Below are 55,341 nucleotides of genomic sequence, written 5' to 3' on the forward strand. Positions count from 1 at the left end.
GAGCGGTTGCAGGCGCTGCGCGAGGCGGGCTGGACGGCGCTCGGTGTGCCGCGCGGTGCCTCGCTGGACGAGTTGTGGCGGCGGGCCGACCGGGAACGGTCCGGTCTGGTCACGCCGAGCGGAAGGGCGGGGGGATGAGCGGGCGGGCGCGGCTCGCGGGGTGTGCGGCGGCGGCCACGCTGATGACGGCGTGCTCCCTGCTGCCGTTGGTCCACGGCCCCGCCTGGCTGGTGGTGGCGGCGCTCCTCGTGGGGGTGCAGGCGGGCGTGGGCGCGGCGGCGCGGCGGGTGCCGCTGGCGCGGCCGCTGACCGTGGCGGCGCAGCTTCTGGTGTCGCTGCTGTTGCTCACCCTCGTCTTCGCGCGGCAGGAGGCCCTGGCCGGGCTGTTCCCGGGCCCGGAGGCGTTCGCGCACTTCTCGGAGCTGCTGCGGGAGGGTTCGGACGACGTCAGCCGGTACGCGCCTCCGGCGCCGCTGACCGACGGCATCCGTCTGATGCTGATCGGCGGGGTGCTGATCGTCCATCTCCTGGTGGACACGCTGGCGGTGACCTTCCGCGCGGCGGCCCCGGCCGGGCTGCCGCTCCTCGCGCTGTACTCGGTGGCGGCCGGGCTGTCCGGGGGCGGGGCCGACTGGCTGTGGTTCCTCCTCGCGGCGGCCGGTTATCTGATGCTGCTGCTCGCCGAGGGCCGGGAGCGGGTGACCCGGTGGGGCCGGGTGTTCGGGGCGACGGCCCGCGCGCCGGGCGCCGGTGACGGCACCCCGGCGGCCCCGGTGCGTACCGGGCGCCGGATCGGCGCGGTGGCGCTGGGCGTGGCCCTGCTGGTGCCGCTGGCGCTGCCCGCGATGCGGGGCGGTCTGCTGGCGGGCACGGGTGCGGGGGTCGGCGCGGGCAGCGGGAACGGCGGCATGATCTCCGCCGTCAACCCGCTGGTGTCGCTGCGCGACTCCCTGAACGTGGACAGCGACCGCCAGGTGCTGTCCCTGCGGACCAATGCCGAAGACCTGTCGGACATGTACGTGCGCATCGTGTCCCTGGACGACTTCGACGGCACGACCTGGAAGCCGGCCCAGCGGCACATCGTCGGGGTGCCGGACGCCTTCCCGACGCCGATCGGTCTGGGCCCGGACGTCCCCCGGACCACGGTCCGGACGACCATCTCGGCGGCCGAGTCGTACGCGCAGGACTGGCTGCCGATGCCGTATCCGCCGACCGGCGTGCGGATCGGCGGCAACTGGCGGTACGAGCCGGTCGGTATGACCCTGGTCGGCGACCACCGGCAGACGACGCGTGGCGCGACGTACCTGGTGACCAGCCTGGACGTGCGGCCGACGGCGCGGCAGCTGGCCTCGGCGCCGAAGCCGCCGGCCGCGCTGCTGCGCGAGTACACCGATGTTCCGCCGGCGCTGCCGAAGGTGGTGGCCCGGACGGCGAAGGAGGTCACCTCCGGCGCGGCGAACCACTACGAGGAGGCGGTGAAGCTCCAGGAGTGGTTCGCGGAGGACGGCGGTTTCCGGTACGACACGCAGGTGCAGGTCGGGCGCGGTCCGAACGCCATTGCGAACTTCCTGCGCGACAAGCAGGGCTTCTGCGTGCACTTCTCCTTCACGATGGCCGCGATGGCCCGCACGCTGGGCATCCCGGCCCGGGTGGCGGTCGGCTTCGCGCCGGGCACCCCGCAGGCGGACGGCTCGGTGTCGGTGAGCCTGAAGGACGCCCACGCCTGGCCGGAGCTGTACTTCGAGGGAGTGGGCTGGACCCGCTTCGAGCCGACGCCGACCCGGGGGACGACGCCGTCGTACACCCAGCGGCAGACCCCGAACAACGCGCTGCCGGACCCGGCGCTCCCCTCGCGCGGGTCGTCGGCCGCGCCGTCGCCGCAGGCATCGGCGAGCGAGAGCTGCGCGGCCGGTTCGGCCGCTCCGGCGGTGTGCGCCGCGCCGTCCGAGGCGGTGGCGGCGCCGGGTGACGGCGGAGGTACTCCGGGCGGGCTGCGGGCCGCGCTGCTCGTGCTGGGCACGTTGGTGCTGCTCGCGCTGCCGCTGACACCACTGCTGTGGCGACGGCGGGCGCGTTCCCGGCGGCTGGGCGCGCACGCCAGGTCCGACGCGGGCGCGGCGGACCACACGCTGGCGGCGTGGCGGGAGCTGACCGACAGCGCCTGGGATCACGGGATCGTGCCGGACGAGTCGCTGACCCCGCGCGCGGCCGCGGAGCGGATCGTGCGGCTGGGCGAGCTGGACGAGGAGGCCGGGGCCGCGGTGCACCGGGTGGCGGACGCGGTGGAACAGGTGCTGTACGCCCCCCGCCCCCGCTCGGCGACCGGTGTGGCGGCGGACGTGCGCCGCGCGATCGCGGGCCTGCACGCCTCGGCGGGCCGGGCTCCCCGCCTGCGGGCCCTGTTCGCCCCACGCTCGGCCGTACGCGCCCTGTGGGCGGCGGCGGACCGGTGGACGGCACTGCGGGCCCGGGCGGCGGCGCTGCGGCCGGTACCGGGCGGCGGGGCGATGACGGGCCGGGGCGGGCCGCAGGGCTCGTAGACCCGGGACCGGCGTGCGGACACAGGTGAGGGGTGACCACCGGAACGGTGGTCACCCCTCACCTGTGTCTGTCTGTGTGCGGGCGGTCAGTGGCCCTGTTCGTCGCGGCGGCGCTGCCAGCGGGCCTCGATCCGCTCCATCACGGTCCGTTTGCGGCGCATGGGGCGGCGACGGGCCGCCGGACCGTGGCGCTGGCGCTCGCCCGGCTTGGGGGCGTTGCGCCAGCCGGTGACGGCGAGCACGGCACAGCCCAGCATGACGAGGAAGCCCACCACGCTGATCCAGATGATCTGCGGGACCATTCCGGCGATCAGGAGCGCGATACCCGCGAGGAAGCCCGCCGCGGACAGGTAGACCCGCCGCCGGGTGTACGTCCGCAGCCCATTTCCCTCGAGCGCCGACGCGAACTTGGGATCTTCGGCGTACAGCGCTCGCTCCATTTGCTCGAGCATGCGCTGCTCGTGCTCCGAGAGCGGCACGGAGTCCTCCTCATCGTGCAGTCGCCGGGGCGACCCGGGGGGTCTTCTCAGGATAGGCAGGGAATCGCCCCCGTGAAACCCGCCCCTCTGCGCCTTCTGACCAACCGGAGCCGCCACGACGTCCCGGCCCGCTGAAGCTTCCATTCCCCAACGGCCGACCCGTCATGCCGGTTCGGTGTACCTCGATCATACGGCGCAAACCCCACGATCGGAGGGCTTGTGGCGTACTCCATCTGCCGACAAGCCCCTGATCAGCGGCGGGTCACCCGGGGCACTCAGGCCCGCGGCGCCCCGGCCGTCTCACCGAGCACATGGATCTGCGTGGCCACGGAGTGGAAGGCGGGCAGCTCGGCCGCGGCCGCCTCCAGCCGGAGCAGGGCGTCGAGCGCGCCGGGCTCGGTGTCCACCAGGACGCCGGGCACCAGGTCCGCGAAGACCCGTACGCCGTGCACCGCGGCCGCCCTGAGGCCCGCGCCCTCGACCAGCGCGGTCAGCTGCTCGGCGGTGAAGCGGTGCGGAACCGGGTCGCCCTCGCCCCAGCGGCCGTCGGGGTCCTGGAGGGCGTGCCGGGCCTCGGTGAAGTGGCCGGCCAGGGCGCGGGCGAGGACGGCGCCCCCGAGCCCGGCCGCGAGCAGGCTGAGCACGCCGTCGGGGCGCAGCGCGTCGACGGTGTTGCGGACGCCCTCGGCGGGGTCGTCGACGTACTCCAGGACGCCGTGGCACAGCACCGCGTCGTAGCCGCCGCGGTCGACCACGTCGAAGAGGCCGTGGGCGTCGCCCTGGACGCCGCGCACCCGGTCGGCGACGCCCGCCTCGGCGGCCCGGCGCTCCAGGGCGAAGAGGGCGTTGGGGCTGGGGTCGACGACGGTGACGTGGTGGCCGAGCCGGGCGACCGGCACCGCGAACCGGCCGCTGCCGCCGCCGGTGTCGAGCACGTCCAGCACGTCCCGCCCCGAGGCCTTGACCTGGCGGTCGAGGGCGTCCCGGAGGACGTCCCACACCACGGCGGTACGGAGGGAGGCGCGGGGCATCGGGTCCGGCACGGCAGTTGACTCCTCGGCGCGGCACCGCCCGTTGCCCGGCGGCGCGAAAGGGGTTGCCTCCCCGGCCCGTCCCGGGCGGGGTGGAGGCAGCAGGCACTTCCACCCTATTGCCTGCGGCCGCGCCCGGGTCACCCCCGACGGCCTGCGCGGGAACGCGTCTCGCGGCGTGGACACAGCCCCCCTGTCTCAGCCCCGCGCGCCCCCCTACTCCCGGGTGCGGGGCAGCTCCTCCCGGGTGCGGGGCAGCACCGGCTGCGGGAGCAGCATCCGCTCGACGAGCCGTATGAACATCGCGACGTCGCGTATCAGGTCGTCGGCGTCGCGGGCGGTCGCGGCGCCCCGGATGCCGGCCTCGGCGCGGGCGCGGCGGGCCGCGCCGGAGGCGAACAGGGCGCTCCACTCGGTCAGTTCGGGCGCGATCTCGGGCAGCAGCTCCCAGGCGCTGCGGATGCGGGCGCGGCGGCGGGGCGTGGGATCGGGGCGACCGCGCGCCGCGAGGACGGCGGCGGCGGTGCGCAGGGCGGCGCGGTGGGCCGTCGCGTAGCGCTCGTTGGACAGTTCCTCGGCGACGGCCTCCGCCAGGGCGGTACGGGCCTGGGCGAGCAGGGCGACGGCGGCGGGCGGTGCGGTGGCCCGGCGGACCACCGGGTGCACGTCGCTCGCCGGGCCGCTCCGTGACGGGGCGGAGCCGGTGGCGCCGGGTCGTCGGGCGGCGGCTGAGGACGAGACGGCCATGACGAGCCTCCTGTCGTCGGTGACGGCACGGGTGCCGTCTGTGCCCATCGTGAGCCCTGCCACTGACAATCCACCCCGACCTGCGCTTTCGCACCGATCCCGGGCGCGCGAAGGGAGTTCGGGGTTCCGTTCGGCGCGGCGCGTCCTGCATACTTTTGAACTGACCAGTCAGTTCAAAAACATTGGGGGGCCTGTGGACGGCGTGGACGTCACGGCCGAGGAGTTCGGGGTCAAGGGGCCACGGGGGTGGGCCTTCCGGGGGGTCGGGTTCACCGCGGAGGCCGGTTCGCTGATCGCGGTCGAGGGGCCGTCCGGTTCCGGGCGGACCAGTCTGCTGCTCGCGCTCACGGGGCGGATGAAGCCGAGCGCGGGGACGGCGGTCGTGGGCGGGCTCGCGCTGCCGCGGCGGATGGCGGCCGTACGGAAGATCAGTGCCGTGGCCAACATGGCCGGGGTCACCGATCTGGAGCCCGCGCTCACCGTCGCCGAGCATCTGCGCGAACGGGCGCTGCTGCAACGGCGGTTCGGGGAGTCCCTGCGCGAGGCGCTGCGCCCGCACCCGGACCGGGTGCACGAGGCGCGGCTGCGCGCCGACGCCGCTCTGGCCGCCGCCGGGCTGGACCCGGACACGCTGCCCAAGGGCTCGCGTACGCCCGTACGGGACCTGGAGCGGCTTGAGGCGCTGCGGCTGTCCGTCGCCCTCGCCCTCGTCGGCCGGCCCCGGCTGCTCGCGGTGGACGACGCGGAGTTGCGGCTCTCGGAGGAGGAGCGTGCCGAGATGTGGACCCTGCTGCGTTCCCTCACGCGCGCGGGCACGACCGTCCTCGCGGTGTGCCGTACGGCCCCCGGCGACTGCGTGACCGTCTCGACCGAGGCCGAGTCCCGGAAGGAGGCGGACACCGATGCGCTCACCCCGGCTCGCCGCGCTTGAGCTGAGGCGCTTCGGGCGCGGCCGTCTCCCCCGCGCCGCCCTCGTCGCGCTGCTCCTGCTGCCCCTCCTCTACGGCGCCCTGTACCTCTGGTCCTTCTGGAACCCGTACGGCCGCCTGGACCGCGTCCCCGTGGCCCTCGTGAACGACGACAAGGGCACGACGGTCGCCGGGAAGCACCTCGACGCCGGTGACGACCTCGTGCACGGGCTGCGCGACAGCCGCACCTTCGAGTGGCACGAGGTGAGCGACGCCGAGGCGCGCCAGGGCGTGGAGGACGGCACCTACTACCTCTCCCTGACGATGCCCGCCGACTTCAGCGCGCGGATCGCGTCCAGTTCGGGCGACTCGCCGGAGACGGGCGCGCTCCAGGTGCGCACGAACGACGCGAACAACTACATCGTCGGCCAGATCTCCCGGACCGTCTTCGCGGAGGTCCGCTCGGCCGCCTCCACCAAGGCGTCCCGGTCCTTCCTGGACAAGATCTTCGTCTCGTTCTCCACGATCCACGACAGGACGGTGACCGCGGCCGACGGCGCCGACACGCTCCAACAGGGCCTGGGCAAAGCGGAGAAGGGCGCCAGGAAACTCACCGACGGCCTCAAGGACGCCAACAGCGGCAGCGGCAAGCTGTCCACCGGCCTGACCAAGCTCACCCAGGGCTCGGCCGACCTGGCCGACGGCTCGCGGCAGGTCGCGGACGGCACGCAGACCCTGGCCGACCGCGTCAACGGCGTCTACGCCAAGGCCGGTCCGTTCCTGAAGGACAACGAGCGGACGATCGGGGACACCGCGCGCCTGGTGGCCGACTCGGCCGCCGCCGTGGACGACAATCTCGACACCCTGGTCCGGCTCGCCCCCGGCGCGGCGAAGGCGGCCCACGCCTCCGCCGACGTACTGACCGGGATCCACCGCACCCGCTGCGAGACCGCGCCGCTGCCCGATCCGGCCTGCCCGGATCTGAAGAAGGCCCAGCAGGCGGCCGAGGACGTGGCGAAGGTGGCCGACGACCTCAACACCGTGATCGCCGACCAGGGCGGCGACCTGACGACCATGCGGAAGAACCTCAAGACGCTCCAGACGCAGTCCCGCGCCCTCGCCGAGCGCGCCCCGCGGCTGCACGAGGACCTGGCCGACGCCGTCGCCCGGATCAACAAGCTGAACGACGGCGCCGCCAAGGTCGCCGCGGGCGCCGGGAAGCTGCACACCGGCCTCGGCACCGCCGAATCCGGCGCCGCCGCCCTGCACAAGGGCATCGGTACCGCCGAGTCGGGCGCCCGCACCCTGGACGGCGGGCTGTACCGCCTCTCCGACGGCACCGGGAAACTCGCGGGCGGACTGCACTCCGGGGCGCGCAGGATCCCGGACTACGACAAGCAGGACCGCGACGAGCGCACCGACGTGATGGCCGACCCGGTGCGGCTGGCCTCGCACGATCTGCACCGGGCGCCCAACTACGGCACCGGATTCGCGCCGTACTTCATCCCGCTGTCCCTGTGGGTCGGCGCCATGGTCGCCTACATGCTGCTGCCGCCGCTCAGCCGGCGCGCCCTGGCCGCCGGTGCCCCGGCCCGGCGGATCGCCCCGGCCGGATGGCTGCCGGTGGTCGCGGTGGGCGTGCTCCAGGTGCTGGCGCTCATGGCGGTGCTGCACTGGGGGATCGGGCTGCGGATGGCGCGGCCGGCCGGGACGGTGGGCTTCCTGTTCCTGGTCACGGCGTGCTTCGCGGCGATCGTGCAGTGGCTGAACGCCCGCTTCGGCGCGGCGGGCCGCATCCTCGTCCTCGCGCTGCTGATGCTCCAGCTGACCTCGGCGGGCGGCACCTACCCGGTGCAGACCAGTCCGGCCTTCTTCAACGCCATCCACCCGTTCCTGCCCATGAGTTACGTGGTCGCGGCGCTGCGCCGGCTGATCACGGGCGGCGGGCTCGGACCGGTGTGGCAGGCGTGCGCGGTGCTGGCCGCGTTCACCGCCGGGGCCCTCGCGCTCACCGCGGTCGCGGCCCGGCGCCGCCAGGTGTGGACGCTCGACCGGCTGCATCCCGAGCTGAGCCTGTGATCGGCGGGCTCCCCGGAAAGATCCGGCACACGCGCGTACCTGTGAGAATCGGGTCCATGGAAAGCACCAGCGCCACGTCCGGCGGCAGCACGCGCCGCGAGGCCACCCGGCAGAAGCTCTACGAGGCGGCCGTCACGCTCATCGCCGAGCAGGGCTTCTCCGCGACCACGGTCGACGAGATCGCGGAGCGGGCCGGGGTCGCGAAGGGCACGGTCTACTACAACTTCGCGAGCAAGTCGGTCCTCTTCGAGGAGCTGCTGCGGCACGGTGTGGGGCTGTTGACCGCCTCGCTGCGGGAGGCGGCGGAGCGGACGGCCGCCGAGGGCGGCACCGGGGTGGACGCGCTCGACGCGATGATCCGGGCGGGCCTGGAGTTCATCGACCGCTACCCGGCCTTCACCCAGCTCTACGTGGCCGAGCTGTGGCGCACCAACCGCGCCTGGCAGTCCACGCTCATGGTGGTGCGCCAGGAGGCCGTCGCCGTGGTGGAGAACGTGCTGCGGGAGGGCGTCGCGGCGGGCGAGTTCAGCCCGGAGATCGACATCCAGCTCACGGCGGCCGCGCTGGTCGGCATGGTGCTGGTGGCCGCGCTGGACTGGCAGGCGTTCCAGCCGGAGCGCTCGCTGGACGACGTGCACGCGGCACTGTCCCGGCTGCTCCAGGGCCGGGTGAGCGGCAACCGCTGAACGGGCGGAGGGCGCCGGTCCGTCGTGCGACGGACCGGCGCCCTCCTGTTTCCCCCGTACTCCCCCGTACTTCCCCGTACGGTCCCTCCCGGTCCCCGTGGCGGTCGGTCCACGGGCCCCCGTGTCTCGCTTCCGCCGACTGGTCGGCGGAAGGAGCGGCAGGCGGGCGGGCACCGTTCCGCCGCCCCGTGTCGGCGGTGCCGGGCCGCGCCCCCTTGCCGTGCCTCCACTCTCCCGCCCGGACGCCCCCCGGCCCATCCGCGCGGCTACTCATCTCGCCGCCTGAGTACGGATACTCAGCCGTCCGCACGCGAACCCGCCCCCTGCGGCCCCGCGCTGGTTACGATCGCCTCCGTGTCCGTACTCCCCCTGGTCTTCACCAGCGGCTGGGCCAGCGGCGTCAACGCCTACGCGGTGGTGCTGCTCCTCGGCCTGTTCGGCCTGACCGGGGTGAGCGACGACGTCCCGCAGACCCTGCAGCGCCCCGAGGTGCTGATCGCGGCCGGTGTGCTCTTCCTCCTGGAGACGGTCGCCGACAAGATCCCGTACGTGGACTCGGTGTGGGACTCGGCGCACACGGTGATCCGGCCGCTCGCGGGCGCCTGGGTCGGGGCGCTCCTCGCCGGGCACAGCGGTTCGCTCTCCGACGTGGCCGCCGGGCTGGTCGGCGGTTCGACGGCGCTGGCCAGCCATGCCGTGAAGGCCGGGACGCGGATGGCGGTCAACACCTCGCCCGAGCCGGTCAGCAACATCGTGCTGAGCCTCGCCGAGGATCTCGGGGTGGGCGGGATCGTCTCGTTCGCGATGTTCCACCCCGAGGCGGCGGCGATCATCTGCGCGGTGCTGCTGGTCTCCGGCCTTGTCGTGCTGGTCTTCCTGGTGTCCCGCATCCGCCGCTTCCTGCGCCGCCGGGCCCAGCGGCGCGAGGAACGCCGTATGGCCTCGCGGATGGGCGGACCCTAGAACCGGGAAAACCCCTCGGACGGGATTGTCGGTGGGGGTCGGTAAAGTCGCGGTCATGGCACGGATTGCGGTGATCGGCGCCGGGATGGGCGCGATGGCGTGCGCCGCCCGGCTGGCCGTCGCGGGCCACCGGGTGACGGTGTACGAGCGGGACGAGACGTACGGCGGCGCGGTGCGCCGTTTCGAGCGGGACGGCTTCGCCTTCGACACCGGCCCGGGGCTGCTGCCGCTGCCCGCCGTCTACCGCGATCTGTTCCTGAAGACCGGCAAGGAGCCGCTGGAGGACCTGGTCGAGCTGGTCCAGGTCGACCCGGCCGCCCGGCACGTCTTCGCGGACGGCACCCGTGTCGACCTGCCCAACGCCTCGCGCGCGGGCGTCGTCGCGGCCCTGGACGGGACACTGGGCGCCGGGGCCGGGCAGCGCTGGGGCGACTTCCTGGTGCGGGCCCGCGAGGCCTGGGACCGCACCCGCCGACCGCTCCTCGAAGAACCCCTGTGGCCCAACTGGCAGGTGCTGGCGGAGCGTGAGCCGTACCCGTCGGTGCCCCACAAGAAGCTGCTGCGCACCCGCCGGGCCTCGACGCTCGCCGAGGTCGGCGCCTGGGAGCTGCGCGACGAGCGCCTGGCCGAGCTGCTGGCGAGCCACGCCCTCGCGTACGGCCTCGACCCGCGCACCGCCCCGGCGAGCGCGGCCGTGCTGCCGTACATGGAGCACGCCTTCGGCACCTGGTACATCCGCGGCGGGATGCGCGAGCTGGCCCGCGCGGTGTACGAGCGGTGTGTGCGGCGCCGGGTGGAGTTCGTCTTCGGTGCCGAGGTGACGCGGGTCGTGGAGAAGGACGGCCGGGCGGCGGGCGTGGAGCTGGCCGACGGTTCGGCGGTCGAGGCCGACCATGTCGTGGCGGGTGTGGACCCGGTGCTGCTCGGCTCGCTGACGGACCGTCCCCTGGACGGCGAGGGCGACGTCCCGGCCGGTCTCGCCCCCTCCGGTGCCGCCCGGTTCACGGTGCTCCTCGCCCTGCGCGGCGCCCGGGAAGAGGGTGCCCCGCACCGCACGGTGGTGCACGCCCCGGACAGCCGGGCCGAGTGGGACTTCCTGGCCTCCCCGGGCGGCGACGCGCAGCCGCGACCGACGGTGACCGTCCACCGCCCCGGCGACCCCGCACTCCGGCCCGACGACGCCCACGAGTCGGCCGTCCTCTCCGCGACCGTCCCGGTGGACGGCGGCTGGGAGGACCCGGAGAAGGCCGCCCGCGCCACGGAATTGATGCTCGACGCCGCGAGCGCGGCCCTACCCGACCTGCGTGAACGCCTGCTCTGGCACGAGGTGTTGGCGCCGGGCCGGACCGGCGCCGTGCCCGCGCCCTCTCTCGCGGCGGGCAAGGGCCGCTTCCTGCACCCCGCCAACTCCACGCGGCTGCCCGGCCTTTACCGGGTCGGCGGCTGGGCCCACCCCGGCGGCGGGCTGCCGCACGCGGGCATGTCGGGCGCGCTGGTGGCCGGACTCGTCGTGGAGGGGCCGGAGTTCCGCGGCTCGAAGTGAGCCGCGGACGCGCTCAGTAGCGGTACTGCTCGTCGTACCCGGCGTTCGGCTGCTGCTGCGCCTGCCCCTGGTAGTACTGCTGCTGCTCCTGCGGGACTTCGCCGCCGTACGCCTCGTCGGTGCGCTGCTGCGGCACCCAGACTCCGCCGGCCGGGGTGTTGGCGTCGCCGTAACCGCCGGTGCCGTAGGCGGCGTCCTGGCCGTAGGTCTGCTGCGTCTGCTGGGCGTACTGCTGCTGGCCGTACCCGGAGGCGTCGTAGCCGCTGTAGTCCTGGGTCTGGGCGGCGGCGTACGGGTCCTGGTAGGTGCCGTAGCCCTGGGCGCCGGTGGTGGCGTCGTAGCCGTAGGACTGCTGCTGGGTCTGGTCGTAGCCCGAGTAGTCGTAGGCGTAGGCCTGTTCGGCGGTGGGCTGGGGCTGCTGCTGGGCGGCGGCCGGGGTCTGGTCGCCGTAGACGCCGTAGGAGCCGGTGTCGTCGGGCATCGGCTGGGGCTCGTAGACGGTGGTCGTCTCGGCGGCGCCGGGCTCGGGCGCGCGGACCGGGGTGAACACGTCGTCCCGGTCGTAGGCGTCGTCGTCGAAGTCGGCGCCCTCGCGGGCGTAGGCCGGGGGCTCGTAGGCGGCGGCCTCGGTGTCGCCCTCGGCGTCACCGGCTCCGAACACCGGGTCCTGGAACTCGCCCCGGCCGCCGCGGCGGCGCTTGGCGGGCGCCTCCTCGCCGTCGTCGGGACGCTTGACCGCCCAGCCCGCCGCGAAGCCCTTGCGGAAGGAGAGCGTGACGTAGGTCTGGCCGACCGCGAAGGCGATCGCGCCTATGCCGATGACGATCACGGACGGCAGCAGTACGCCGACCACGACGCCGAGGAATCCGGTGAACGCGAGCAGCCGCCAGCGCAGCCGCGCCTTGTACTGCAGCAGCACTTCGCCGAGCAACCACAGCGCGACGATGCCGAACGCGATGTAGAGGACCGTCCAGCCCATGTACGCCCCTCTCCCAGTGACCGTTACGCAGTGTGTCTTACGGCGGTGCGGCCGGTCTAGGCCCGCGGGGGGTGATGCAGGCCCAGGTTCTCGTAGATTTCCAGTGTCGCCGTGGAGTTGTTGAGCGTGATGAAGTGCAGTCCGGGCACTCCTTCTGCGAGCAGCCGCGCGCAGAACTCCGTGGCGAAGTCGATGCCAAGGGAGCGTACAGCCGCCGGGTCGTCCTTCGCCGCGAGGATCCTCTCTTTCAGCTCGGACGGGAAGACGGCGTTGCTGAGCTTCGGCAGCCGCTCCAGCATCCGCACGCTCGTGACCGGCAGGATCTCGGGGATCACGGGGGTCTCGCAACCCGCCGCCGCGACCCGGTCGCGCAGCCGGAGATACGACTCGGGCTGGAAGAACATCTGCGTGATCGCGTAGTCGGCGCCCGCGCGGCACTTGTCCACGAAGTGGGACACGTCGGTGTCCCAGTCGGTGGAGCGCGGGTGCATCTCGGGGAAGGCCGCGACGCCGACACAGAAGTCGCCCGACTCCTTGATGAGCTGGACGAGTTCGGCGGCGTAGGTCAGTCCCCGGGGATGCGCGACCCAGTCGCCCATGGGGTCGCCGGGCGGGTCGCCGCGCACGGCGAGCATGTTGCGGATGCCCGCGTCCGCGTACTGGCCGATGATGTTGCGCAGTTCGGCCACGGAGTGGTCCACGGCGGTGAGATGGGCGACCGGGGTGAGCGTCGTGTCCACGACGATCTGCTGGGTCTCCTTGACCGTGGTGGCCCGGGTGGAGCCGCCCGCGCCGTAGGTGACGGAGACGAAGTCGGGGGCCACCGCCTCGACCCGGCGCAGCGCGTTCCACAGGTTCCGCTCGCCGGTGGGGGTTTTCGGCGCGTAGAACTCGAAGGAGTACGCCGTCTTGCCGGTGGCGAGGATGTCCCGCACGGTCCGGGCGCGATCAGTCCTGGTGGACGCGGTTCCGAGGGCCATACCCGCAGGTTAGCCAGGGGCCGCCGGTCCCCCAACCGGGAACCGGCGATATGGCCGAATTGCCGGACGCTTGTCCATCCCTTGGACAGGCACGGCAGGATTCGGGGGCTGTCAGACCTCGCGCAGCCGCTTGGCGAACTCGGCGGCCGCCGCGCCCGGGTCGTCGGCCTCGGTGAGCGCGCGGACCACGACGGCCCGGCGGGCACCCGCGTCCAGCACCTGGTCGAGGTTGCCGAGGTCGATGCCGCCGATGGCGAACCAGGGGCGGTCGGTGCCGAGCCCGGCGGTGTACCGGACGAGGTCAAGGCCGGGCGCGGAGCGGCCCGGCTTGGTCGGGGTGGGCCAGCAGGGGCCGGTGCAGAAGTAGTCGACGCCCTCCTGGACGGCGGCTGCCGCGGCCTCGGCCTCGCTGTGGGTGGAGCGGCCGATCAGCACGTCGTCGCCGAGGATCGCGCGCGCGGCCGTCACCGGCAGGTCGCCCTGGCCGAGGTGGAGCACGTCGGCGCGGGCCGCGTGGGCCACGTCGGCGCGGTCGTTGACCGCGAGCAGCTTGCCGTGCCGGGCGCAGGCGTCGGCGAAGACCTCCAGGTGGGCCAGCTCCTCGGCGGCCTCCATGCCCTTGTCGCGCAGCTGCACGATGTCGACCCCGCCCGCGAGGACCGCGTCCAGGAACTCGGCGAGGTCGCCCTGCCGGGTGCGGGCGTCCGTGCAGAGGTAGAGCCGGGCGTCGGCGAGGCGGGTGCGGGCGGTGTCGGACATCTGGTGGTCCCCCGGAGTCGATCAGTGATACGGGCGCGTGGGTGCGGACGGCGTACGGGCATCGGCCGGTACGCCGTCCGTCGAGGCGGTGCGGTGGGTCAGACGGCGAGCGCCTGGGCCCGGCGCTTCACCTCCGTGCCGCGGTTCTCGCTCAGGGCCTGGGCGGGGGTGCCCGGCAGGGAGGGGTCGGGGGTGAACAGCCATTCGATCATTTCTTCGACCGTGAAGCCGTCGTCCCGCAGGAGCGTCAAGGTGCCGGTCAGGCCCTTGACGACCTTGTCCCCGTCGATGAAGGCGGCGGGGACGTGCAGCGCCCGGTTCTCACCACGGCGTACGGCGATGATCTGGCCTTCCTTGACCAGCTGCCGCACACGCGTCACCTCGACGCCGAGCTGTTCGGCGATGTCGGGGAGGGTGAGCCAGGCGGGGACGAGAGCATCGATCTTCGCTTCAATCTCGGTCACAGGACCAAGCCTGCCATCCTCTGCCGACGGGAGGAAACCAGGACGGTCCGCCCGGGTCGCCCCAAAGCCCGGCCGGGGCCACCCCGACCGCCCCTCCCCGGGCCGGGACCACCCCCGCCGGCGTCGGCTTCAGCGGGCCGGGACTACCCCGCCACCGCCTCCTTCAGCGGCCGCGCCGGGTCCGCCAGGACGCCCGCGTCGAGCGTGCGCCCCGACTCGATCAGCCGTCGCCCCTGGGCGAGATCGCGCGGCCGGCCGACGGCCAGCAGGGCGATCAGCCGGTCCTCGCGCAGCCAGCACAGCGTCCAGGCCGCGTCCCCCGGCTCACCGCGCCAGACCGTGCGGTCGGCGGCCGCGTGGTGGCCCGCGTACTGCACGAACCGGCCGAACTGCTCCGACCAGAAGTACGGCACCGGGTCGTAGGGCGCCGTCCCGGCCTCGAGGATGTCGGCGGCGACCGTGCGGGGGCCCTGGAGGGCGTTGTCCCAGTGGTGGACGAGCAGCCGCTCGCCGTAGCGGGCCGAGGGGAACGAGACGCAGTCGCCGACCGCGTACACGTCCTCGGCCGAGGTGCGCAGCCGGTCGTCGGCCAGGACCTCGCCGTACGTGCCCAGGTCGATGTCCGAACCGGCCAGCCACGCGGTGGCGGGACGGGCGCCGATGCCGACCACGACGGCCCCGGCGGGCAGCCGCGAGCCGTCGGAGAGCACCACCGCGCCGGGCTCGACGCGCTCCACGCGCGCGCCGGTGCGCAGCTCGACGCCCGCCGACGCGTACCAGTCGGCCATCGGGGCGGCGGCCTCCTCGGGCAGCGCCTCGGCGAGCGGGCGGTCGGCGGCCTCCACGACGGTGACCGCGCAGCCCGCCTCGCGGGCGGCGGTGGCGAACTCGGCGCCGATCCAGCCCGCGCCCACCACCACGACGTCGTGCCGCGCGGCGAGGACCGGGCGCAGCCGTTCGGCGTCGTCGAGGGTGCGCAGCAGATGCACGTCGGGCGCGTCGTCCGTGCCGGGCAGCCGGACCGGTTCGGCGCCGGTGGCGAGGACCAGCGCGTCGTACGGGACGGGGCCCGCGACGGTGTCCAGCTCGTGGTCGGCGGGGCGTACGCCGAGCGCCTCGACGCCGAGCCTGAGGTCGATGCCGAGCGAGGCGAAGTCCACGTCGAAGGCGGAGTCCTCGGCCTTGCCGAGGAGCAGGCCCTTGGACAGCGGCGGCCGGTCGTACGGTTTGTGCGGCTCGGCGCCGATCAGGGTGATGGTCCCGGCGAAGCCCTGCTCGCGCAGGGCGACCGCGGTCTGCACCCCGGCCATGCCCGCCCCGACGACGACCACGCGCCGCCCGTCCGCCGCGCTCTCCCGTGCTGTCTGCTCGCTCACCCGGCCACCTTAGACGGCGACCCCGACACCTGACGACCCGTCAGCCGGGGGAAGCCCCGGAGAGTCCCGGGCCCGGTCCGCGACCTCCTCGACGACGCTCGTCCCCGAGCCCGGCCGCGACTCCCACTCCCAGGTCTCCTCCAGGCGCACGCGCCCGTCCGCCAGCTCCACGACGCGGGACACACAGTGCCCGGAGGCGGTGGTGCCGTCCCGCCGGAGCTGCACGTACCGGAAGTCGAGCCGGTCACCGTCGCGAGTGCCGACCAGATGGCCGCGCACCACGTCGCCGCCCGCGTACTCGGCCCAGATCCCGCCGTCCCGCTCGTGGTACGTGAACCGGGTACGGGTGCCGACCTGTCCTGGCGACTGGTCCGCGACGGGGGCGAGGACGAGTCCGTCGAGGGAACGGGCCATGAGCGGGGCTCCTTTGTCGGGTTTTCGGCGAGACGCGTGCCGGTGACGCGCTTTCCCCCCGGCGTGCGCCGAGGGCTAGGGTGGCCACGGTAGAAGCACTCGCGGGAGCCCGGACGCACCGGGCTGAGAGGGAGGCTGGCGGCCTCCGACCGTACGAACCTGATCCGGGTCATGCCGGCGAAGGGAGGGGCTGGACGCCCATGCACGCACGTATGTCCGGAAAACCCGGTGCACACGGCCGCGGGAACCCCGGCGGGGCGGGCGCGAGCGACGTGCTCGTGGTCGGCGGCGGGATCATCGGCCTGGTCACGGCGTGGCGGGCCGCGCAGCGCGGGCTCGCCGTCACGGTGGTGGACCCCGAGCCCGGCGGCGGGGCCGCGCGGGTCGCGGCGGGGATGCTCGCCGCCGTCACGGAGCTGCACTACGGCGAGGAGGCGCTGCTCGCCCTCAACCTGGAGTCGGCCCGCCGCTACCCGGACTTCGCCGCCGAGCTGACGGAGGCGACCGGGCTCGGCCTCGGCTACCGCCGCTGCGGCACCCTCGCGGTCGCGCTGGACGCCGACGACCGCGCCCACCTGCGCGAACTGCATGCCCTCCAGCTCCGCTCGGGCCTGGAGTCGGAGTGGCTGACCGGGCGCGAGTGCCGCCGTCTGGAGCCGATGCTGGCGCCGGGCGTGCGCGGCGGGCTCCGCGTGGACGGGGACCACCAGATCGACCCGAGACGGCTCGCCACGGCCCTCGTGCTGGCCTGCGAGCGGGCCGGGGTGCTGTTCCACCGGACCTGGGCCGCGCGGCTCGACACGGCCGGTGGGCGCGCCGTCGGGGTCACCGGCGAGGACGGCGCCGTACTGCGCGCCCCCCGGGTGGTCCTCGCGGGCGGCAGCACGAGCGGACGGCTCACCGGGGTCCCCGAGGAGGTGCTGCCGCCGGTGCGTCCGGTCAAGGGCCAGGTGCTGCGGCTGACCGTGCCGCCCCGGTACGCGCCGTTCCTGAGCCGCACCGTGCGGGCCGTGGTGCGCGGCGGCCATGTGTATCTGGTGCCCCGCGAGAACGGCGAGCTGGTCGTCGGCGCCACCACCGAGGAGCAGGGCTGGGACACCACGGTCACGGCGGGCGGCGTGTACGAGCTGCTGCGCGACGCCCATGAGCTGGTGCCCGGGATCACCGAGCTGCCGCTCACCGAGACCGGCGCCGGACTGCGCCCCGGCTCCCCCGACAACGCCCCGCTGCTCGGCCCCTCCGGCCTGGAGGGGCTGCTCCTCGCCACCGGCCACCACCGCAACGGCGTGCTGCTCACGCCCGTCACCGGTGACGTCATGGCGGACCTGCTGACCGGGGCCGAGCCGCCGGAGGCCGCGCGCCCGTTCACCCCGGCCCGGTTCACCTCCGCCGCGTCCGCAGAGGCCGTACCCACCACCCTGGAGCACTCCGCATGAACATCTCCGTCAACGGGGAGCCCCGCGAGGTGGCCCCCGGCACCGCGCTCGACGTCCTGGTGCGGACCCTGACCCCGGCCCCCTCCGGAGTGGCCGCCGCCCTCAACGAGACCGTCGTCCCGCGCACCCGCTGGGCCGAGACCGGCCTGACCGAGGGCGACCGGGTCGAGGTGCTGACCGCCGTGCAGGGAGGCTGAAAAAAATGAGCGACGACCCCCTGGTCATCGGCGATCTGACCCTGAACTCCCGGCTGATCATGGGCACCGGCGGAGCCCCCAGCCTGGACGTCCTGGAGCGCGCCCTGACCGCCTCCGGCACCGAGCTGACCACGGTCGCGATGCGCCGCGTCGACCCGGGCACCCACGGCTCGGTCCTCTCCGTGCTGGAGAAGCTGAACGTACGCGTGCTGCCGAACACGGCGGGCTGCTACACCGCCGGAGAGGCCGTGCTCACCGCCCGCCTGGCCCGCGAGGCGCTCGGCACCGACCTGGTGAAGCTGGAGGTCATCGCGGACGAGCGGACCCTGCTGCCGGACCCGGTGGAGACCCTGGAGGCGGCCGAGACGCTGGTGGACGACGGCTTCACCGTCCTGCCGTACACCAACGACGACCCGGTGCTCGCCCGGAAGCTGGAGGACGTGGGCTGCGCGGCCGTCATGCCGCTGGGCTCGCCCATCGGCTCCGGGCTCGGCATCCGCAACCCGCACAACTTCCAGCTGATCGTCGAGCACGCGCGCGTGCCGGTGATCCTGGACGCGGGGGCGGGTACGGCCTCGGACGTGGCGCTGGCGATGGAGCTGGGGTGCGCGGGCGTGATGCTGGCCTCGGCCGTCACCCGGGCGCAGGAACCGGCGACCATGGCGGCCGCGATGCGGCACGCGGTGCTGGCCGGACGGCTCGCGCGGCTGGCGGGACGCATCCCGCGCAGGCACTTCGCCGAGGCGTCCTCGCCGGTCGAGGGGCGCGCGCACCTGGACCCCGAGCGCCCCGCGTTCGGCTGAGTGCCTCGTCACAGCTCTGCCGCAATCCGTCCCGGCGGCCTCTCCCGGGAGGGGAGTGCCGGTCGTCCCTCGTAGACTCCTTCGCGTGGATGCAACGCTTCAGGACCCCCTTGTCGGGCAGGTGCTCGACGGCCGCTATCGCGTCGACGCGCGGATCGCCGTCGGCGGGATGGCCACGGTCTACCGGGCCCTGGACACGCGCCTGGACCGGGTGCTCGCCGTCAAGGTGATGCACCCGGCGCTGGCCGCCGACGGGGCGTTCGTGGAGCGCTTCATCCGGGAGGCCAAGTCGGTCGCCCGGCTCTCCCACCCCAACGTGGTGCAGGTCTTCGACCAGGGCACCGACCGGTCGTACGTCTATCTGGCGATGGAGTACGTCGCCGGGTGCACCCTGCGGGACGTGCTGCGTGAGCGCGGGGCGCTGCGACCGCGGGCCGCCCTCGACATCCTGGAGCCGGTGCTCGCCGCGCTCGGCGCCGCGCACCGGGCCGGTTTCGTGCACCGGGACATGAAGCCCGAGAACGTGCTGATAGGGGACGACGGCCGGGTCAAGGTCGCCGACTTCGGCCTGGTGCGCTCGGTGGACACCGTGACCAGCACGACGGGCGCCGTGCTCGGCACCGTCTCGTATCTGGCCCCGGAGCAGATCGAGCGGGGCGCCGCCGATCCGCGCGTGGACGTGTACGCGTGCGGTGTCGTGCTCTACGAGATGCTGACCGGCACCAAGCCGCACTCCGGGGACTCCCCCGCCCAGGTGATCTACCAGCACCTGAACGAGGACGTGCCCCCGCCCTCGGCGCTGGTCCCCGGGCTCGCGCCCGAGCTGGACGCGCTGGTGGCCGTCGCGACCGCGCGCACGCCCGCCGGGCGCCCCGCCGACGCGGCCGCGCTGCTCGGCGAGGTGCTCCGGGTGCGCTCCGCGCTCACCGGGGAGCAGCTCGACACCGAGCCGCCGGGCGCGCTCACGGCCGGGCACGACAACGCCGAGGACCGTACGAGCGTGATCCCGCGCTCGCTGACCGTGCCCCGCCCGCTGCCGGTGAACGAGCCGGACGGCGGCCCGGGCGGCGGTGACGTGCAGTACACGGCCCGTCTCGGTGCCGACGCCCTGCCGCCCCGGCGCACTGCCGCCCGGCCCCGGCGCGGGGTGCTCGCGCTGGTCGCCGCCCTCGTGGTGCTGTTCGTCGGCGCGGGCGTCTGGTACGTCAACGCGGGCCAGTTCACCAAGGTCCCGTCGCTGCTGTCGCGCACCGAGGCGCAGGCCAAGAAGCGGATCGAGTCGGCCGGTCTGGATGTCGGCAAGGTCCGCCGCTCCTACAGCGACACCGTGGAGCGGGGCCAGGTCATCGGCTCCGACCCCTCCCCCGGCGCCCGTATCCGCGACCACGGCTCGGTGAGCCTGACGATCTCGCTGGGCCCGCAGACCGTGGCGGTGCCGGACCTTTCCGGCCGTACCCTGGCCCAGGCCCGCCAGCAGCTGAAGTCGTCCGGTCTGGAACCGGGCATGGTGACCCGGGAGTTCAGCGACGAGGTCGAGCGCGGCTCGGTGATCTCCACGACCCCGGGCGCGGGCATCGAGCGGCACGCGGGCTCCGCGATCGCGCTGGTCGTCAGCAAGGGCCGCCAGGTGGACATCCCGGACGTCACCGGCGAGAACCTGGACGACGCCACCCAGGATCTGACCGACTCGGGCCTGAAGGTGAAGGTCGCCCCCGAGCGGGTGTACTCGTCCGACTACGACAAGGACCAGGTGGTCTCCCAGACACCGGCCGAGGGCACCGCCGCCGAGGGCGACGCCGTGACGCTGACCCTGTCCAAGGGCCCCGAGATGGTTGAGGTCCCGGACGTGACCGGGCAGGACGTGGACAGCGCGAAGAAGACGCTGGAGGGGGCCGGGTTCCAGGTCGAGGAGGACCGGGGGCTGCTCGGTCTGTTCGGCGACAAGGTGCGCGAGCAGTCCGTGGACGGCGGCGACCGGGCGCCCAAGGGCTCGACGATCACCCTGACGATCCGCTGACCAGCGGCTCATCCTTGAGACCGGTCCCGTCCGGTGACCGGTCTCACCGCCCTCGGCGGTCCGGCGGGCGGGGCCGGCGTGACACCCTGAACGGGTGACGAGCCAGGCCCCCTCCCCCGAGACCGCATCCCTCACCGGCGCGCTGCGCAACCCCGTCGGCGGCCATGTGCCGGTGGCCGGCGGACTGCACGCGACCGGGCTTTCCTACGCCCGTGAGCTGAAGGCGGAGACCGTGCAGGTCTTCGTCGCCAACCCGCGCGGCTGGGCCACGCCCGCCGGGAACCCGAAGCAGGACGAGGCGTTCCGGCAGGCGTGCGCGGCGGAGTCGGTCCCGGCGTACGTCCACGCCCCGTACCTGATCAACTTCGGCTCGCACACCGAGGCCACCGTCGAGAAGTCCGTGGAGTCGCTGCGGCACTCGCTGCGGCGCGGCCGGGAGATCGGCGCGCTCGGGGTCGTCGTGCACACCGGCAGCGCGACGGGCGGCCGGGCCCGCGAGGTGGCGCTGAAGCAGGTGCGGGAGCACATGCTGCCGCTCCTGGACGAGCTGACCCACGACGACGACCCGTTCCTGCTCCTGGAGTCGACGGCCGGGCAGGGGGCCTCGCTGTGCTCGCGCACCTGGGACTTCGGGCCGTACTTCGAGGCGCTGGACGCCCATCCGAAGCTCGGCGTCTGCCTGGACACCTGTCACATCTTCGCCGCCGGGCACGACCTGACCGGGCCCGACGGGATGCGGCAGACCCTGGACCTTCTGGTGGACACCGTGGGCGAGGGGCGGCTGAAGCTGATCCACGCCAACGACTCCAAGGACGTGGCGGGCGCGCACAAGGACCGGCACGAGAACATCGGCGCCGGGCACATCGGCGAGGAGCCGTTCCGCGTCCTGCTGAACCACCCGGCGACGGCGGGCGTGCCGCTGGTCATCGAGACCCCGGGCGGCAAGGAGGGCCACGCGGCGGACGTGGCCCGGCTGAAGCGGCTGCGCGACGGCTGAGGGCCCTCGGGGGGCGGTGCTCAGAGTTCGGGGCCGTCCCCCGGCTGCTCCTGGTAGGTGTAGCGCTGCTCCCGCCACGGGTCGCCGATGTTGTGGTAGCCGCGCTGCTCCCAGAAGCCGCGCCGGTCGGCGGTCAGGTACTCCACGCCGCGCACCCACTTGGGGCCCTTCCAGGCGTACAGGTGCGGGACGATCAGGCGGGCCGGGAAGCCGTGCTCGGCGGTGAGGAGTTCGCCGTCCTTGTGGGTGGCGAAGACCGTGTGGTCGGAAGCGAAGTCCGCGAGGCGCAGATTGGCGCTGAAGCCGTATTCCGCCCACACCATCACATGGGTGACCTCGGGCGCGGGCGGTGCCAGGTCGAGGACCGCGCGGGCGGGCACCCCGCCCCATTCGGCGCCGAGCATGCTGAACTTGGTGACGCAGTGCAGGTCGGCCACGACCGTGGCGTACGGCAGGGCCGTGAACTCCTCGTGGGACCAGGCGCGCTTGCCGCCGTCGGCGGTGGCGCCGAAGACCTGGAGGTCCCAGCGCTCGGGCCGGAACTTCGGCACCGGTCCGTAGTGGGTGACCGGCCAGCCGCGCTGGAGCCGCTGCCCCGGCGGAAGTTCTGTCTCTGCGCGTGCTCCGGACGCACGTTCCACCGGATGACCCATGCCTCCATCCTGACAGACCGGACGGAGTGCATCGGACCACCCCATGACCGCCCCCAGGCCGCTCCCAGAGCGCTCCCCGGACATCCCTGAGGCAATGCGGACAGAAACCACTAAGCATGTACTTACTGGACGACTTCGGGCACCGATGGAATCATGCGGCACCATCAGCCAGGATTGCCCGGAAGGAGCCCCACCCGATGCAAGGCGACCCCGAGGTCATCGAACTGCTCAACGAGCAGCTCACCGCCGAGCTCACCGCGATCAACCAGTACTTCCTGCACGCCAAGCTCCAGGACCACAAGGGGTGGCCGAAGCTCGCCCAGTACACCCGGGCCGAGTCCTTCGACGAGATGCGGCACGCGGAGGTCCTGACCGACCGCATTCTGCTGCTGGACGGCCTGCCCAACTACCAGCGGCTCTTCCATGTCTCGGTCGGGCAGACCGTGACGGAGATGTTCCAGGCGGACCGGCAGATCGAGGTCGAGGCCATCGACCGGCTGCGCCGGGGCGTGGAGATCATGCGCGCCAAGGGTGACATCACGTCGGCGAACGTCTTCGAGGCGATCCTGGCCGACGAGGAGCACCACATCGACTATCTGGAGACCCAGCTGGACCTGATCGACAAGCTGGGCGAGGCGCTGTATCTGTCCACCACGATCGAGCAGAGCCAGCCGGACGCGTCGGGTCCGGGCACCCACTGAGGACCGGGGGTCAGGCGGCGTCGTCCAGCCGCGGCGGCAGGGCCTCGGGGGCGGCCGCGGTGACCAGCACCGGGGGCCGCTGGGCGATCTGCTCGCGGCGCGGGCAGGCGCCCCGGCCGAGCAGGGCCTGGATACGGCGGACACAGCCGCCGCAGTCGGTGCCCGCCTTGCAGGCCGAGGCGATCTGACGCGGGGTGCAGGCGCCGTCCCGGGCGTGCTGCTCGACCTGCTGCTCGGTGATGCCGAAGCAACTGCAGACGTACACCCGGTTCACCTCCGACGAGAACGCCGTATGCGCCATCCCGTATCTCGGTGAGGCAAACCTAACCTAACCCAGTGACCGGGGGCCGGGAAAGCGGAAGGGCGCGGATCTCGTGTGATCCGCGCCCTACTTCACGCTTCAGGCCACTTCGGCCTCACTGGTCCCGGTACATCTCCGCGACGAGGAAGGCGAGGTCCAGCGACTGGCTGCGGTTCAGCCGGGGGTCGCAGGCCGTCTCGTAGCGCTGGTGGAGGTCGTCGACGAAGATCTCGTCGCCGCCGCCCACGCACTCGGTGACGTCGTCGCCGGTCAGCTCCACGTGGATGCCGCCGGGGTGGGTGCCCAGGCCCTTGTGGACCTCGAAGAAGCCCTTGACCTCGTCGAGCACGTCGTCGAAGCGTCGGGTCTTGTGCCCGGAGGCCGCCTCGAAGGTGTTGCCGTGCATCGGGTCGGTCACCCAGGCCACCGTCGCGCCGGAGGCCGTGACCTTCTCGACCAGCTCGGGGAGCTTGTCGCGGATCTTGTCGGCGCCCATGCGGACGATGAAGGTCAGCCGGCCCGGCTCCCGGTCGGGGTCGAGACGGTCGATGTAGCGCAGCGCGTCCTCGGCCGTGGTGGTCGGGCCGAGCTTGATGCCGATCGGGTTGCGCACCTTGGACGCGAACTCGATGTGCGCGCCGTCCAGCTGGCGGGTGCGTTCACCGATCCACACCATGTGCCCGGAGACGTCGTACAGCTTGCCGGTGCGGGAGTCGACCCGGGTCAGGGCCGTCTCGTAGTCGAGCAGCAGCGCCTCGTGCGAGGAGTAGAACTCGACGGTCTTGAACTCCTCCGGCTCGGCGCCGCAGGCCCGCATGAAGTTCAGCGCCTGGTCGATCTCCCGGGCCAGCTGCTCGTAGCGCTGGCCGGAGGGGGACGACTTCACGAAGTCCTGGTTCCAGGCGTGCACCTGGCGCAGGTCGGCGTAGCCGCCGGTGGTGAAGGCGCGGACCAGGTTCAGCGTGGAGGCGGAGGCGTGGTACATCCGCTTCAGGCGCTCGGGGTCCGGGTAGCGGCTCTTCTCGGTGAAGTCGAAGCCGTTGACGGAGTCGCCCCGGTACACCGGCAGGGTCACGCCGTCACGGGTCTCGGTGGGCTTGGAGCGCGGCTTGGAGTACTGGCCCGCGATCCGGCCGACCTTGACCACCGGTACGGAGGCCGCGTAGGTCAGCACGGCGCCCATCTGGAGGATCGTCTTGACCTTGGCCCGGATGTCCTCCGCGCCGACGGCCTCGAAGGATTCGGCGCAGTCGCCGCCCTGGAGCAGGAACGCCTCCCCCTTGGCGACGGACGCCAGACGGGCACGCAGCTGGTCGCACTCGCCGGCGAAGACGAGGGGCGGATAGGTCGAAAGCTCCGCGATCACTTCGCGCAGAGCCTCGGTATCCGGGTATTCGGGCTGCTGCGCCGCGGGCAGGTCTCGCCAGGTCGCCTCGGCGGCGACGGCTCGGGAATCAGCGTTCACGGTCACCCTGTAAACATTACGGGGTCGCAACCCGTGCTCCCGGTTCGGCTCGAAACGTGAGACGAAGTGACTGCCCCGTGGACGCCCCGTCGGTACGGTAGGGTCTTTTCCATGTTCGCGCTTTCGATCCAGAACTGGTGGTGGACCGCTTCTCCGGCGGCCCGCTGACTGCGCGTACTCAAGACTTCGCGAAGGCCGCCCGAGGGGCGGCCTTCGGTGTTTTCCGGAGCCTCTCCTCGACCGGCGTCCGCCGTCCCGCTTCACGGACCGACGCAAGAGGACTCCATGAACCCGAACGACCCCACGGGCCCCGCCGACCCCACCGGCTTGACCCGCCTCATCAACGACCCGCGCCCCTTCGCCCTGCTGCACCGCCGCACCCCGGGCCGCGAGGAGCCCTCGGTGGAGGTGCTGCTCGGGCCCGTCACCGCCCGCGACCGCCTGGCCGACCTGCCCGACGAGGGCCTGGCACTGATCCCGTTCCGCCAGATCCGTGAGCGCGGCTTCGACGTGCGCGACGACGGCACTCCGCTGCTTGTGCTGACCCCCGAGGAGTCGTACGAGGTCCCGCTCGCGCGGGCGCTGGACACCCTGCCGGACCACGCGGTGCGGGTCGAGGACGGCGGTTTCGACGTGGCCGACGAGGAGTACGCGGAGATCGTCGGACGGGTGCTGCGCGAGGAGATCGGGCGCGGCGAGGGCGCCAACTTCGTGATCCGGCGGACGTACCGGGGGGAGATCCCGGGCTTCTCGCGGACCGACGCGCTGGCGCTGTTCCGGCGGCTGCTCGCCGGTGAGCGCGGCTCGTACTGGACGTTCGTGGTGTTCACCGGGGACCGCACGCTGGTCGGGGCGAGCCCCGAGGCGCACGTCCGGATGTCCGGGGGCACGGTGGTGATGAACCCGATCAGCGGGACGTACCGCTATCCGGCGGAGGGGCCGACCCCGGAGCACCTGCTCGACTTCCTCGCCGACGCCAAGGAGACCGAGGAACTCTCCATGGTGGTCGACGAGGAACTGAAGATGATGTGCACCGTCGGCGACCGGGGCGGGGTCGTGATCGGCCCGCGCCTGAAGGAGATGGCACACCTCGCGCACACCGAGTACGAGCTGCGCGGGAAGACCTCGCTGGACGTGCGGGACGTGCTGCGGGAGACCATGTTCGCGGCGACGGTCACCGGGTCGCCGGTGCAGAACGCCTGCCGGGTGATCGAGCGGTACGAGCCGACCGGGCGCGGCTACTACGCGGGCGCCCTCGCCCTGCTGGGCCGGGACGCCGGGGGCGCGCGCACGCTGGACTCCCCCATCCTGATCCGCACCGCCGACATCGCCGCCGACGGCCGGCTGAGCGTGCCGGTCGGGGCGACCCTGGTGCGCGGCTCGGACCCGGCGGGCGAGGTGGCCGAGACCCACGCGAAGGCGGCGGGCGTGCTCGCCGCGCTCGGGGTACGGCCCGGCAGACCGCGTGCCGAGCGGGCGCTGCCCCGGCTGGCGGACGACCCCCGGGTGCGGGCCGCGCTGGACGGGCGGCGCGCGGCGCTGGCGCCGTTCTGGCTGCGGATGCGGGAGCCGGCGGCACCGGTCGGCGCGCACGCGCTGGTGGTCGACGGCGAGGACACCTTCACGTCGATGCTGGCGCACGTGCTGCGCTCGGCGGGCCTGGAGGTGACCGTGCGCCGCTACGACGAGCCGGGCCTTCGGGAGACCGCGCTCGCGCACGAGGGCCCGCTGGTGCTGGGCCCCGGACCGGGCGACCCGGGCGACCCGGCGGACCCGAAGATGCGGACGCTGCGGGAGCTGACGGCGGCCGCGCTGAGCGCGCACGAGCACGGGGTGTTCGGGGTGTGCCTGGGCCACGAGCTGATCGCGGCGGAGCTGGGCCTGGAGATCGTCCGCAAGCGGGTGCCGTACCAGGGCGCGCAGACCACGGTCGACCTGTTCGGGCGCCCGGAGACGGTCGGTTTCTACAACAGCTTCGTGGCGCGCTGCGACGACGAGGCCGCCGCCGAACTGGCCGCGCACGGCGTGGAGGTGAGCCGTACGCACGACGGCGAGGTGCACGCGCTGCGCGCGGACCGGTTCGTCTCGGTGCAGTTCCACCCCGAGTCGGTGCTGACCCTGAACGGCGCGTCGCTGGTCCGGGACCTGGTGCTGCGGCCCCGGACGGCGGACGCGTAGGGCTCAGCCGAAGAACACCCCGGCCTCCTCGTACAGCTCCGGCTTCACCGTCTTCAGCGTGGCCGTGGCCTCCGCGATCGGGACGCGCACGATGTCCGTGCCCTGGAGGGCGACCATCACCCCGAAGTCGCCCTCGTGGACGCAGTCGACGGCGTGCAACCCGAAGCGGGTGGCCAGCCAGCGGTCGAAGGCACTCGGGGTGCCCCCGCGCTGGACGTGCCCGAGCACGGTGGTGCGGGCCTCCTTGCCGGTGCGCTTCTCGATCTGCTTGGCCAGCCACTCCCCGACCCCGGAGAGCCGGACGTGCCCGAAGGAGTCGAGGGACTCGTCCTTGAGCACCACGTCCCCGTCCCTGGGCATCGCGCCCTCGGCGATGACGACGATGGGGGCGTACGACGCCTCGAAGCGGGAGGTGATCCAGCCGCACACCTGGTCCACGTCGAAGCGCCGCTCGGGGATGAGGATGACGTTCGCGCCCCCGGCGAGCCCGGAGTGCAGGGCGATCCAGCCCGCGTGCCGCCCCATGACCTCGCAGACCAGGACCCGCATGTGGGACTCGGCGGTGGTGTGCAGCCGGTCGATGGCCTCGGTGGCGATGTTGACGGCCGTGTCGAAGCCGAAGGTGTAGTCGGTGCCGGAGAGGTCGTTGTCGATGGTCTTGGGGACCCCGACACAGGGCACCCCGTGTTTCTCGTACAGCTCGGCGGCGACCCCGAGGGTGTCCTCGCCGCCGATCGCGATCAGGGCGTCCACGCCCTCCTCGCGCAGGTGCTCCTTGACCCGGCGCACCCCGTCCTCCTCCTTGAGCGGGTTGGTCCGCGAGGAGCCGAGGATGGTGCCGCCCCGGGGCAGGATGCCGCGCACGGCGGGGATGTCCAGCGGCACGGTGCGGCCCTCCAGCGGGCCGCGCCAGCCGTCCTTGAAGCCGGTGAAGTCGTACCCGTACACCTGCACGCCCTTGCGGACGATGCCTCGGATGACGGCGTTGAGACCCGGGCAGTCGCCGCCCCCGGTCAGTACTCCGACGCGCATGGAATGTCCCTTCGCCGAGGTGTCCCGACCCAGCCACGTTAATCGTGATACAGCTCACGCACCGAGGTGGGAAGGGCGATTCCGGTGAATCAGCGGTCGGGGGGCGGGTTCCGGAGGGGGGCTACTCGTCGTCGAGGCCGCGCTCGATGGCGTAGCGGACCAGCTCGACGCGGTTGTGCAGCTGGAGCTTGCCGAGGGTGTTCTGGACGTGGTTCTGGACCGTGCGGTGCGAGATGACCAGGCGCTCGGCGATCTGCTTGTAGCTCAGGCCCTTGGCGACCAGGCGCAGCACCTCGGTCTCCCGGTCGGTGAGCCGGGGCGCGCCGGGGGCGTCGGTGTCGGGCGCGGGGGCGGGCTCGGCGGCCAGGCGGCGGTACTCGCCGAGGACGAGTCCTGCCAGGCCCGGGGTGAACACCGGGTCACCGGCCGCGGTGCGGCGCACGGCGTCGGTCAGTTCCTCGGTGGAGGCCGACTTGAGCAGATAGCCGGTGGCGCCGGACTTCACGGCCTCCAGCACGTCGGCGTGCTCGCCGCTCGCGGACAGCACGAGGACGCGCAGGGCCGGGTCGTGGGCGACGAGCTCCTTGCACACCTGGACGCCGGGCTTGGCGGGCAGGTTCAGGTCGAGCACGAGCACGTCGGGGGCGGCGGCCTTGGCGCGGCGTACGGCCTGCTCGCCGTCGCCCGCCGTGGCGACCACGGCGAAGCCGGACTCGGCCAGGTCGCGGGCGACCGCGTCGCGCCACATGGGGTGGTCGTCCACCACCATGACCTTGATCGGGTCCTGCTCCGTCATCGCTTCTCCGCCTTCCCCCGCGCCCCTTCGGCGCTCTTCGGTACCGTCAGCTCGACCTCCGTGCCCTGGCCCGGCACCGAGATCACCTCGGCGCTGCCGCCGAGGTCGCGCAGCCGTCCCCGGATCGACTGGGCCACGCCGAGCCTGCCCTCGCCCTCGGCCTCGGCGAGACGGCCCTCGGGGATGCCGGGGCCGTCGTCGCGGACGGTGACCACGATCGCACCGGGCTCGTCCTCGACCAGGATCCAGGCGCGGGCCTCGTCGCCCGCGTGTCCGCGCACATTGTCCAGGGCGGCGCCGACGGCGGCCGCCAGCTCGCGCGCGGCGGCCGGGGGCAGCGGCACCGGGGCGCCCGGCTCGGCCAGGCTCACCCGGGCCCCGGCGTACGGGGCGAGCAGGGCGCGCAGGTCGAGCGGGCCGTCGTCCCCGGGCTCCTCGGGACTCGGGTCCGCCGACGTACGGGAGACCGGCAGCAGACCGCCGGAGACCAGCATGCGCAGGGCGACCTCCTGCTCGCCCGCGAGCCGCCCCAGCTCGGCCGCCTCCCCGCCGATGACCACGCCGCGCCGCTGCACCATCGCGAGGACCTGGAGCACGCCGTCGTGGATGTCGCGGGCCAGCCGCTCGCGTTCCCGGGTGGCGGCCTCGATCTCCAGGGCGCGGGCGAGGGTGCGCTCGGAGGCGCGGGCGACCTCGACGACGTAGCCGATGGCGATGGAGGCGAGCCAGACCAGGATGACGTTGTGCACGGTGTCGCGGGTCGGGGCGCCGCGTTCGACCAGGTTGGCGGCGGCAACGGCCGTGGAGGCGATCGCGGCCCAGCGCCAGCCGCCCTTGAGGGCGAAGGCCAGCACCGCCCCGGCCGTCCATATCGAGGGCAGGGTGGGTCCGCCGCCCGCGATCCGCGCGGGGTCGTCGGTGAACGGGGTGAGCAGGATGCCCGTCACGGCGACGGTCAGGTCGGCCGCGAGGAACCTCCGGGTGCAGCGCTCGGCGCCGGTGACCCGGGGCAGGGTGACGGCCGTCCACCCGACGAGGACCGCGTAGTACGCGACGGCGGCCCAGGGGCGTACGAAGTGGCCGAAGCCGGTGACGCCCAGACCGACGGCGTACAGCGCCGTCAGGACGCGGCATCCGGCGAGCGCGCGCCACAGCGGCAGCTCGACCGACATCCGCAGGACCCGCTCACGCCCGGCCACGACCGCCCCCGTCCCCCCGGTACTTCTTCCCCGTGCTCCCCCGGCCCGGCCCTACTCCGGCTTGTCCCCGGCCCCCGCCTGCGCGGACTCCTTGGCGGCCTTCGCCGCCTCCGCGAGCTGCCGCTTGGCGGCGGTCGCGTACATGTCCACGTACTCCTGGCCGGAGAGCTTCATGATCTCGTACATGACCTCGTCGGTCAGCGCGCGCAGCACGAACCGGTCGTGGTCCATGCCCTGGTAGCGGCTGAAGTCGAGGGGCTTGCCTATCCGGATGCCGGGCCGCATCAGCTTCGGCATCACCTTGCCGGGCGGCTGGATCTTCTCGGTGTCGATCATCGCGACCGGGATGACCGGCGCGCCGGTGGCCAGTGCCACGCGTCCCAGGCCGCCGGGCTTGCCCCGGTAGAGCCGGCCGTCGGGCGAGCGGGTGCCCTCGGGGTAGATGCCGAACAACTCGCCGCGCTTGAGCACGTCTATGCCGCTCTTGATCGCCGCCTCGCCCGCGCCGCGTGCGCCGGAGCGGTCCACGGGCAGCTGTCCGACGCCCTTGAAGAAGGCGGCGGTCAGGCGTCCCTTGACGCCCGGGGTGGTGAAGTACTCCGCCTTGGCGATGAAGGTGACCTTGCGGTGCAGCATCGTGGGCAGGAAGAACGAGTCCGAGAAGGACAGGTGATTGCTCGCCAGGATCGCGGGGCCGTCGTCCGGGATGTTCTCCAGACCCTCCACCCAGGGCCGGAAGGCGACCTTGAGCGGCCCTCCGATGGCGAGCTTCATCGTGCCGTACAACACCCGTGTTCCTCCTGTGGTCCGTCGAACAGACCTTAACCCGGTCCGCGGCCGATGGACCCGACGACCCTGGTCGGTGTCGGTACGGTCGCGTACGGTGAAGCACATCCGCCGGTTCCGCAACACCGCTTTCCCCGAACCGTCCCGCACGCACCGGAAAAGTCCCCTTCACCCCTTCTCGGAACAGGAGCCCCAAGGTGCCGGTCCTTCCCGGAGCAGAGCCGTACCGCCACGAAGGCGGGGAGGTGGGTGTCCTCCTCTGTCACGGCTTCACCGGCTCGCCCCAGTCGCTGCGCCCCTGGGCGGAGCACCACGCCGCGCACGGCCTGACCGTCTCGCTGCCCCTGCTGCCCGGACACGGAACCCGCTGGCAGGACATGGCGGCCACCGGCTGGGCCGACTGGTACGCGACGGTCGACCGCGAGCTGCGGCTCCTCGCCGAGCGCTGCTCCCAGGTGTTCGTGGCCGGTCTGTCCATGGGCGGCGCGCTCTCCCTCGCGCTGGCCTCGCGGCACGGCGACCGGATCGCCGGGGTGGTCGTCGTCAACCCGGCGAACCGGGTGCACGGCCTCGCCGCGTACGCCCTTCCGGTGGCCCGGCATCTCGTGCCCTCCACGAAGGGCATCGCCAGCGACATCGCCAAGGAGGGCGCCGAGGAGCTGGGCTACGACCGGGTTCCGCTGCACGCCGCGCACTCGCTGCGGGAGTCCCTGCGCCGTCTGGACGGCGAGCTGCCGCGGGTCACCCAGCCGTTGCTGCTGCTGCGCAGCGCGCGGGACCATGTGGTTCCGGCGGCCGATTCCGCCCGGGTGCTGAGCCGGGTGTCCTCCACGGACGTAACGGAGATCGTGCTGGAACAGAGTTACCACGTGGCGACGTTGGACCACGACGCGGACCGGATCTTCGAGGAGAGCCTTGCCTTCGTCGGCCGGCTCGCACCCCGAGCCGACGAGGAAGGGACGGCCAGAGTTGGCTGAGCACGACTCCGATCGCGAGGGCCGCGAGGAGCGCGAGCCGGAGGAGCCGGGCGTGCCGGGCGTGCCCTTCGACGAGGAGGCCGCCTGGAAGGCGATCGTCGCCGGGTACGGCGAGGAGCCGGTGGACCCGCCGGGTTCCCGGCCGTTCCGGCCCGTCGAGGATCTGGCGCTGCCGGAGATGGACCCGGAGGAGCCCGCCGTGGCCACCGGCACGGACACTCCCGACGCGGACAAGGACGGCGCGGACAAGGACGGCGACGGGGAGGAGCCGGGCACGCCCCGGCCCGCCCGGCCGCTGGGCAGTTCGGTCTCGTTCGCGCCCGGGATAGGGCCCCAGGCCGGGCCGCGCGACTACAAGGCTCCCGAGTCCTCCGAGGACGACTTCGACGAGGACGACGAGGGCCACTTCGTACCGCCCGAGCCGCCGCCGCTGCCGGTGGCGGACACCACGGCGAAGTTCGCCTGGCTCGGCGTGGTCGGCGGGCCCATCCTGCTGCTGCTCGCGGTGCTGCTCGGCTGGGAGATGACCTGGTGGCTGGCGACCTGCGGGATCGGCGGCTTCGTCGGCGGCTTCGTCACGCTGGTGACGCGGATGCGCACGGACGACGAGGAGGGGGGCGGCGACGACCCCGGGCGCGGGGCCGTCGTCTGACGTTCTTCAGGACGCCGGGATTCTGAGGGCGGCCAGGACCGGGAGATGGTCCGAGGCCGCCCTCAGGTCTTCCCCGGTGACCCCGGGCAGGTCCGCCGGTACTCCGCAGGCCAGCACCTCGATGCCCTTGGTGGCGAAGAGCGCGTCGATACGGCGCTCGGGCGCGTCGGCCGGGAAGGTGTCCGCGCCGCCCCGCGGGGCCGTGGTCCGGCAGTCCTGGAGTCCGGCGGCGAGGCTCTGGAAGGTGTGTCCCCCGGGGTCCTCGTTGAGGTCGCCGCCCGCGATCGCGTGCTCGGTGCCCATACCGGCGAGGCGGTCGAGGAGCGCGGCGCCCTGTTCCCGGCGTTCGTCCTGCCGGAGGCTGAGATGGCAGCTGAGGACGCCGAGACGGGCCTGTCCGAAACGGACCACGGCGGTGGCGAAGCCGCGCCGGTGCAGTCCGGGGGTGAGCGGGAGGAGGGCGTCTTCCGTGCGGTCGACCGTGGCCCGGAGCGAGCAGAGGATTGCCGGCCCTGCGGCGGGGGCTCCGCCGGTGAGGTAGGTCTGGCCCGTGGCGTTCGCCAGGCGGGTGAGCTTCTTGCGCCAGCGGAAGAAGCGGGGGGCTTCCTGGAGGAGGACGAGGTCGGGGGCGCAGGCGGTGATCACCCTTGCGAGGGCCCGGGTGTCGTCCTTCAGGGAGCGGACGTTGTAGGTCAGGACCCTGATGACCGCTGAACCATCTGGTTCTGTGCGGGAGTTGGGGAACGGGGTTGCCATGCGGCCAACCTACGCGGTTCTGGTGTTCGGGCGCCTAATGGCCTGGGGCGCGGGGATCGTTTGCGACTGCCGGTACATCGTGGCTTGTCGCGCAGTTCCCCGCGCCCCTAAAAGCAAAAACCACCAGTGGGCCTTACATCACCGGGGCGGGCTCCCGGGCCAGGTCCGCCGCGCCCACCATGCCCGCCTTGTTGCCGAGCTGGGCGGCGATGACGTCGGCGACCGGGCGCCAGTTGCCGCCGACCAGCCAGCGCTTGTAGGACTTGCGGATCGGGTCGAGGACCAGCTCGCCCTCGTCCGAGAGGCCGCCGCCGACGATGAACGCGGACGGGTCGAACAGCGAGGCCAGGTCGGCGAGACCGGCACCGGCCCAGCGGGCCAGCTCGCGGTAGGAGTCGACGGCCACCGGGTCGCCCTGACGGGCGGCCATGGAGATGTGCTTGCCCTCGATGCCGTCGGGGGTGCCGTCGCCGAGGCCGAGCAGGATCTCGGCGTTCTCGGGGGTGGCGTTGGCGCGCTGCTTGGCGTAGCGCACCAGGGCGCGGCCCGAGGCGTACTGCTCCCAGCAGCCCTGCGAGCCGCAGCCGCACAGGAGGCCGTCCGGGACCATGCGGATGTGGCCGAACTCGGCGGCCACGCCGAAGTGACCCCGGCGCAGCTTGTTGCCGATGATGATGCCGCCGCCGAGGCCGGTGCCCAGCGTGATGCAGATGACGTTGCGGTGACCCTTGCCCGCGCCGAACTTGTACTCGCCCCAGGCGGCCGCGTTGGCGTCGTTCTCCACGACCACGGGGAGGCCCACGCGGGCCTCGACCTCGTCCTTGAGCGGTTCCTGACGCCAGTCGATGTTGGGCGCGAAGTACACGGTGGAGCGCTGGCGGTTCACGTAACCCGCCGCGCCGATGCCCACGCCGACGATGTCGTGTCCGGCACGCGCGCCCTCCACGGCCGAGGCGATGGCGTCCACGATCGCCCCGGGCGTGCTGGGGGTCGGCACCTTGAAGGTCGAGAGGATGTTGCCTTCCTCGTCGACCACGCCGGCCGCGATCTTGGTGCCGCCGATGTCGACGCCGATGGTGAGTCCCATGAATCCCTCAGTTCCGGTCGAGCCCCGCTATGGCCAACGGTACCCGAGCCCCTGTGGAGGGAGAGCTGTGGGAGCGCTTCAGTCCAGGTCGATGCGCTCTCCGGGACCGGTGCCCGCGGGGCCCGGACCGTCGTCGCCGCCGTCGCCGGGGGTGGCCGCGGGACCGGCCGTCCAGCGGTGCTCCTGGGACTGGACGGCGGAGCGGTAGGCCGCGAGCAGTTCGGCACCGGCGTTGGCGAGATGGTCGAAGACGTCCGGATTGCGCTCGACCACCGGCTCGACGGCGGCCTTGGCCTGCTCGACGACCTGACGCACCACCTGCTGGGCGGCGGGTCCGGCGACGGCGCCGAGCAGCGGGGACTGGAGGCCGGACAGCTTGTCGGCCACCGTGCCCATCAGCTTGCGCAGCTCCTCGGCGGCGGAGCCCGGGGGCGGGCCCTGCTGGGCGCGGCGGCGGGCCTTCTCGGCCGCGAGGTCCTCGGCGGTGGCCGTGGCCCAGGCGTCGGCGTCGGCCTTCCGCTCCCCGGCGGGCACCCCCTTCGGCTCCGGTTCGAGGGGGTCGGGGGCGGGGTGCTCTTCGCTCATGGCGGACTCCTGACTACGGTTCGCGTTGTCGACGTTACCCGAACGGGGTACCCCGTTCACCGTCCCGTCCCGTCGGCCGGGCTCATCGTCCGGTCGTGGGCCACAGGGCGGGGTCGGGGGCGAACCGTACGTCCAGGACGCCGTCGCGCAGCGCGGCACCGGCGACGGTGCAGCGGCGCAGGGCGGACGGCAGCGGGACGATCCGGTGGAACTGGCCCGCGCTGACGACGAGTTCGTCCCCACGCCGGATCAGGTCCAGGCCCTCGCGCACGGCGCCGGGCAGCGGCAGCCGCCACACCAGGACGCCGTCCTCCGCGAGCCGGTCCGTCACGGGCCACTCGACCGGGGCGGGCGCGGGGGTGACGGGGGGTACGGCGAGCGCGGCGAGGTCGTCGGCGCCCTGGGGGTCTCGGCCGAGGTGGGCGACGGGGCGTACGGCGTGCTCCCCCTCCCACTCGTCCAGCGCCTTGCGCTGCTGGGCGAGTGGTCCGGCGAGCCAGGAGTCGGCGGGGGCCTCGGGCAGCACGCGGTTGGCGATCAGCACCTCGGGGCGCAGTCCGCGCAGCGCGAGCCCGAGCGTCGCGTCCCGTACGGCCTCGGCCCCTGCGGGTCCGGGCTCCGCGACCAGCCGTACGGAGGTGCCCGCGTCCGCGAGGACGGCCTCCACGGCGGCCAGCTCCAGATCCCAGCGCCCCGCCGTCTCGTACAGCCAGTCCGCGGGCATCGGCACCCCGGCGAGCCGTCCGAGCACGGGCCGCAGCGCGCGGGCCGCCTGCCGCTCGGGGGGCAGCAGCCTGCGCAGATACCGGCGCAACTCCTCGGGCAGCGCGAGCAGGGCGAGTGCCTGCGGCAGCGGCGGCAGGTCGACGACGAGCAGTTCGTACCGCTCGGACAACGCAGCGTCCCGCAGCGCCCGCAGCAGCGACAGCTCCTCCGCGCCGGGCAGCGGGGTCACCTCCTCGGCGTCCAGCCGCGCGGCCCCGAGCAGGTCGAGGACGTTCGCGGCCCGGCTCTGGAACGCGGTGAGGTCGTCCCGGAACCGCTCCGCCGCGTCCGGCCGCCACGCGGTGAGGTTCTCCCCCGCCTCCACCGGAACGGCCCCCGTCGCACACCCCAGCGTGCTGCCGAGGGTGTCCGCGCGGTCGGCGCTGAGCACGAGAGTGCGGGTGCCCTCGCGGGCGGCGTCGAGCGCGGTGGCGGCGGCGACACTGGTACGCCCGCTGCCGCCCGGGCCCGTGATGAGGATGGTGCGCATAGAGGTGAACGCTAACGGACGCCTCCGGCGGGGCGGGGGGCGGCAGTTGAGAGCGGACGGCGTGTCAGCGCGCTTCCGGTCCCCGGGGGCCCGACCACATGCCGTGGGGCGCCGGACCAGATGCGCAGATCACCGAGTGCGGGCCCACCGGGCGGCCGCCGCTGCAGCCACGCTCACGGGTAGGTGCCGGGCGCAGCACGCCAGGGGTGGGCGCAGCACGCCAAGGGTGGACGCAGCCCATCGGGTGGGCGCGAGGTGCCGTGGGGCGGGCGGCGCGTCCGTCGGGGCGAGGGCTGCCCGCAGGCAGGTGCGGACCGCTGGGGCCGCCCAGCCCCACCAACCGCCCGCAGGTCTGTCGCTTGCGCGCCACCGCCACCGCCACCGCCTGGGGCGCCGCACGGGGACGCGCCGGGCGGCTCGGCCGCCGGGCGACGCCCGCGCGGCCGTCAGGCCGGAGGGGCAGCCCGCAGACCCAGGCGCCGGGCCACCGGACAGAGACGGGAGACGGGCGAGGCGCGGACCATTCGGCGCGGGCAGAACCCACCGGGCGACCACACCTCGTTCGGCGCGGGCGGGGCCGCCGGGCGGACGCAGCCCGCCCGAAGGGCGACGACCACCACACGCGAGTGCAGCCCGACAAGCACCGGCGGATCCCACCAAGCCCGCTGCGGATACGGGCGCAGCCCACCGGGCTCGGTATCAGGCGCCGGGTGCAGCCAGGCTCGGAAAGATCGCGGGCGGGGTCAGGACCCCGTCTCGACCCGCTTCTTCAGGCCCGCCAGCGCGCGGTCGATGATGACCTTCTCGGCCTTGCGCTTGATCATGCCGAGCATGGGGATCTTGACGTCGACCGTGAGGCGGTAGGTGACCTCGGTGGCCGCTCCGGAGGGGGCCAGGACGTAGGTGCCGTCCAGGGATCGGAGCATCTGGGACTTGACCAGGGTCCAGGAGACCTCGTGCTCGCCGGTCCAGGTGTAGGCGAGGGTCTGGTCGTCCTTGATGGCGCCCGCGTCCATGACGAGGCGGACCTGCTCGGCGCGGCCGCGCGGGTCCGCCGCGAGCACCTCCGCCTCCTTGACCTCGCCGGTCCAGTCGGGGTAGCGCGCGAAGTCGGCGATCACCGCCATGACGTCGGCCGGAGCCGCCTCGATCGTGATGCTCGAACTGGTGTGTTCCGCCATCGCCGTGGCTCCTCCAGATGCGGACCGAGATGAGGTTCCCGCGCGCGGGCTGCGCACGTGTGTGCAGCCCGAAGGCTACCGCGCCACCACCCCGCCGCCTTCATCCCACCCGCCCGAACGCGCATCCCGCGGCCCGCGCCCCCTCACCACTCCAGCGCCCAGGGCCGCCCGCTCCCCGCGAAGTGCCCCACGTTCACGCACTCCGTGGACCCGATCCGCATCCGGCGCGACAGCGGCTGGTGGACGTGGCCGAAGAGGGAGTAGCGGGGGCGGGTGCGCCTGATCGCGGACAACAACGCACGGCTGCCCCGCTCGAAGCGGCGCGCGACCGTGTCGTAGACCAGGTCGGGGACCTCCGGGGGGATGTGGGTGCACAGGACGTCCACCCCGGCCACCGCCTCGATCTTCGCCGCGTACTCCTCGTCGTCGATCTCGTACGGCGTCCGCATGGGCGTACGCAGGCCGCCGCCGACGAAGCCGAAGGTGCGGCCGGCGATCTCGACCACCTCGCCGTCGAGGACGGTGGTGCCCTCACCGGCGTACTCGCGCCAGAGCGGGGGCATGTCGACGTTGCCGTAGGTGGCGTACGTAGGGGTCGGGAAGGCGGCGAACAGCTCGGCGTACTGGCGGCGCACCGCGGACTCGATCGCCGTACGGCGGTCCGTGCCGAGCCCCGCCCACAGCTCGGCGCCGAAGGCCCGGGCCTCCTCGAAGCGGCGGGCGGTGCGCAGCTCGACGATGCGGTCCGCGTTGGTTTCGCCGAAGAGGTCGGGGAAGATGCCGCGCGAGTGGTCGGCGTAGTCGAGGAAGAGGACGAGGTCGCCGAGGCAGATCAGGGCGTCCGCGCCCTCACCGGCGCGGGCCAGGTCCCGGGCGTTGCCGTGGACGTCGCTGACCACATGGACGCGCGTCCCTGCCTTACGGGCACGTGGAGAAGCCATGGCGATCAAGCGTAGGCGTGTGCGGTGTACGTGAACAGTGCCGCCGCTGCCTGCGGTTACTCGCCCGTCGGCGGCCATGTCGACTAGTCTGCGCGAAGCAACGCCATCCTGTGTGACGCAGCGAACATCTCGCCCGGCCCCCCTGTCGTAGACGCCATACCGGCGGGTAACGTCCGGGCAGTCCAAGTCGTGCTCCGGATTCCCGCCAGGAGGGGCCCCGAGCACCGCCCCAGCCGTGGACCGCACCGTCGCATCACACAGTGTCGTGGCGCCGGCGCCCTATGAGGAGCAGCAGTCTTGCGCGAGTTCAGCCTTCCGGCCATGTACGAGGTCCCTTCGGACGGCAACCTGACGGACATCGTCCGGAGAAACGCCGCGCAGCACCCGGACGTCGCCGTGATCGCCCGCAAGTCCGGTGGCGTCTGGCAGGACGTGACCGCGCGTCAGTTCCTCGCCGAGGTGCACACCGCCGCCAAGGGGCTGATCGCCGCCGGGGTGCAGCCGGGCGACCGGGTGGGCCTGATGTCCCGCACCCGGTACGAGTGGACGCTGCTCGACTTCGCGATCTGGAGCGCGGGCGCGGTCACCGTGCCGGTGTACGAGACCAGCTCGCCGGAGCAGGTGCGCTGGATTCTCTCCGACTCGGGCGCGACCGCCTGTGTCGTCGAGCTGGACACGCACGCGGCGGCCGTGGAGTCGGTGCGCGAGGAGTTGCCCGCGCTCAAGCACGTGTGGCAGATCGAGGCCGACGGCGTCGCGGAGCTGGGGCGGCTCGGCGCGGACGTCTCGGACGAGACCGTGCAGGAGCGCAGCTCGCTCGCCAAGGCCGACGACCCGGCCACCATCGTCTACACCAGCGGCACCACCGGGCGCCCGAAGGGCTGTGTGCTCACCCACCGCAGCTTCTTCGCCGAGTGCGGCAACATCGTCGAGCGGCTGCGCCCGCTGTTCCGCACCGGTGAGTGCTCGGTGCTGCTGTTCCTCCCGCTCGCGCACGTCTTCGGCCGGCTGGTGCAGGTCGCGCCGATGATGGCGCCGATCAAGCTGGGCTGTGTCCCGGACATCAAGAACCTCACCGACGAGCTGGCCTCGTTCCGCCCGACGATGGTCCTGGGCGTCCCGCGCGTCTTCGAGAAGGTCTACAACTCCGCGCGTGCCAAGGCGCAGGCGGACGGCAAGGGCGCGATCTTCGACAAGGCCACGGACACCGCGATCGCCTACAGCAAGGCCCAGGACACCGCCGCGGGCCCGTCCCTGGGGCTGCGGCTCAAGCACAAGGTCTTCGACAAGCTGGTCTACGGCAAGCTGCGCGCGGTGCTCGGCGGCCGGGGCGAGTACGCGATCTCGGGCGGCGCCCCGCTGGGCGAGCGGCTCGGCCACTTCTTCCGCGGCATCGGCTTCACGGTCCTGGAGGGCTACGGCCTGACCGAGTCCTGCGCGGCGACCGCGTTCAACCCGTGGGACCGGCAGAAGATCGGCACGGTCGGCCAGCCGCTGCCCGGCTCGGTCGTGCGCATAGCGGACGACGGCGAGGTGCTGCTGCACGGCGAGCACCTGTTCAAGGAGTACTGGAACAACCCGGCCGCGACCGAAGAGGCGCTGGCCGACGGCTGGTTCCACACCGGCGACATCGGCACCCTCGACGAGGACGGCTACCTCCGGATCACCGGCCGCAAGAAGGAGATCATCGTCACGGCGGGCGGCAAGAACGTCGCCCCGGCGGTGATAGAGGACCGTATCCGGGCGCACGCGCTGGTCGCGGAGTGCATGGTGGTGGGCGACGGGCGGCCGTTCGTCGGCGCGCTGGTCACCATCGACGAGGAGTTCCTCGGCCGCTGGGCCGCCGAGCACGGCAAGCCCGCGGGCTCCACCGCGGCCTCCCTGCGCGACGACGCCGACCTGAACGCGGCGGTCCAGGCGGCCGTGGACGACGGCAACGCGGCCGTGTCCAAGGCCGAGTCGGTCCGCAAGTTCCGCATCCTGCCGACCCAGTTCACCGAGGAGTCGGGCCACCTCACCCCGTCGCTGAAGCTGAAGCGGAACGTGGCGGCCAAGGACTTCGCGGACGAGATCGAGGCGATCTACGCCAAGTAGGCCGCCGCCTGCGCCAGGCAGACCGCCGCCCCGCGGGCGCGGTCTACAGCAGGTCCCGCAGCCGCTCGGCCAGCAGGTCCCACCGCCACTTCTCCTCGACCCAGGCGCGTCCGCGCTCGCCCATCCGGCGGCGCAGCGCCTCGTCGGCGAGGAGGGCGGTGATCCGCTCGGCGGCCTCCGCCGGTTCCCCGCCCCGCACGACCCAGCCGGTCTCGCCGTCGAGCACGGCGTCGGGCGCACCGCCCGAGTCCCCGGCGACGACCGGCAGCCCGGTCGCGGACGCCTCCAGGTAGACGATGCCGAGGCCCTCGACGTCCAGGCCCCCGCGCCGGGTGCGGCACGGCATCGCGAACACGTCTCCGGCGCCGTAGTGCGCGGGCAGCTCCGACCAGGGCACGGCGCCGGTGAAGCGCACGGCGCCCGAGACGCCCAACTCCCGGGTCAGACGGCGCAGTTCACGCTCGTAGGGGCCACCGCCCACGATCAGCAGCACCGTGTCCGGCTCGGCGGCCAGGATGCGGGGCATGGCGCGGATCAGGGTGTCCTGGCCCTTCCTCGGCACCAGCCGGGAGACGCACACCACGACCGGCCGGTCGGTGAGCCCCAGCCGGGCGCGCACCGCGTCCCCGCCGGAGCCGGGGTGGAAGGTCTTCTCGTCGACGCCCGGCGGCAGCTGGACCATCCGCGCGGCCGCCTCGGGGCTGAGCGCGCCCGCGATCCGCGAGCGGGTGTACTCGCCGAGGTAGGTGACCGTGTCCGTGGCGTCGCCGATCCGGCGCAGCAGTTGCCGGGCGGCGGGCAGCTGGGCCCACCCCGCCTCGTGCCCGTGGGTGGTCGCCACCAGGCGCTCGGCACCGGCCCTGCGCAGCGCGGGCGCCATCAGTCCGAGCGGCGCCGCCGCCCCGAACCACACCGAGGTGCAGCCGTGCTCCCGCAGCAGCCCCACCGCCCGCCGGGTCGCCCCCGGGGTGGGCAGCAGCATGGTCGTACGGTCGCGTACGACGGTGAAGGGCTGCTCGGCGTCGAAGGCGGCCGTGGCCTCGGCGCCCTCCCGGCCGCGCTTCCAGGTGGAGGCGTAGACGACAATGTCCTCGGGGTCCAGGCGCAGCGCCATGTTGTGCAGGAACGCCTGGATGCCGCCGGGGCGGGGCGGGAAGTCGTTGGTCACGATCAGGGTCTTGTGCATCGCCGCCGACATTACCGGGCCGCCCGGACCCGTTCGCCCGGCCGGGTTCCGGTCCCGGCGGAGTCTGTGGCAGGGGTACAGCCGTAAAGGACATCATGAGTCTTCCGACGCGCGTCACGCGCGCCATGCGCAGGGCCCGCAACCGACCGGCAGGGGATCACGTGGACACCAAGGGCGCCCGGCTCCTCCCGGCGGCACCGGCGGTCCTGTGGGCGGCGACCCGCGCCCTGCTGCTGCTGTGCGTGTTCAAGGTCTACGTCTTCCCGGGCCCGGACGTCACCTCGGACGTGTCGGTGATCTACCGGGGCTGGTACGAGGTCCTGCGTCAAGGAACGTTTCCCCTGGACGATGTGACCTGGCAGTACCCGCCCGCGGCCGCGCTCGCGATCCTCTCCCCCGCGCTGCTGCCCTTCCTGGACTACCCGTCCGCCTTCTACGTCCTGGCCTGCGCCGCCGACCTCGTCGTGCTCGGCATGCTGTGGCGCACGGGAGGCCGGCCGGGACGCTCCCGGCGCGGCCTGTGGGCCTGGACCGCCGGCGTCCCGCTGCTCGGCCCCACGGTCTACGCCCGCTACGACCTGATGGTGACCGCCGTCGCCGTGGCCGCGCTGCTGACGGCCGCCCGGCATCCCCGCGTCATGGGCGCGCTGACCGCCCTCGGCGCGATGGTGAAGGTGTGGCCCGCGCTGCTGCTCGCGGGCTCCTTCAAGCGCCGTACGTGGGGCTCGGCGGCGGTCACCGCGGCCGGGCTCGCGGCGCTGTTCGCGGTGTCGATGCCGGGCGCGTTCGCCTTCCTGACCTTCCAGCGGGACCGGGGCACGGAGGTGGAGTCGCTGGGCGCGCTGGTCTTCCATGTGGCCCGGCAGTTCGGCTGGGAGGGCCAGGTGCTGCTGAACTACGGCTCGATCGAGTTCCTCGGCCCCTGGGTCGACGTGGTGAGCACGGCCGCGCTGGTGCTGACCGGGGCCGCGTTCGGCTGGCTGGTGATCTGGCGGCTGCGGGTGACCCGCAGGGGCCCGGCCACGCTCGCGGAGGCCGCGTTCACGGCGGTGCTGCTGTTCACCGTCACCAGCCGGGTCATCAGCCCGCAGTACCTGGTCTGGCTGATCGGGCTGGCCGCCGTCTGTCTGACGTACCGTTCCTCCCGCATGGGCCTGCCGGCCGCGCTGGTCGTCGTGGCCTCCCTGGTGACGGTCCTGGAGTTCCCGCTCGGCTTCATCCACGTGGTGACCAGCGACTGGTACGGCGTCACCCTGATGTTCGTCCGCAACGGGCTGCTGGTCGCCGCCGGCGTCTGCGCGTGCCGCCGGCTGTGGCGCTCCACGGTGCCCCCGGCGCCCGTCGCACCGGTCCCGCCGCAGTCCGCCCCGGCCGACGAGGCGCCGGTCAGCTCCTGAGCGGGCTCAGCCCTTTCCTGAGCGGACTCGGTCCAGCTGGTCGCGGGTGTACCGCTGCCACTGCGCGGTGAACTCGGCGGGCGTGGTGCCGAGCACCCGCTTCAGGGCCTCCTCGACCGCGCCCGCGCGCCGTCCGTGGGCGCCGACGGCGCGGTAGAAGGCGCGCAGCCGGGGCTCGCCCCAGCGGTCGGCGATCATCCGGCAGGCCAGCCAGCCCGCCTCGTAGGACTGGGCGAGCCGGGTGGGGTCGCTGGTGAAGCCGAAGTCCCGGTCGGCGGGGAGCGCGTCCGGGGTGTGCCCTTCGCGTACGGCGCGGGCGAGTTCGGGGGCGATCTCGGCGGGGGTGCGGCCGGTGCCGAGGTAGCCGGTCCAGTCGGCGCAGCCCTCGGAGAGCCAGAGCGGGGTGGCCGGGGTGGTGGCGGCGCGGGTGGCGACATGGGTGGTCTCGTGGGTGAGCACGACCTGCTTGCCGAGGTCGCCGAGCGCCCCGTACGCCTCCGGGTTGACGATCACCCGGTCCGCCGGGGTGTCCCCGGCGTCGCCGGTCTCGGCGGTGGTGACGGCGGCGATCCCCCGGTACTCGGAGGCGGGCGAGCCGAGCAGCGCCGCCATGCCGTCCAGGGTGGGCGGTACGACGACCACGACCCGGCGCGCCCAGCCGGTGCCCCAGGCCCCGGTGACGGCCGGTACGGCGCGGTCCGCGAGCCGGGCGTACCCGCGCAGCTCGGCGGCGCTCGCCCCGGTGCCGAGCACCAGGCTGTGGGCGCCCCGGACGGCGGTGACGGTGCCCTCGTCCCACAGCTGGCGTCCGGCGGAGCGGGCGGGGGCGTCGGCGGTGACGTACCAGCCGCCGTCGGCGGCACGGCCGAGGGTGAGGGTGCGGCGGGTGACGGCGGGGGCGGTGTCGTAGCCCGCGATGCGGTAGCGCAGTTCGGCGTCGGCGGCGGCTCCGGTGCCGGTGCGGTGCACGGCGGTGACCCTGTAGGTCCAGGAGGCCAGCGGGAGGGCGCGCAGCCGGGGGTAGGCGGTGCGGGTGCCGGTCGCGGCCCAGCCCTGCTCGTCGTGACCGAGCAGGGCGGTGGCGCGGCGGTCCAGGAGGCGCTGCACCTGGGCCTTGGCCGTGTCACCGGGGGCGGGCGTGCCACAGGCGGCGAGCGGCAGACAGAGCGCCGCCGCCATGACGCTCCACACCCGTGCCCGGCCGGCCATCGTCCGATCGTAGAGGGCCCGGAGGGTGCGGAGCACCGCGGGCTCAGGGCCGGGTCACCCAGGAGACGGGCATCATGCCGACCGGGTCGAAGCGGACGGCGGCGCCTGGGTGCGGGGCGTGGACGACCTGGCCGTGGCCGACGTACATCGCGACATGGCTGGCGTCGGAGCGGTAGAAGACCAGGTCGCCGGGGCGGGCCTCGGCGAGGGAGACGCGGCGGCCCGCGAAGCGCTGTTCCTGGGAGGTGCGCGGGAGCTGGATGCCCGCGTGGGCGTAGGCCCACTGCATGAGGCCCGAACAGTCGAAGGCGGAGGGGCCGCTCGCGCCCCACACGTACGGGCGGCCGAGGACGGAGCGGGCGGCGGCGAGCGCGGCGGCCGCGCGGGCGTCGGGGGCGCCCGCGCCGAGGAGCACGTCCAGGCCGGGGCGTCCGGAGCGGCCCGCGCGGTCGTAGGCGGCGCGCTCGGAGGCGGGCAGGGAGTCGAACAGGCGGCGGGCGGCGGCGAGTTTGGCGCGCACGTTCCGCTTGTGCCGGGCGACGGCCGCGCGGCCGCGTTCGAGGTCGGCGAGCTTCCCGGCGGCCTCGGCGCGTTCCTGGGCGACCTCGCGCAGGGTGGTGCGCAGCTCGCGGAGCTGTCCGGCCTGCCGGGTGCCGACGCGGTCGAGGACGGACGCCTGGTCGAGGTAGTGCTCGGGGCGGGCGGAGAGGAACAGGGCGACCGAGGGGTCCAGGCCGCCGGAGCGGTACTCGGCCCCGGCGAGCGAACCGAGCTTCTCCCGCAGGTCGTTGACCTTCTGCTGGCCGCGCGCGAGGCGGTCCTGGGCGAGATGGACCTCGCGGCGCAGGGCGTCGGCGCGCTCGTCGGCCCGGTCGTAGTCCTCGGTGGCCCGCTCGGCCTGCGCGTAGAGCCGGTCCAGTTCGGCCCGGGCGCCCGGGTGCGGTGTCGCGTGGGCCGGGACGGCGCCGAGCGCGGCGGCCGCGGCCGACAGCACGCACAGGGCGGCGGTGCCCCGGTCGCATCCGGTGGTGGCGAGGCGGCGATGGGCCCCCACGGCAGTCCTTCCGCTGGCGGACATGACCGTTTCCCCGGCACCGGGGACGGGGAGACCCGCGACGCCGGGGAAACGCGCCAGACCATAACCGCAGGACCGGGCGGCGGCCAAAGACCCCGGCGGACACGCACGGTGACGCCCCGCCACCGACGCAGGTCAGGGGCGGGGCGCGGGGTGGACGGGCGGCGGTGTGATTCGCCCGTTCGGAGGGCTCGTCAGACGCGGACGCCGAACATGAACGGGCCGCCGATGGTGCTCATCGACTCGTAGCGGACGACCGTGCCGGTGCGCGGGGCGTGCAGGATCTGGCCGTTGCCCGCGTAGAGACCGACGTGGTGGATGTCGTTGAAGAAGAAGACGAGGTCGCCGACCTGAAGGTCGCTCGTGGAGTAGATCCGCGTGCCGATGTTGGCCTGCGACTCGGAGGTGCGCGGGATGGAGACGCCGGCCTGGGCGTAGGCCCAGGAGGTCAGGCCCGAGCAGTCGAAGGAGGAGGGGCCGGTGGCGCCGTAGACGTACGGCTTGCCGATCTGGGACTGGGCGGCGGAGAACGCGGCGCCCGCGAAGCCGGAGCCCTTGACGTTGCCGCCGAGTTCGACGCGCTGGGCGGAGGAGCGGTCGGCGCGCGCCTGCTGGTCGGCGAGCTCCTGCTTCTCCTTGGCGGTAAGGGAGTTGAGCAGCTTCTGCGCCTCGGCGAGCTTGCCCTGGACTTCCTGCTTCTTCTTGCCGAGCTCGGTGCGGGTGGCGGCGAGGTCCTTGAGCTTCTCGGTGGCCTCGGCGCGCTCCTGGGCGAGTTCGCGCTGCTTGTCCTGGATCTTCTTCAGACCCTCGACCTGCTGGGCGCTCAACTGGTCCAGCGTGGACGCCTTGTCGAGGTAGTCGTCCGGGTCGGAGGAGAGGAAGAGCTGGACGGAGGGGTCCAGGCCGCCCGAGCGGTACTGGGCGGTGGCCATCGAACCCAGGCCGTCGCGCAGCTTGTTGAGGTCCTGCTGACCGCGCGCGACGTTGTCCTGGATGGTGGAGATCTCCTTCTGGAGCTTCTCCTGCTTCTCCTTGGCACCGTTGTACTTCTCGGTGGCCTGCTCGGCCTGCTCGTAGAGCTTGTCGACCTTCGCCTTGACCTCGCTCTTGCCGAGCTGCTCGGTCGGGGCCGCGTTGGCCGCGTTCGCGCTCAGCGCGACAGCGGCGGCGGCTGCTGCGGTCAGCACGGTGACACGCGTGCGGTTCGGCTGCTTGGGTCGACGGTGGGACGCCACGGAGTAGGAACTCCTTCTTGTGAGTGATCACCCGCTAGGAGGTTCGAGCCCTGACCCTAGTGACCCAGTTGTGATCAGTTCAAATCCTCACAGCAAAAAATCCAAACCCACCCTGCATTTTTTGCACTCAACTCACAAGAAGTGACGCTGGATTGACCCTACGTCGCGCACATTCGCCCCCAATTCGGGCAATGCGTACGTCCATTGCCCTTAAGGCGCCCTTCAGGACAGTCGCTTGAGTAGTACCGCAGAGGCCACGGGACGGGCACCGGAACGCGCGACTCCGTCGGCGACCTCCCGGTCGGTCGAGGCGACGATCACCGGCCGGCCCGGCGGTTCGGCCCGGACCAGCTGACGGATCAGCTCGTCGGCCGTGACACCCGGCTTGGAGAACAGCACCCGGACCCCACGCGGCGGCGCGAGCAGCACCGGCGCGGCCAGTTCGGCGCCGTCGAAGACACAGGTGACCTCGGCGCCGGTCTGCGCGGCGAGCGCCGAGAGCTGGCCGAGGAGTCTCAGCCGCTGCTTCTCCAGGGGCATCTGGGGATAGCCGGTCTTGGTGACGTTGTAGCCGTCGACCACCAGATGCGCCTGCGGCAGCGCGAGCAACTGGTCCAGGATCGCCGGGTCGTGCTCGGACAGGGCGCGGGCCGCGATGTCCTTCGGGGTCATCCGGCCCGGCTCCACCGCGTCCACGGTCTCGGCCGGGCGCACGGAGACCGGCGGCAGCGCCAGCTCCCGGCGCAGCCCCTGGGCCGACTCCAGAACGGTGTCGAGCAGCAGTCGTACCCGCATGTCCTCGACGCTGCGGCCCTCGCGGGCGGCCCGGCGGGTGGCCTCCAGGGCCGCTTCCGCCTCGCCGAGCCGCGCCTTCAGGCGCCGCGACTCGCTCTCGGCGGCCGACACCTGGGCCTGCGCCTCGGCACGTGCCGCGTCGGTCTCGGACCGCAGCTTGCGCAGCGCGGCCTCCCCGCGCTTGACGTCACTGAACGCCGAACGCAGCTTGCGGTGCAGGGAGTCGGTCTCCTTGCGGGCCGAGTCCAGCTCGGTGCGCAGCCGTTCGGTTTCGGTGCGGGTGTGCTCGCGAGCGTGCGCCAACTCCTCGCGCAACCGCTCCAGTTCGGCCCGGCTCTCCTCGTCGGCCCGCTCCGCGTCCGCGCGCTGGGCCTCCTCGCCGGCCGCGGTGACCAGCTTGACCCAGCCCGTGGGACGCAGCACATAGGCCGCGGCCGCCACATCGAGCGGGTCCGCGGCCGGGGGCGGCGAGCCGGAGTCGAGGGCGCCGGACAGCTCCGGCTGCGCCTCTCTGTACCGCTCCCCGATCCGCTGGCGGAACAGCCCGTCCGTCTCCAGGGCGGCGGCCATCGCGTTCCCGGCGAACTTGGCCCGCCGGTTGGGGGCGAAACGGGCGTACTGCCGCAGCTGGGCGGGCAGTTCGGCCATGGTCAGCGAGCCGAAGGCGTCCGAGACGATCTGTACGACCCGTCGGCGCACGCCGTCGGGCAGCGGACGGTCAAGCACCTCGGCGGTGCCGTCGTCCGGCCCCCCGCCCCCGGTCTCCACCATCCGTCACACCCCAATGCCTCTGCTGTCTTCGGGGCCCGCTCCGCTCAGGAGCCGGCGCCCGGCCTGTCCACGAGTTCCACCTGGTCCACCGCGTTGCACCAGCGGCAGCGGACCGACTCGATGGTCTCACTGACCACCTCGCGCTCCTCGACGGTGGGTTCCCCGGCCAGGTCGAGATGGACGTACTCGACGACCTTGGAGGAGCGGGTCACGTCGAAGCGGGTGAGGTTGCCGCAGAGAGTGCAGCGCCATCGCGTCGTGGCGGTCGGCAGGGGAACCGTCATCGTGGCTGTTCGCTTTCTTCTCGGACCGGTGCGCGCCGCTCACCGACGCGTGTGGCTCGTAACCCTACGGCCTGCGGGGCATCCGTCGCCCGTCCGTCCACGGCGGCGAGGCGGTGTGTACCAGTGCGTCCGGTTACGTCATGCTCTGTATTCATGATCAGAGAGTGGAGCGCGGGTGCGGGGCGGACCTTCCGAGCGGTCCGGGCCGCCCCGGCGCCGATGACGTACGGCCTCATCGCCCTGTGCTGTCTGCTCTTCGTCCTGGGCCCGGCCTCGGGCCTCACCCGGACGTACGGCACCGGGGACGCGCTGGTCGCGGCGCAGCGGGCGTACTTCCGGCACTGGGGCGTGATCCCGGCCGAGCTGTTCACCGGGCCGGTGCGGGAGGCGCTGACCCCGGCCACGGCGCTGTTCGTGCACGGCAGCTGGGTGCACCTGCTCGGCAACATGCTCTTCCTCCTCGTCTTCGGGGTGATGACCGAGGAGCGGATGGGCCGGGTCGAGTTCACGCTGTTCTACCTCGGCTGCGGCTATCTCGCCCTGCTGGGCTACGCGCTCGCCAACGCGACCTCCGACCAGTCCCTGGTAGGAGCCTCCGGGGCGATCTCGGCGGTGCTCGGCGCCTTCCTGCACCTCTTCCCGCGCGCCCGTGTCACCAGTCTGCTCCCCTTTCTCTTCTTCCTCCCGCTGCGCTTCCCGGCCTGGGTGGTGCTGCCGTTCTGGGCCGGACTCCAGTGGTTCGCGGCCTCCCGCGCACCCGAGGGGCCCGGGGTGGCCTACCTCGCGCACGTGGTCGGCTTCTGCCTGGGCTTCGGCTACGCGTGGGTGCGGTACGGGCGGCGGGCTAGGGGGTGCCGTTTGGATCAGGTCGGCGGGTGACTCCGGTGCGCCTTGTGGCCGACCCGAGCGGGGTCTGGTCGTGCAGCTGCAAGGCGGAGGAGGGAGTCAACGCGGAGCGTTGGCAACCGACGACAACGCCGCAGATGCGCGTGCCAGACCCCGCGCCGTCGAACTGGTCCAAACGGCATCCCCTAGAGTGAAGGTCGTTCCGGCCCCGGCGTCCGAGGGAGAAAAGCAGCCGTGATCACCGCGATCGTCCTGATCAAGACCAGCGTGGACCGGATTCCGGAGATCGCCGAGCAGATCGCCGCCCTGGACAGCGTCAGCGAGGTCTTCTCCGTCACCGGCACCTACGACCTCATCGCCATGGTCCGCGTCGCCCGCCACGAGGACCTCGCCGAGGTCATCCCGGGCCGCATCAGCAAGATCCCCGGCGTCGAGGGCACCGACACCCACGTCGCCTTCCGCACGTACTCCCAGCACGACCTGGAGGCGGCGTTCGCGATCGGCCTGGATAACTAGGGCCTCCGGCGGTCCGCCGCACGTGCGCGGGTCCCGGGGAACCGGGGCTCGTGCGGGAGCACGCCCGGACGCCGCCGGGCCCGAGACGGATGCCCGTCCGGCACGGGCCGTCGCTCGCCTCGGGGCTCGCGGCCCCTCGGGTCGGGGCCCCACGCGAGCGCGGTCGGCCGTCGTCCCGTCTCCGCTGGGCCCACGCCGGAGGCCCCCGCTCAGTCCTCCGGGACGCAGTGGCCGTTCTCCGTGCGGTAGCGCCACCGCGCGCCGTGTGCGACCAGTTCTCGTACGGCCGTCACGAAGCGGTCGACGTGTTCCTCCGGGGTGCCCGCGCCGAAGCTGACGCGGACGGCGTTGAGGGGGGCGTCGGGGGTGCCGCAGTCGGTGTCGATGTCGGGGGTGCCGTCGAGGAGGGTGCGGACCAGGGGGTGGGCGCAGAAGAGGCCGTCGCGGACGCCGATGCCGTACTCGGCGGAGAGGGCGGCCGCGAGGTGGGAGCTGTTCCAGCCCGCCACCACGAAGGAGAGCACGCCGACGCGCGGGGCGTCGTCCCCGAAGAGGGACAGGACGCGTACGCCGGGCACCTCCGCCAGCCCCTCGCGCACCCGGCGGATCAGCACCGCCTCCCGTTCGGCCAGACGGTCGAGCCCTGCCTCCTCCAGCGCCGCGCAGGCGGAGGCAATGGCGTAGGCGCCGATGACGTTCGGGGAGCCCGCCTCGTGCCGGGCGGCGCCCTCGTGCCACTCCACCTCCACCCGGCCGTCCGGGCGCCGTACGACCCGGCGGCTCGCCCCGCCGCCCGCGAGGTACGGCTCGGCCGCCGTGAGCCAGTCGGAGCGCCCGGCCAGCACCCCTGAGCCGAAGGGCGCGTACAGCTTGTGCCCGGAGAAGGCCACCCAGTCCACGTCGAGGTCGCGCACGCTCACCGGGTGGTGCGGGGCCAACTGGGCCGCGTCGAGGACGATCCGGGCGCCGTGGGCACGGGCGGCCGCCGCCAGCTCGCGCACCGGCCACAGCTCCCCCGTGACGTTGGAGGCGCCGGTGACGCAGACCAGCGCCGGGGCGGAGGTGTCCCGCGCCGCCAGGGCCCGCTCCAGCGCGGTCACGGCCGCCTCCGGGGTGCGCGGTGCGGCGAGGACGGTGAGACCGTCCTCCGGCCAGGGCAGCAGGGCCGCGTGGTGCTCGGTCTCGAAGACGAACACCTCGCACCCGGCGGGCAGCGCCCGGGCCAGCAGGTTCAGCGAGTCGGTGGTGGAGCGGGTGAACACCACCTGGTCGTCGGCCCGGCAGTCCAGGAACCGGGCCACTGTCCGACGGGCGTTCTCGAACAGTTCGGTGGAGAGCCGGGACAGATGGCCCGCGCCCCGGTGGACACTGCCGTAGTACGGGGCGTAGGCGGCCACGTCGTCCCAGACGCGCCGGAGGGCGGGGGCGCTGGCCGCGTAGTCCAGCGCGGCGTACTCCACCTCGCCGCCGGTGACGAGCGGCACGGTGACCCCGCACCCGAGGACGGGCAGCGGGGCGAGGACGGCGGGGGCAGCGGTGAGCACGGACATGGTGGGTCAACTCCCGTGAGAAAGCCCGGAGTCGACGTGCGGACACGACAGGGCCCGGCACGCGACGTCTCGGGAAGAGAAGAAAGGGCGTGCGGAGGCGGGGCTCGGCGGCCCTAAGACATTCGCTTGCTCACAGGAAGGCTCCCTCGACCGCGCTTGCCGTAGACCTCGCTGCCTACGGCCTGGTCCTCACCCGGGGCACCCCGCCACGGACGGAGGGTTGCCGGACAGCCGGCCGGGGCCTGTTGGCTGTCACTCATGACCTGATCAGGAAGCTAGCGGCGCACGGCTGTTCCGCGCAACCGCTGTCCGGATCGCGGGACACCGGGCGCGGCGGGGAAACAGCCGCCGCGCCCGGTCCCGTACACCGTCTCAGCGGTTCGTCGCCGCCACCCACCGCTCCAGCGTCCGCCCGGCCGCCCCGGAGTCGATGGACTCCGCCGCCCGCGCCATGCCGTCGCGCAGCTGGTCCGCCAGGGGCGCCCCGGTCGGGTCCAGGGCCACCAGCGCGGCCGCCGAGTTCAGCAGCACCGCGTCCCGTACGGGGCCCGTCTCGCCGTCGAGGAGCCTGCGGGCGACCTCCGCGTTGTACGCCGGGTCGCCGCCGCGCAGGGCGTCCACCGGGACCAGCTCGATGCCGACGTCGCGCGGGTCGAAGACCTCCTCGGTGACCTTGCCGTCGCGCACGATCCATACCCGCGAGGGCGAGGTCGTCGTCAGCTCGTCCAGGCCGTCCTCGCCCCGGAAGACCAGGGAGGAGTTGCCGCGCTCGGCGAAGACGCCCGCCACGATGGGCGCCATGGCGAGGTTGGCGACGCCGACCGCCTGCGCCCGCACCCGGGCCGGGTTGGTCAGCGGGCCGATGACGTTGAAGACCGTACGGATGCCGAGCTGACCGCGCGCGGCGCCCACGTGCCGCAGCGCCGGGTGGAACTTGATCGCGAAGCAGAAGGTGATCCCCGCCTCCTCCGCGACCTCGGCCACCCGCTTCGGGGTCAGCTCCAGGTTGACGCCCAGCTTCTCCAGCACGTCGGAGGAGCCGGAGGCGGAGGACGCGGCGCGGTTGCCGTGCTTGATGACCTTCGCGCCGGTGCCGGCGACCACGATCGAGGACATCGTGGAGATGTTCACGGTCTTCGCGCCGTCGCCGCCGGTGCCGACGATGTCGACGGTCCGGCCCGGCACCTCGATGGTGTTCGCGTGGTCGTACATCGCCCGGACGATGCCGGTGATCTCCTGGACCGTCTCGCCCTTGGCGCGCAGCGCGACCAGGAACCCGGCGATCTGGGCGTCGGTCGCCTCGCCGCGCAGGAGCCGGTCCATGGCCCAGGCGGTCGCGTCGGCGCTCTGGTCCTCGCCCTCGAGCAGGGAGTTCAGTACGGCAGGCCAGGAACGGCCCGCCGCGGTGTCGCCTCCAGCGGGGGTCACAGCGCTCATCAGCCGCTCCTGTGTGAAAAGTCCTCGTACGGAGGGCACGCATGTGCCCACCCCCACCCTATCCAGCCCGAACAGGGCGAAGGGCCCCGCCCGGAATCCGGACGGGGCCCTTCGTGCGTGTGGCGACGCGGGGATCAGTGGTGGCCGTGGCCGCTCGTGATCTCCTTGTACTCCTCGACGGTCGGCTTCGGGATCTGGTTGTCCTCGCCGTAGTAGGCGTTGGAGAGCTTGACGCGCAGCTTCTCCGACGCCGGCACCTTGCGCTCGACACCGTTCTCGTCCACCGTCGCGCCGATCTCGGCCGGCTCGTACTGGTGGTGCGCCGTGAGGGTGTGCAGCTGCTCCTGGCTGAGCGGCTCGTGGACCTCGATGAACTCACCGTGCGGCAGGCGCTTGATGATGCCGGTCTCGCGGCCGTGCAGCACCTTCTCCTTGTCGCGGCGCTGGAGGCCGAGGCAGATCCGCTTGGTGACGATGAACGCGATCACCGGGCCCGCGAAGAAGCCGATGCGGACGAACCAGGTCACGGCGTTGATCGACAGGTGGAAGTGGGTGGCCCACAGGTCGTTGCCACCGCCGACCAGACCGATCATGTAGACCGTGATCCAGGCGACACCGAACGCGGTACGCGTCGGGGCGTTGCGCGGGCGGTCCAGGATGTGGTGCTCGCTCTTGTCGCCGGTGACCCAGGACTCGATGAACGGGTAGACCGCGATGGCCATCAGCACCACGCCGAACAGCACGAGCGGGATGAAGACGCCCAGGACCAGCGTGTGGCCCCAGAAGTTGATCTCCCAGCCCGGCATGTAGCGGACCAGACCCTCGGCGAAGCCCATGTACCAGTCGGGCTGGGCGCCGGTGGAGACCTGGTCGGGCCGGTAGGGGCCCATCGCCCAGATCGGGTTGATCTGCGCGATCGCCGCGATGGCGGCGATGACACCGAAGACCAGGAAGAAGAAGCCTCCGGCCTTGGCCATGTACACCGGCAGCAGCGGCATGCCGACGACGTTGGTCTCCTTCTTCCCCGGACCCGCGAACTGCGTGTGCTTGTGGTAGAAGACCAGGATCAGGTGAGCCACCATCAGGCCGAGCATGATGCCCGGCAGCAGCAGGATGTGGATCGAGTAGAACCGCGCCACGAAGTCGTGACCGGGGAACTGCCCGCCGAAGAGGAAGAACGAGATGTACGTGCCGACGATCGGCATGGACAGGATCGCACCCTCGGTGAAGCGCACACCGGTGCCGGAGAGCAGGTCGTCCGGGAGCGAGTAACCGGTGAAACCGGTGAACATGCCGAGGACGAACAGCAGGAAGCCGAACAGCCAGTTGACCTCACGCGGCTTGCGGAACGCGCCGGTGAAGAACACGCGCATCATGTGCACGAACATGCCCGCGAGGAAGATCAGCGCGGCCCAGTGGTGGATCTGCCGGATGAGCAGACCACCGCGGACGTCGAAGGAGATGTGCAGCGTGGAGCTGAACGCCTCCGACATCAGCTGTCCCTGGAGCGGGATGTAACTGCCGTGGTACTCCACCTCGTTCATCGACGGGTGGAAGAACAGCGTCAGATACACACCCGTGAGGATGATGATCAGGAAGCTGTACATGCACACTTCGCCGAGCATGAACGACCAGTGGTCGGGGAAGATCTTGCGCATGTTGGCCTTGGCCAGGGAGTAGATCCCCAGCCGGCCGTCGGCCCAGTCGGCGATGCGCTCGCCGGCCGGAGCCTTCCCGCCCGAGCGGGAAGCGTCGTTGTTCGCAGTACTCATCCGCGCTCCCAGAATGCAGGACCGACGGGCTCCGCGAAGTCGCCGAGCGCTTCGAGGTAACCCTCGTCGTTCACGCCGATGTGCAGCTGGGGCAGGGCGTGACCGGCGGGACCGAAGATCACCCGGGCGCCGTCGGAGAGGTCGAAGGTGGACTGGTGGCACGGGCACAGCACGTGGTGCGTCTGCTGCTCGTACAGGGAGATCGGGCAGCCGACGTGGGTGCAGATCTTCGAGAAGGCGACGATGCCCTCGTGCGACCACGCCAGTTCCTGCTTGTCCTTGATGTTCTCCGGCTGGAGCCGGATGATCATCAGGGCCGCCTTGGCGATCTGGTTCTGGAAGTCCTCGTCGGTCTCCTCCAGGCCCTCGGGCTTGGCGAAGGTCAGCGAGCCCACGGCCACGTCCTCGGGACGCAGCGGCTCGTTGGTGTTCACGTTGACGAGGAGCTTGCCCTTCGCCCACAGCGTGTGGCGGAGCGAGTTGTGGGGCAGCGGACCCAGGTCGCGCAGCAGCATGACGCCGGAGAGCGGCACCATGGCCAGCGCGCCGAACATGGTGTTGCGGATCAGCTTGCGACGGCCGATCCCCGACTCGGCGGCACCCTGGCGGAAGTCGTCGAAGACCTGCGCGCGGACCGTCGGCTCGGCCGCGATCGGGTGACGCTCGGCCACCATCTCCACGTCGGACATCAGCGTGCGCGCCCAGTGGACGGCACCCGCGCCGATGCAGAACAGCGCCGTACCGAGGGTCAGGCCCAGCGCGAAGTTGAGCGCGCTGAGGTGCCCGATCGGGAAGACGAAGATCGACTTCTCACGCGGGATGGTGACGTAGGAGGCGATGAAGCCGAGGGTCGCCAGCATCGAGATCGTGAACAGCAGGGCGACCGTGCGCTCGGACCGGTTGGCGGCCCGCTCGTCGATGTCCTGGATCCGGTGCTCGTGGGGCGGCAGCCCCGGGTCGGCGAACGGGTTCTTCTCGTCCGCGACGCTTACCGCGCCGTGCGCGTGGTCCTGCTCAGCGGGCAGGTTCTCTTCAGAATTGTCTTGGCTACTCATGACTTCTTGGCCTTTGCGGTCCGAGCGGCGACCCAGACGGCTACCGCGATCAGCGCGCCGAGGCCGAAGATCCAGGCGAACAGACCCTCACTGACCGGCCCGAGGCCGCCCAGCTCCAGACCGCCCGGGTTCTCGGTCTCGCTGCCGTTGACCGCGTGCAGGTACGCGATGATGTC

The 55,341-nt window shown here is 73.0% G+C and carries 54 protein-coding genes and 2 riboswitches (2 of these 56 cut by a window edge); of the genes, 21 read left to right on the forward strand and 33 right to left on the reverse strand.

All coding sequences use genetic code 11. The annotated features are described in order from the left end of the window. Positions 1–138 carry the 3' portion of a DUF58 domain-containing protein gene (locus AB0E91_RS18930; protein WP_361782742.1) on the forward strand. Its footprint begins 1,215 nt before the window's first position, so the window shows 138 of its 1,353 coding nt (coding positions 1,216–1,353); its start codon lies beyond the left edge, outside the window; the stop codon is at positions 136–138. After that, complete coding sequence (locus tag AB0E91_RS18935; RefSeq protein ID WP_361782744.1) at positions 135–2,540, forward strand: DUF3488 and transglutaminase-like domain-containing protein; 2,406 nt, start codon at positions 135–137, stop codon at positions 2,538–2,540. Before AB0E91_RS18930 ends, AB0E91_RS18935 begins: the two co-directional genes overlap by 4 nt. Positions 2,541–2,626: 86 nt before the next feature. Here the strand turns inward: AB0E91_RS18935 and AB0E91_RS18940 are convergent, their stop codons facing one another. The 3 genes from AB0E91_RS18940 to AB0E91_RS18950 form a co-directional block, all read right to left on the reverse strand. Continuing rightward, entirely contained in the window at positions 2,627–3,019 is a 393-nt protein-coding gene (locus tag AB0E91_RS18940; RefSeq protein WP_361782747.1) for a DUF3040 domain-containing protein, read from the reverse strand. A 275-nt stretch (positions 3,020–3,294) separates the two neighbouring features. Beyond that, entirely contained in the window at positions 3,295–4,062 is a 768-nt protein-coding gene (locus tag AB0E91_RS18945; protein WP_361782749.1) for a methyltransferase, read from the reverse strand. 204 nt (positions 4,063–4,266) lie between these two features. Further along, on the reverse strand, positions 4,267–4,797 hold the full coding sequence (locus tag AB0E91_RS18950; RefSeq protein ID WP_361782752.1) for an SAV_6107 family HEPN domain-containing protein: 531 nt from the start codon (positions 4,795–4,797) through the stop codon (positions 4,267–4,269). Positions 4,798–4,990: 193 nt separating this feature from the next. On the opposite strand from AB0E91_RS18950, the gene AB0E91_RS18955 reads away from it, so the two are divergent. The 5 genes from AB0E91_RS18955 to AB0E91_RS18975 all read left to right on the forward strand — a co-directional run bounded on the left by AB0E91_RS18955 (position 4,991) and on the right by AB0E91_RS18975 (position 10,976). Next, positions 4,991–5,728 carry an ATP-binding cassette domain-containing protein gene (locus tag AB0E91_RS18955; protein ID WP_361782755.1) on the forward strand — a complete coding sequence of 246 codons (738 nt, stop codon included), beginning with the start codon at positions 4,991–4,993 and terminating at the stop codon, positions 5,726–5,728. Further along, a complete protein-coding gene (locus AB0E91_RS18960) occupies positions 5,700–7,784 on the forward strand; it encodes a YhgE/Pip domain-containing protein (protein WP_361782758.1) in 2,085 nt (694 codons plus the stop codon). Before AB0E91_RS18955 ends, AB0E91_RS18960 begins: the two co-directional genes overlap by 29 nt. Before the next feature lie 56 nt (positions 7,785–7,840). Beyond that, positions 7,841–8,470, forward strand: coding sequence for a TetR/AcrR family transcriptional regulator (locus tag AB0E91_RS18965; protein WP_361782761.1), 630 nt, complete (start codon positions 7,841–7,843; stop codon positions 8,468–8,470). A 354-nt stretch (positions 8,471–8,824) separates the two neighbouring features. Continuing rightward, positions 8,825–9,433: a DUF4126 domain-containing protein gene (locus tag AB0E91_RS18970; RefSeq protein WP_361782764.1), complete on the forward strand. Its 609-nt coding sequence runs from the start codon at positions 8,825–8,827 to the stop codon at positions 9,431–9,433. A 55-nt stretch (positions 9,434–9,488) separates the two neighbouring features. Then, positions 9,489–10,976, forward strand: coding sequence for an NAD(P)/FAD-dependent oxidoreductase (locus AB0E91_RS18975; protein WP_361782767.1), 1,488 nt, complete (start codon positions 9,489–9,491; stop codon positions 10,974–10,976). A gap of 13 nt (positions 10,977–10,989) precedes the next feature. Here the strand turns inward: AB0E91_RS18975 and AB0E91_RS18980 are convergent, their stop codons facing one another. From AB0E91_RS18980 to AB0E91_RS19005, 6 genes are all read right to left on the reverse strand, one after another. Further along, positions 10,990–11,955 (reverse strand): hypothetical protein, encoded by a 966-nt coding sequence (locus tag AB0E91_RS18980; protein ID WP_361782770.1) that lies wholly within the window; start codon positions 11,953–11,955, stop codon positions 10,990–10,992. 56 nt (positions 11,956–12,011) lie between these two features. Then, the gene (gene metF, locus AB0E91_RS18985; RefSeq protein ID WP_361782773.1) at positions 12,012–12,935 is read right to left on the reverse strand and encodes a methylenetetrahydrofolate reductase [NAD(P)H]; all 924 of its coding nucleotides are present in this window, start codon (positions 12,933–12,935) and stop codon (positions 12,012–12,014) included. A gap of 111 nt (positions 12,936–13,046) precedes the next feature. Further along, entirely contained in the window at positions 13,047–13,694 is a 648-nt protein-coding gene (thiE, locus tag AB0E91_RS18990; RefSeq protein ID WP_361782776.1) for a thiamine phosphate synthase, read from the reverse strand. A 98-nt stretch (positions 13,695–13,792) separates the two neighbouring features. Then, a complete protein-coding gene (locus AB0E91_RS18995; protein ID WP_161182696.1) occupies positions 13,793–14,158 on the reverse strand; it encodes an Rv2175c family DNA-binding protein in 366 nt (121 codons plus the stop codon). A gap of 143 nt (positions 14,159–14,301) precedes the next feature. Continuing rightward, positions 14,302–15,534: an FAD-dependent oxidoreductase gene (locus AB0E91_RS19000; RefSeq protein ID WP_361782779.1), complete on the reverse strand. Its 1,233-nt coding sequence runs from the start codon at positions 15,532–15,534 to the stop codon at positions 14,302–14,304. A gap of 9 nt (positions 15,535–15,543) precedes the next feature. Beyond that, positions 15,544–15,948 (reverse strand): hypothetical protein, encoded by a 405-nt coding sequence (locus AB0E91_RS19005; RefSeq protein WP_361782782.1) that lies wholly within the window; start codon positions 15,946–15,948, stop codon positions 15,544–15,546. A 91-nt stretch (positions 15,949–16,039) separates the two neighbouring features. Next, a riboswitch (TPP riboswitch) is annotated at positions 16,040–16,151 on the forward strand. 9 nt (positions 16,152–16,160) lie between these two features. Here AB0E91_RS19005 and thiO point away from each other — a divergent pair. The 5 genes from thiO to AB0E91_RS19030 all read left to right on the forward strand — a co-directional run bounded on the left by thiO (position 16,161) and on the right by AB0E91_RS19030 (position 21,398). Next, complete coding sequence (thiO, locus tag AB0E91_RS19010) at positions 16,161–17,384, forward strand: glycine oxidase ThiO (RefSeq protein WP_361783538.1); 1,224 nt, start codon at positions 16,161–16,163, stop codon at positions 17,382–17,384. Further along, positions 17,381–17,581 carry a sulfur carrier protein ThiS gene (gene thiS, locus AB0E91_RS19015; protein WP_161182699.1) on the forward strand — a complete coding sequence of 67 codons (201 nt, stop codon included), beginning with the start codon at positions 17,381–17,383 and terminating at the stop codon, positions 17,579–17,581. Before thiO ends, thiS begins: the two co-directional genes overlap by 4 nt. A gap of 5 nt (positions 17,582–17,586) precedes the next feature. Next, on the forward strand, positions 17,587–18,384 hold the full coding sequence (locus AB0E91_RS19020) for a thiazole synthase (protein ID WP_361782785.1): 798 nt from the start codon (positions 17,587–17,589) through the stop codon (positions 18,382–18,384). A gap of 85 nt (positions 18,385–18,469) precedes the next feature. Beyond that, a complete protein-coding gene (gene pknB, locus AB0E91_RS19025) occupies positions 18,470–20,401 on the forward strand; it encodes a Stk1 family PASTA domain-containing Ser/Thr kinase (protein ID WP_361782788.1) in 1,932 nt (643 codons plus the stop codon). A gap of 94 nt (positions 20,402–20,495) precedes the next feature. Beyond that, positions 20,496–21,398 (forward strand): deoxyribonuclease IV, encoded by a 903-nt coding sequence (locus AB0E91_RS19030; protein WP_361782791.1) that lies wholly within the window; start codon positions 20,496–20,498, stop codon positions 21,396–21,398. Between the two features lie 20 nt (positions 21,399–21,418). Here AB0E91_RS19030 and AB0E91_RS19035 read toward each other — a convergent pair whose 3' ends face one another. Continuing rightward, positions 21,419–22,051, reverse strand: coding sequence for a sulfite oxidase-like oxidoreductase (locus AB0E91_RS19035; RefSeq protein WP_361782794.1), 633 nt, complete (start codon positions 22,049–22,051; stop codon positions 21,419–21,421). Between the two features lie 197 nt (positions 22,052–22,248). On the opposite strand from AB0E91_RS19035, the gene bfr reads away from it, so the two are divergent. Then, positions 22,249–22,752, forward strand: a complete 504-nt coding sequence (gene bfr / locus AB0E91_RS19040; RefSeq protein WP_361782797.1) for a bacterioferritin — start codon at positions 22,249–22,251, stop codon at positions 22,750–22,752. 10 nt (positions 22,753–22,762) lie between these two features. Here bfr and AB0E91_RS19045 read toward each other — a convergent pair whose 3' ends face one another. Together AB0E91_RS19045 and AB0E91_RS19050 are read right to left on the reverse strand one after the other, a co-directional pair. Further along, positions 22,763–23,017, reverse strand: coding sequence for a (2Fe-2S)-binding protein (locus AB0E91_RS19045; protein ID WP_361782800.1), 255 nt, complete (start codon positions 23,015–23,017; stop codon positions 22,763–22,765). A 151-nt stretch (positions 23,018–23,168) separates the two neighbouring features. After that, positions 23,169–24,524 carry a class II 3-deoxy-7-phosphoheptulonate synthase gene (locus AB0E91_RS19050; protein WP_361782803.1) on the reverse strand — a complete coding sequence of 452 codons (1,356 nt, stop codon included), beginning with the start codon at positions 24,522–24,524 and terminating at the stop codon, positions 23,169–23,171. 105 nt (positions 24,525–24,629) lie between these two features. Between AB0E91_RS19050 and AB0E91_RS19055 the strand changes: the two genes are divergently transcribed. Together AB0E91_RS19055 and AB0E91_RS19060 are read left to right on the forward strand one after the other, a co-directional pair. Then, positions 24,630–24,686 carry a trp operon leader peptide gene (locus AB0E91_RS19055; protein WP_107440922.1) on the forward strand — a complete coding sequence of 19 codons (57 nt, stop codon included), beginning with the start codon at positions 24,630–24,632 and terminating at the stop codon, positions 24,684–24,686. 117 nt (positions 24,687–24,803) lie between these two features. Continuing rightward, a complete protein-coding gene (locus AB0E91_RS19060; protein ID WP_361782806.1) occupies positions 24,804–26,696 on the forward strand; it encodes an anthranilate synthase family protein in 1,893 nt (630 codons plus the stop codon). 3 nt (positions 26,697–26,699) lie between these two features. Here the strand turns inward: AB0E91_RS19060 and AB0E91_RS19065 are convergent, their stop codons facing one another. The 4 genes from AB0E91_RS19065 to AB0E91_RS19080 all read right to left on the reverse strand — a co-directional run bounded on the left by AB0E91_RS19065 (position 26,700) and on the right by AB0E91_RS19080 (position 30,512). Then, positions 26,700–27,728, reverse strand: coding sequence for a 6-phosphofructokinase (locus AB0E91_RS19065; protein WP_361782808.1), 1,029 nt, complete (start codon positions 27,726–27,728; stop codon positions 26,700–26,702). Between the two features lie 121 nt (positions 27,729–27,849). After that, positions 27,850–28,524 carry a response regulator transcription factor gene (locus AB0E91_RS19070; RefSeq protein WP_161180136.1) on the reverse strand — a complete coding sequence of 225 codons (675 nt, stop codon included), beginning with the start codon at positions 28,522–28,524 and terminating at the stop codon, positions 27,850–27,852. Then, positions 28,521–29,723, reverse strand: coding sequence for a DUF5931 domain-containing protein (locus tag AB0E91_RS19075; protein WP_361782811.1), 1,203 nt, complete (start codon positions 29,721–29,723; stop codon positions 28,521–28,523). The genes AB0E91_RS19070 and AB0E91_RS19075 overlap by 4 nt, the downstream gene beginning before the upstream one ends. Before the next feature lie 51 nt (positions 29,724–29,774). Beyond that, entirely contained in the window at positions 29,775–30,512 is a 738-nt protein-coding gene (locus tag AB0E91_RS19080) for a lysophospholipid acyltransferase family protein (RefSeq protein ID WP_361782814.1), read from the reverse strand. A 194-nt stretch (positions 30,513–30,706) separates the two neighbouring features. On the opposite strand from AB0E91_RS19080, the gene AB0E91_RS19085 reads away from it, so the two are divergent. Both AB0E91_RS19085 and AB0E91_RS19090 read left to right on the forward strand, forming a co-directional pair. Next, entirely contained in the window at positions 30,707–31,486 is a 780-nt protein-coding gene (locus tag AB0E91_RS19085) for an alpha/beta fold hydrolase (RefSeq protein WP_361782817.1), read from the forward strand. Next, a complete protein-coding gene (locus AB0E91_RS19090) occupies positions 31,479–32,138 on the forward strand; it encodes a hypothetical protein (RefSeq protein WP_361782820.1) in 660 nt (219 codons plus the stop codon). The genes AB0E91_RS19085 and AB0E91_RS19090 overlap by 8 nt, the downstream gene beginning before the upstream one ends. 6 nt (positions 32,139–32,144) lie before the next feature. Here the strand turns inward: AB0E91_RS19090 and AB0E91_RS19095 are convergent, their stop codons facing one another. From AB0E91_RS19095 to AB0E91_RS19120, 6 genes are all read right to left on the reverse strand, one after another. Further along, complete coding sequence (locus AB0E91_RS19095; protein WP_361782823.1) at positions 32,145–32,894, reverse strand: endonuclease/exonuclease/phosphatase family protein; 750 nt, start codon at positions 32,892–32,894, stop codon at positions 32,145–32,147. Between the two features lie 133 nt (positions 32,895–33,027). Further along, entirely contained in the window at positions 33,028–33,981 is a 954-nt protein-coding gene (locus tag AB0E91_RS19100) for an ROK family glucokinase (RefSeq protein ID WP_161181044.1), read from the reverse strand. A 78-nt stretch (positions 33,982–34,059) separates the two neighbouring features. Further along, a complete protein-coding gene (locus AB0E91_RS19105) occupies positions 34,060–34,566 on the reverse strand; it encodes a DUF5304 domain-containing protein (protein ID WP_361782828.1) in 507 nt (168 codons plus the stop codon). 82 nt (positions 34,567–34,648) lie between these two features. Beyond that, on the reverse strand, positions 34,649–35,821 hold the full coding sequence (locus tag AB0E91_RS19110; protein WP_361782831.1) for an ArsA-related P-loop ATPase: 1,173 nt from the start codon (positions 35,819–35,821) through the stop codon (positions 34,649–34,651). 743 nt (positions 35,822–36,564) lie between these two features. Next, the gene (locus tag AB0E91_RS19115; RefSeq protein WP_161181046.1) at positions 36,565–37,002 is read right to left on the reverse strand and encodes an SRPBCC family protein; all 438 of its coding nucleotides are present in this window, start codon (positions 37,000–37,002) and stop codon (positions 36,565–36,567) included. A gap of 143 nt (positions 37,003–37,145) precedes the next feature. Next, positions 37,146–37,943 carry a metallophosphoesterase gene (locus AB0E91_RS19120; protein ID WP_361782834.1) on the reverse strand — a complete coding sequence of 266 codons (798 nt, stop codon included), beginning with the start codon at positions 37,941–37,943 and terminating at the stop codon, positions 37,146–37,148. A gap of 297 nt (positions 37,944–38,240) precedes the next feature. Here AB0E91_RS19120 and AB0E91_RS19125 point away from each other — a divergent pair, with 297 nt between their 5' ends. Then, complete coding sequence (locus AB0E91_RS19125) at positions 38,241–40,037, forward strand: AMP-dependent synthetase/ligase (RefSeq protein ID WP_361782837.1); 1,797 nt, start codon at positions 38,241–38,243, stop codon at positions 40,035–40,037. Between the two features lie 43 nt (positions 40,038–40,080). Here the strand turns inward: AB0E91_RS19125 and AB0E91_RS19130 are convergent, their stop codons facing one another. Further along, the gene (locus AB0E91_RS19130; protein WP_361782840.1) at positions 40,081–41,223 is read right to left on the reverse strand and encodes a glycosyltransferase family 4 protein; all 1,143 of its coding nucleotides are present in this window, start codon (positions 41,221–41,223) and stop codon (positions 40,081–40,083) included. A gap of 161 nt (positions 41,224–41,384) precedes the next feature. On the opposite strand from AB0E91_RS19130, the gene AB0E91_RS19135 reads away from it, so the two are divergent. Next, on the forward strand, positions 41,385–42,620 hold the full coding sequence (locus AB0E91_RS19135) for a glycosyltransferase family 87 protein (RefSeq protein WP_361783542.1): 1,236 nt from the start codon (positions 41,385–41,387) through the stop codon (positions 42,618–42,620). 6 nt (positions 42,621–42,626) lie between these two features. Here the strand turns inward: AB0E91_RS19135 and AB0E91_RS19140 are convergent, their stop codons facing one another. From AB0E91_RS19140 to AB0E91_RS19160, 5 genes are all read right to left on the reverse strand, one after another. Then, on the reverse strand, positions 42,627–43,799 hold the full coding sequence (locus tag AB0E91_RS19140) for a hypothetical protein (RefSeq protein ID WP_361783545.1): 1,173 nt from the start codon (positions 43,797–43,799) through the stop codon (positions 42,627–42,629). A gap of 73 nt (positions 43,800–43,872) precedes the next feature. Further along, complete coding sequence (locus AB0E91_RS19145; protein WP_361783548.1) at positions 43,873–44,883, reverse strand: NlpC/P60 family protein; 1,011 nt, start codon at positions 44,881–44,883, stop codon at positions 43,873–43,875. Between the two features lie 215 nt (positions 44,884–45,098). Next, positions 45,099–46,139 carry an NlpC/P60 family protein gene (locus AB0E91_RS19150; protein WP_361107835.1) on the reverse strand — a complete coding sequence of 347 codons (1,041 nt, stop codon included), beginning with the start codon at positions 46,137–46,139 and terminating at the stop codon, positions 45,099–45,101. Positions 46,140–46,361: 222 nt separating this feature from the next. Beyond that, positions 46,362–47,705 carry an NYN domain-containing protein gene (locus tag AB0E91_RS19155; protein WP_361782844.1) on the reverse strand — a complete coding sequence of 448 codons (1,344 nt, stop codon included), beginning with the start codon at positions 47,703–47,705 and terminating at the stop codon, positions 46,362–46,364. A 44-nt stretch (positions 47,706–47,749) separates the two neighbouring features. After that, entirely contained in the window at positions 47,750–47,989 is a 240-nt protein-coding gene (locus tag AB0E91_RS19160) for a hypothetical protein (RefSeq protein WP_014672226.1), read from the reverse strand. A 153-nt stretch (positions 47,990–48,142) separates the two neighbouring features. On the opposite strand from AB0E91_RS19160, the gene AB0E91_RS19165 reads away from it, so the two are divergent. Both AB0E91_RS19165 and AB0E91_RS19170 read left to right on the forward strand, forming a co-directional pair. Further along, entirely contained in the window at positions 48,143–48,868 is a 726-nt protein-coding gene (locus AB0E91_RS19165) for a rhomboid family intramembrane serine protease (protein WP_361782847.1), read from the forward strand. 201 nt (positions 48,869–49,069) lie between these two features. After that, a complete protein-coding gene (locus AB0E91_RS19170) occupies positions 49,070–49,351 on the forward strand; it encodes an Lrp/AsnC ligand binding domain-containing protein (protein WP_199583392.1) in 282 nt (93 codons plus the stop codon). Between the two features lie 209 nt (positions 49,352–49,560). Here the strand turns inward: AB0E91_RS19170 and AB0E91_RS19175 are convergent, their stop codons facing one another. The 5 genes from AB0E91_RS19175 to AB0E91_RS19195 form a co-directional block, all read right to left on the reverse strand. Beyond that, positions 49,561–50,901 carry an aminotransferase class V-fold PLP-dependent enzyme gene (locus AB0E91_RS19175; RefSeq protein ID WP_361782851.1) on the reverse strand — a complete coding sequence of 447 codons (1,341 nt, stop codon included), beginning with the start codon at positions 50,899–50,901 and terminating at the stop codon, positions 49,561–49,563. 147 nt (positions 50,902–51,048) lie between these two features. After that, a riboswitch (SAM riboswitch) is annotated at positions 51,049–51,165 on the reverse strand. A 108-nt stretch (positions 51,166–51,273) separates the two neighbouring features. Beyond that, positions 51,274–52,338: an anthranilate phosphoribosyltransferase gene (gene trpD / locus AB0E91_RS19180; RefSeq protein WP_361782854.1), complete on the reverse strand. Its 1,065-nt coding sequence runs from the start codon at positions 52,336–52,338 to the stop codon at positions 51,274–51,276. Positions 52,339–52,472: 134 nt separating this feature from the next. After that, complete coding sequence (locus AB0E91_RS19185) at positions 52,473–54,110, reverse strand: cytochrome bc complex cytochrome b subunit (protein WP_361782857.1); 1,638 nt, start codon at positions 54,108–54,110, stop codon at positions 52,473–52,475. Then, positions 54,107–55,165 carry a Rieske 2Fe-2S domain-containing protein gene (locus AB0E91_RS19190; RefSeq protein ID WP_361782860.1) on the reverse strand — a complete coding sequence of 353 codons (1,059 nt, stop codon included), beginning with the start codon at positions 55,163–55,165 and terminating at the stop codon, positions 54,107–54,109. The genes AB0E91_RS19185 and AB0E91_RS19190 overlap by 4 nt, the downstream gene beginning before the upstream one ends. After that, positions 55,162–55,341, reverse strand: partial view of a c-type cytochrome gene (locus AB0E91_RS19195; RefSeq protein ID WP_361782863.1) — the final stretch only. The gene runs 633 nt beyond the window's last position; only the last 180 of its 813 coding nucleotides appear in the window; the start codon falls outside the window, past its right edge; the stop codon is at positions 55,162–55,164. Before AB0E91_RS19195 ends, AB0E91_RS19190 begins: the two co-directional genes overlap by 4 nt.

Origin of the sequence: Streptomyces sp. NPDC026659 (assembly GCF_040638245.1) — a bacterium.
In the GTDB taxonomy this organism is placed as follows: domain Bacteria; phylum Actinomycetota; class Actinomycetes; order Streptomycetales; family Streptomycetaceae; genus Streptomyces.

Bases quoted from the DNA above. Each gene is read 5' to 3' on its own strand.
- AB0E91_RS18935 (WP_361782744.1), top strand. From the start codon at position 135: ATGAGCGGGCGGGCGCGGCTCGCGGGGTGTGCGGCGGCGGCCACGCTG.
- AB0E91_RS19060 (WP_361782806.1), top strand. From the start codon at position 24,804: ATGAACCCGAACGACCCCACGGGCCCCGCCGACCCCACCGGCTTGACC.
- AB0E91_RS19105 (WP_361782828.1), bottom strand. From the start codon at position 34,566: ATGAGCGAAGAGCACCCCGCCCCCGACCCCCTCGAACCGGAGCCGAAG.
- AB0E91_RS18975 (WP_361782767.1), top strand. From the start codon at position 9,489: ATGGCACGGATTGCGGTGATCGGCGCCGGGATGGGCGCGATGGCGTGC.
- AB0E91_RS18960 (WP_361782758.1), top strand. From the start codon at position 5,700: ATGCGCTCACCCCGGCTCGCCGCGCTTGAGCTGAGGCGCTTCGGGCGC.
- AB0E91_RS19070 (WP_161180136.1), bottom strand. From the start codon at position 28,524: ATGACGGAGCAGGACCCGATCAAGGTCATGGTGGTGGACGACCACCCC.
- AB0E91_RS18950 (WP_361782752.1), bottom strand. From the start codon at position 4,797: ATGGCCGTCTCGTCCTCAGCCGCCGCCCGACGACCCGGCGCCACCGGC.
- AB0E91_RS19185 (WP_361782857.1), bottom strand. From the start codon at position 54,110: ATGAGTACTGCGAACAACGACGCTTCCCGCTCGGGCGGGAAGGCTCCG.
- AB0E91_RS19095 (WP_361782823.1), bottom strand. From the start codon at position 32,894: ATGGCAACCCCGTTCCCCAACTCCCGCACAGAACCAGATGGTTCAGCG.
- AB0E91_RS19160 (WP_014672226.1), bottom strand. From the start codon at position 47,989: ATGACGGTTCCCCTGCCGACCGCCACGACGCGATGGCGCTGCACTCTC.
- AB0E91_RS19020 (WP_361782785.1), top strand. From the start codon at position 17,587: ATGAGCGACGACCCCCTGGTCATCGGCGATCTGACCCTGAACTCCCGG.
- AB0E91_RS19100 (WP_161181044.1), bottom strand. From the start codon at position 33,981: ATGGGACTCACCATCGGCGTCGACATCGGCGGCACCAAGATCGCGGCC.
- AB0E91_RS18965 (WP_361782761.1), top strand. From the start codon at position 7,841: ATGGAAAGCACCAGCGCCACGTCCGGCGGCAGCACGCGCCGCGAGGCC.
- AB0E91_RS19110 (WP_361782831.1), bottom strand. From the start codon at position 35,821: ATGCGCACCATCCTCATCACGGGCCCGGGCGGCAGCGGGCGTACCAGT.
- AB0E91_RS19005 (WP_361782782.1), bottom strand. From the start codon at position 15,948: ATGGCCCGTTCCCTCGACGGACTCGTCCTCGCCCCCGTCGCGGACCAG.
- AB0E91_RS19155 (WP_361782844.1), bottom strand. From the start codon at position 47,705: ATGGTGGAGACCGGGGGCGGGGGGCCGGACGACGGCACCGCCGAGGTG.
- AB0E91_RS18980 (WP_361782770.1), bottom strand. From the start codon at position 11,955: ATGGGCTGGACGGTCCTCTACATCGCGTTCGGCATCGTCGCGCTGTGG.
- AB0E91_RS19065 (WP_361782808.1), bottom strand. From the start codon at position 27,728: ATGCGCGTCGGAGTACTGACCGGGGGCGGCGACTGCCCGGGTCTCAAC.
- AB0E91_RS19140 (WP_361783545.1), bottom strand. From the start codon at position 43,799: ATGGCGGCGGCGCTCTGTCTGCCGCTCGCCGCCTGTGGCACGCCCGCC.
- trpD (WP_361782854.1), bottom strand. From the start codon at position 52,338: ATGAGCGCTGTGACCCCCGCTGGAGGCGACACCGCGGCGGGCCGTTCC.
- AB0E91_RS19175 (WP_361782851.1), bottom strand. From the start codon at position 50,901: ATGTCCGTGCTCACCGCTGCCCCCGCCGTCCTCGCCCCGCTGCCCGTC.
- thiS (WP_161182699.1), top strand. From the start codon at position 17,381: ATGAACATCTCCGTCAACGGGGAGCCCCGCGAGGTGGCCCCCGGCACC.
- thiE (WP_361782776.1), bottom strand. From the start codon at position 13,694: ATGTCCGACACCGCCCGCACCCGCCTCGCCGACGCCCGGCTCTACCTC.
- thiO (WP_361783538.1), top strand. From the start codon at position 16,161: ATGTCCGGAAAACCCGGTGCACACGGCCGCGGGAACCCCGGCGGGGCG.
- AB0E91_RS19120 (WP_361782834.1), bottom strand. From the start codon at position 37,943: ATGGCTTCTCCACGTGCCCGTAAGGCAGGGACGCGCGTCCATGTGGTC.
- AB0E91_RS19130 (WP_361782840.1), bottom strand. From the start codon at position 41,223: ATGCACAAGACCCTGATCGTGACCAACGACTTCCCGCCCCGCCCCGGC.
- metF (WP_361782773.1), bottom strand. From the start codon at position 12,935: ATGGCCCTCGGAACCGCGTCCACCAGGACTGATCGCGCCCGGACCGTG.
- AB0E91_RS19035 (WP_361782794.1), bottom strand. From the start codon at position 22,051: ATGGGTCATCCGGTGGAACGTGCGTCCGGAGCACGCGCAGAGACAGAA.
- AB0E91_RS19165 (WP_361782847.1), top strand. From the start codon at position 48,143: ATGATCAGAGAGTGGAGCGCGGGTGCGGGGCGGACCTTCCGAGCGGTC.
- AB0E91_RS19115 (WP_161181046.1), bottom strand. From the start codon at position 37,002: ATGGCGGAACACACCAGTTCGAGCATCACGATCGAGGCGGCTCCGGCC.
- bfr (WP_361782797.1), top strand. From the start codon at position 22,249: ATGCAAGGCGACCCCGAGGTCATCGAACTGCTCAACGAGCAGCTCACC.
- AB0E91_RS19190 (WP_361782860.1), bottom strand. From the start codon at position 55,165: ATGAGTAGCCAAGACAATTCTGAAGAGAACCTGCCCGCTGAGCAGGAC.